The organism is Hymenobacter sp. BT559 (assembly GCF_016427535.1).
GTDB lineage: Bacteria > Bacteroidota > Bacteroidia > Cytophagales > Hymenobacteraceae > Hymenobacter.
Map to the genome: position 1 here is coordinate 1 of NZ_JAELXV010000003.1, position 57,671 is coordinate 57,671.

The 57,671-nt window shown below is 59.8% G+C and carries 38 protein-coding genes and 1 riboswitch (1 of these 39 running past the window's edge); of the genes, 23 read left to right on the plus strand and 15 right to left on the minus strand.

Features of this window, described 5'->3' with window-relative positions; all coding sequences use genetic code 11:
• Positions 1-687: 687 nt before the first annotated feature.
• Positions 688-2,355: an energy-dependent translational throttle protein EttA gene (gene ettA, locus JAO77_RS10885; protein WP_198990419.1), complete on the minus strand. Its 1,668-nt coding sequence runs from the start codon at positions 2,353-2,355 to the stop codon at positions 688-690.
• Between the two features lie 243 nt (positions 2,356-2,598).
• Here ettA and JAO77_RS10890 point away from each other — a divergent pair, with 243 nt between their 5' ends.
• On the plus strand, positions 2,599-3,930 hold the full coding sequence (locus JAO77_RS10890) for a DUF349 domain-containing protein (RefSeq protein ID WP_198990420.1): 1,332 nt from the start codon (positions 2,599-2,601) through the stop codon (positions 3,928-3,930).
• 79 nt (positions 3,931-4,009) lie between these two features.
• Positions 4,010-4,231 (plus strand): DUF2795 domain-containing protein, encoded by a 222-nt coding sequence (locus tag JAO77_RS10895; protein WP_068339058.1) that lies wholly within the window; start codon positions 4,010-4,012, stop codon positions 4,229-4,231.
• Positions 4,232-4,337: 106 nt separating this feature from the next.
• Here the strand turns inward: JAO77_RS10895 and JAO77_RS10900 are convergent, their stop codons facing one another.
• Positions 4,338-5,540 carry a lycopene cyclase family protein gene (locus JAO77_RS10900; RefSeq protein WP_198990421.1) on the minus strand — a complete coding sequence of 401 codons (1,203 nt, stop codon included), beginning with the start codon at positions 5,538-5,540 and terminating at the stop codon, positions 4,338-4,340.
• A 148-nt stretch (positions 5,541-5,688) separates the two neighbouring features.
• Between JAO77_RS10900 and JAO77_RS10905 the strand changes: the two genes are divergently transcribed.
• The 3 genes from JAO77_RS10905 (at position 5,689) to JAO77_RS10915 (ending at position 10,362) form a co-directional block, all read left to right on the plus strand.
• A complete protein-coding gene (locus tag JAO77_RS10905) occupies positions 5,689-7,782 on the plus strand; it encodes an OmpA family protein (RefSeq protein ID WP_198990422.1) in 2,094 nt (697 codons plus the stop codon).
• A gap of 218 nt (positions 7,783-8,000) precedes the next feature.
• Positions 8,001-9,020 (plus strand): PorP/SprF family type IX secretion system membrane protein, encoded by a 1,020-nt coding sequence (locus JAO77_RS10910; RefSeq protein WP_198990423.1) that lies wholly within the window; start codon positions 8,001-8,003, stop codon positions 9,018-9,020.
• 70 nt (positions 9,021-9,090) lie between these two features.
• Positions 9,091-10,362 (plus strand): SUMF1/EgtB/PvdO family nonheme iron enzyme, encoded by a 1,272-nt coding sequence (locus JAO77_RS10915; protein ID WP_198990424.1) that lies wholly within the window; start codon positions 9,091-9,093, stop codon positions 10,360-10,362.
• Between the two features lie 144 nt (positions 10,363-10,506).
• On the opposite strand, the gene JAO77_RS10920 is transcribed toward JAO77_RS10915, so the two are convergent.
• A complete protein-coding gene (locus JAO77_RS10920; RefSeq protein ID WP_370550104.1) occupies positions 10,507-11,259 on the minus strand; it encodes a ComF family protein in 753 nt (250 codons plus the stop codon).
• Positions 11,260-11,310: 51 nt separating this feature from the next.
• Here JAO77_RS10920 and JAO77_RS10925 point away from each other — a divergent pair, with 51 nt between their 5' ends.
• The 3 genes from JAO77_RS10925 to JAO77_RS10935 are packed head-to-tail and all read left to right on the plus strand — an operon-like array spanning position 11,311 to position 12,901.
• A complete protein-coding gene (locus JAO77_RS10925; RefSeq protein ID WP_198990425.1) occupies positions 11,311-11,703 on the plus strand; it encodes a carboxymuconolactone decarboxylase family protein in 393 nt (130 codons plus the stop codon).
• Positions 11,693-12,076: a hypothetical protein gene (locus tag JAO77_RS10930; RefSeq protein ID WP_198990426.1), complete on the plus strand. Its 384-nt coding sequence runs from the start codon at positions 11,693-11,695 to the stop codon at positions 12,074-12,076. Before JAO77_RS10925 ends, JAO77_RS10930 begins: the two co-directional genes overlap by 11 nt.
• 51 nt (positions 12,077-12,127) lie before the next feature.
• Positions 12,128-12,901: an exodeoxyribonuclease III gene (locus tag JAO77_RS10935; protein ID WP_198990427.1), complete on the plus strand. Its 774-nt coding sequence runs from the start codon at positions 12,128-12,130 to the stop codon at positions 12,899-12,901.
• Between the two features lie 99 nt (positions 12,902-13,000).
• Here the strand turns inward: JAO77_RS10935 and JAO77_RS10940 are convergent, their stop codons facing one another.
• On the minus strand, positions 13,001-15,100 hold the full coding sequence (locus tag JAO77_RS10940) for a T9SS type A sorting domain-containing protein (protein WP_198990428.1): 2,100 nt from the start codon (positions 15,098-15,100) through the stop codon (positions 13,001-13,003).
• Between the two features lie 359 nt (positions 15,101-15,459).
• Here JAO77_RS10940 and JAO77_RS10945 point away from each other — a divergent pair, with 359 nt between their 5' ends.
• Positions 15,460-16,845: a sigma-54-dependent transcriptional regulator gene (locus JAO77_RS10945; protein WP_198990429.1), complete on the plus strand. Its 1,386-nt coding sequence runs from the start codon at positions 15,460-15,462 to the stop codon at positions 16,843-16,845.
• Between the two features lie 393 nt (positions 16,846-17,238).
• On the opposite strand, the gene JAO77_RS10950 is transcribed toward JAO77_RS10945, so the two are convergent.
• Positions 17,239-17,598: a T9SS type A sorting domain-containing protein gene (locus tag JAO77_RS10950; protein WP_198990430.1), complete on the minus strand. Its 360-nt coding sequence runs from the start codon at positions 17,596-17,598 to the stop codon at positions 17,239-17,241.
• A 176-nt stretch (positions 17,599-17,774) separates the two neighbouring features.
• Between JAO77_RS10950 and JAO77_RS10955 the strand changes: the two genes are divergently transcribed.
• Both JAO77_RS10955 and JAO77_RS10960 read left to right on the plus strand, forming a co-directional pair.
• Positions 17,775-18,929, plus strand: coding sequence for an NAD(P)/FAD-dependent oxidoreductase (locus JAO77_RS10955; RefSeq protein WP_370550108.1), 1,155 nt, complete (start codon positions 17,775-17,777; stop codon positions 18,927-18,929).
• A gap of 148 nt (positions 18,930-19,077) precedes the next feature.
• A complete protein-coding gene (locus JAO77_RS10960) occupies positions 19,078-20,190 on the plus strand; it encodes a type III polyketide synthase (RefSeq protein WP_198990431.1) in 1,113 nt (370 codons plus the stop codon).
• A gap of 57 nt (positions 20,191-20,247) precedes the next feature.
• Here the strand turns inward: JAO77_RS10960 and JAO77_RS10965 are convergent, their stop codons facing one another.
• The 4 genes from JAO77_RS10965 to JAO77_RS10980 all read right to left on the minus strand — a co-directional run bounded on the left by JAO77_RS10965 (position 20,248) and on the right by JAO77_RS10980 (position 27,274).
• Entirely contained in the window at positions 20,248-21,153 is a 906-nt protein-coding gene (locus JAO77_RS10965) for a glycerophosphodiester phosphodiesterase family protein (RefSeq protein ID WP_198990432.1), read from the minus strand.
• Positions 21,154-21,300: 147 nt separating this feature from the next.
• Positions 21,301-22,848 (minus strand): RagB/SusD family nutrient uptake outer membrane protein, encoded by a 1,548-nt coding sequence (locus tag JAO77_RS10970; protein WP_198990433.1) that lies wholly within the window; start codon positions 22,846-22,848, stop codon positions 21,301-21,303.
• A gap of 154 nt (positions 22,849-23,002) precedes the next feature.
• Complete coding sequence (locus JAO77_RS10975; RefSeq protein WP_198990434.1) at positions 23,003-26,347, minus strand: SusC/RagA family TonB-linked outer membrane protein; 3,345 nt, start codon at positions 26,345-26,347, stop codon at positions 23,003-23,005.
• A gap of 60 nt (positions 26,348-26,407) precedes the next feature.
• Positions 26,408-27,274: a hypothetical protein gene (locus JAO77_RS10980; protein ID WP_198990435.1), complete on the minus strand. Its 867-nt coding sequence runs from the start codon at positions 27,272-27,274 to the stop codon at positions 26,408-26,410.
• 265 nt (positions 27,275-27,539) lie between these two features.
• On the opposite strand from JAO77_RS10980, the gene JAO77_RS10985 reads away from it, so the two are divergent.
• From JAO77_RS10985 to JAO77_RS11010, 6 genes are all read left to right on the plus strand, one after another.
• A complete protein-coding gene (locus JAO77_RS10985) occupies positions 27,540-28,778 on the plus strand; it encodes a YdcF family protein (protein ID WP_198990436.1) in 1,239 nt (412 codons plus the stop codon).
• Positions 28,779-28,952: 174 nt separating this feature from the next.
• Complete coding sequence (locus tag JAO77_RS10990; protein ID WP_198990437.1) at positions 28,953-31,055, plus strand: glycoside hydrolase domain-containing protein; 2,103 nt, start codon at positions 28,953-28,955, stop codon at positions 31,053-31,055.
• A 266-nt stretch (positions 31,056-31,321) separates the two neighbouring features.
• Positions 31,322-34,327, plus strand: a complete 3,006-nt coding sequence (locus tag JAO77_RS10995; RefSeq protein WP_198990438.1) for a SusC/RagA family TonB-linked outer membrane protein — start codon at positions 31,322-31,324, stop codon at positions 34,325-34,327.
• Between the two features lie 144 nt (positions 34,328-34,471).
• Positions 34,472-36,064 carry a RagB/SusD family nutrient uptake outer membrane protein gene (locus JAO77_RS11000; protein ID WP_198990439.1) on the plus strand — a complete coding sequence of 531 codons (1,593 nt, stop codon included), beginning with the start codon at positions 34,472-34,474 and terminating at the stop codon, positions 36,062-36,064.
• Between the two features lie 111 nt (positions 36,065-36,175).
• Positions 36,176-37,237: a phosphatidylinositol-specific phospholipase C1-like protein gene (locus JAO77_RS11005; RefSeq protein WP_198990440.1), complete on the plus strand. Its 1,062-nt coding sequence runs from the start codon at positions 36,176-36,178 to the stop codon at positions 37,235-37,237.
• Between the two features lie 242 nt (positions 37,238-37,479).
• A complete protein-coding gene (locus tag JAO77_RS11010; protein WP_198990441.1) occupies positions 37,480-37,776 on the plus strand; it encodes a helix-turn-helix domain-containing protein in 297 nt (98 codons plus the stop codon).
• A gap of 74 nt (positions 37,777-37,850) precedes the next feature.
• On the opposite strand, the gene JAO77_RS11015 is transcribed toward JAO77_RS11010, so the two are convergent.
• Positions 37,851-38,561 (minus strand): methyltransferase domain-containing protein, encoded by a 711-nt coding sequence (locus tag JAO77_RS11015; RefSeq protein WP_235998385.1) that lies wholly within the window; start codon positions 38,559-38,561, stop codon positions 37,851-37,853.
• 136 nt (positions 38,562-38,697) lie between these two features.
• On the opposite strand from JAO77_RS11015, the gene JAO77_RS11020 reads away from it, so the two are divergent.
• A complete protein-coding gene (locus JAO77_RS11020) occupies positions 38,698-39,609 on the plus strand; it encodes an NHL repeat-containing protein (RefSeq protein WP_198990442.1) in 912 nt (303 codons plus the stop codon).
• Positions 39,610-39,674: 65 nt separating this feature from the next.
• Here the strand turns inward: JAO77_RS11020 and JAO77_RS11025 are convergent, their stop codons facing one another.
• Complete coding sequence (locus JAO77_RS11025; protein ID WP_198990443.1) at positions 39,675-40,889, minus strand: NAD(P)-dependent oxidoreductase; 1,215 nt, start codon at positions 40,887-40,889, stop codon at positions 39,675-39,677.
• Between the two features lie 336 nt (positions 40,890-41,225).
• Here JAO77_RS11025 and JAO77_RS11030 point away from each other — a divergent pair, with 336 nt between their 5' ends.
• Both JAO77_RS11030 and JAO77_RS11035 read left to right on the plus strand, forming a co-directional pair.
• Positions 41,226-41,717: a DUF1345 domain-containing protein gene (locus JAO77_RS11030; RefSeq protein ID WP_370550215.1), complete on the plus strand. Its 492-nt coding sequence runs from the start codon at positions 41,226-41,228 to the stop codon at positions 41,715-41,717.
• Between the two features lie 88 nt (positions 41,718-41,805).
• Complete coding sequence (locus JAO77_RS11035) at positions 41,806-42,465, plus strand: class I SAM-dependent methyltransferase (protein WP_198990445.1); 660 nt, start codon at positions 41,806-41,808, stop codon at positions 42,463-42,465.
• A 62-nt stretch (positions 42,466-42,527) separates the two neighbouring features.
• On the opposite strand, the gene metF is transcribed toward JAO77_RS11035, so the two are convergent.
• The 4 genes from metF to JAO77_RS11055 form a co-directional block, all read right to left on the minus strand.
• Positions 42,528-43,505 (minus strand): methylenetetrahydrofolate reductase [NAD(P)H], encoded by a 978-nt coding sequence (gene metF, locus JAO77_RS11040; protein WP_144845753.1) that lies wholly within the window; start codon positions 43,503-43,505, stop codon positions 42,528-42,530.
• An 86-nt stretch (positions 43,506-43,591) separates the two neighbouring features.
• Positions 43,592-47,344, minus strand: a complete 3,753-nt coding sequence (metH, locus tag JAO77_RS11045) for a methionine synthase (RefSeq protein ID WP_198990446.1) — start codon at positions 47,342-47,344, stop codon at positions 43,592-43,594.
• A gap of 77 nt (positions 47,345-47,421) precedes the next feature.
• A riboswitch (SAM riboswitch) is annotated at positions 47,422-47,531 on the minus strand.
• Positions 47,532-47,666: 135 nt separating this feature from the next.
• Entirely contained in the window at positions 47,667-49,157 is a 1,491-nt protein-coding gene (locus tag JAO77_RS11050; protein ID WP_198990447.1) for an SGNH/GDSL hydrolase family protein, read from the minus strand.
• A 30-nt stretch (positions 49,158-49,187) separates the two neighbouring features.
• The gene (locus JAO77_RS11055) at positions 49,188-50,459 is read right to left on the minus strand and encodes an OmpP1/FadL family transporter (RefSeq protein ID WP_198990448.1); all 1,272 of its coding nucleotides are present in this window, start codon (positions 50,457-50,459) and stop codon (positions 49,188-49,190) included.
• A 261-nt stretch (positions 50,460-50,720) separates the two neighbouring features.
• Here JAO77_RS11055 and JAO77_RS11060 point away from each other — a divergent pair, with 261 nt between their 5' ends.
• From JAO77_RS11060 to JAO77_RS11070, 3 genes are all read left to right on the plus strand, one after another.
• Positions 50,721-55,424 (plus strand): DUF8693 domain-containing protein, encoded by a 4,704-nt coding sequence (locus JAO77_RS11060; RefSeq protein WP_198990449.1) that lies wholly within the window; start codon positions 50,721-50,723, stop codon positions 55,422-55,424.
• A 183-nt stretch (positions 55,425-55,607) separates the two neighbouring features.
• The gene (locus tag JAO77_RS11065; protein ID WP_198990450.1) at positions 55,608-56,351 is read left to right on the plus strand and encodes a DUF434 domain-containing protein; all 744 of its coding nucleotides are present in this window, start codon (positions 55,608-55,610) and stop codon (positions 56,349-56,351) included.
• Between the two features lie 119 nt (positions 56,352-56,470).
• A protein-coding gene (locus JAO77_RS11070; RefSeq protein ID WP_198990451.1) for a S41 family peptidase crosses the window boundary here: on the plus strand, positions 56,471-57,671 show its 5' end (the start). The gene runs 2,138 nt beyond the window's last position; 1,201 of the gene's 3,339 nt are visible here — the first part of the coding sequence; it begins with the start codon at positions 56,471-56,473; the stop codon falls past the right edge of the window.

The following is a 57,671-nucleotide window of genomic DNA, read 5'->3' on the forward strand; positions in this document are numbered from 1 at the left end:
CATCCTGAGCCAGGATCAAACTCTCCATTGTAAAATATTCCTACACCTAGGCGAACCTAGGCTGATGTCGAGTGCTATCCTTGCTCGTAGTTGACGTTTGTCTAATTCGATTTCGCTTGTTTCCCATCAGCCGAAGCTGACAAGACACTTACTATTTTGTCTATTTCCGTCATTCAAAGAACGTGTGCCACACTCAATTAGTGTAACCGTGTGAGCTAGCTGAGTAGCTCGTTTTCTTGCCGTTTGCAAGCCCTGTTTGTGATTGGGAGTGCAAAGGTAAGAAAAGTTTTTTTAATCTGCAAATTTTATTTTCGATTAAAATAAAATTCTTTGTCGAAGTTGAGGTCAGTTTGTGGTGAGCAAGTGGCCTCTTTCGGTTTGGGAGTGCAAAAGTACGAAGACTTTTTGACTTTCCAAATTTTTCTTTAAAAATTTTCGCTGGCGTTTTCGAGTGAGTCAGCCGCTAACCCAGTCTCTTTCGGATTGGGAGTGCAAAAGTACGATTTTATTCTTATAAAGCAAATCTAGCCCGCAAAAAATTACTTTCACTTATTACGGCGAAGCACTAATAAGCTGGCTTACTGGCGCTTTATTTTTAGCCATCGGTAGGATTCTTTTACTAAGATACCAAAAGCCCACCTAGCATTGATGCTAGGTGGGCTTTCTATACTGTATATACAGTCACGATTAGCTTAACTTCTTATATCGAACTCGCTTGGGCTCTACATCACCTAGGCGCTTTCGCTTGGCTTCTTCATAGTCAGAGAAGTTTCCTTCAAACCATACTACTTCGGAGTCGCCCTCGAAGGCGAGAATATGAGTGGCTAGGCGGTCGAGGAACCAGCGGTCGTGACTGATAATAACAGCGCAACCAGCAAAATTCTCTAGGGCATCTTCCAACGCTCGAATTGCATTTACGTCGAGGTCGTTGGTGGGCTCATCTAATAGGAGTAGGTTAGCACCTTGCTTTAGCGTCATAGCTAGGTGCACGCGGTTCTTTTCTCCACCTGATAAAGTGCCAACCTTTTTCTCTTGGTCACCGCCACCAAAGTTGAACTTGCTAACGTAGGCGCGCGAATTGACGGGGCGGCCAGCGAGCAGCATCGTTTCGGTGCCTCCCGTTATTGTATCGAATACTGACTTAGCAGGGTCGAGAGAGTCGTGCTGCTGGTCGATGTAGGCGGTTTGTACGGTGGGGCCTACTTGGAAGGTACCAGCATCGGGCTGCATCTGGTCGGTGATGAGGCGGAAGAGCGTGGTTTTGCCCGCGCCGTTGGGCCCGATGATGCCTACAATACCGCCCTGGGGCAGCGAGAAGTTGAGGTTTTCAAATAGCAGGCGGTCGCCAAAGGCTTTACGCAGGCCTTCGGCTTCAATAACCTGGGCACCTAGGCGGGGGCCATCGGGGATGAAGAGCTCAAGCTTCTGCTCCTTGTCTTTGGCTTCTTCGCTGACTAGCTTGTCGTAGTTAGCGAGGCGGGCCTTGCCTTTGCTCTGGCGAGCCTTTGGCGACATGCGTACCCAGTCGAGCTCGCGCTGCAGCGTTTTAGCACGTTTGCTCTCGGCGTTTTCTTCCTTAGCTAGGCGTTCGGTTTTTTGCTCGAGCCAGCTACTGTAGTTGCCCTTCCATGGAATGCCGGTACCGCGGTCGAGTTCCAGAATCCAACCAGCTACGTTGTCGAGGAAGTAGCGGTCGTGGGTTACGGCAATAACCGTTCCTTTATACTGTTGCAAGTGCTGCTCGAGCCAGAGCACGCTTTCGGCGTCTAGGTGGTTGGTTGGCTCGTCGAGCAGCAATACATCGGGCTCTTGCAACAGCAGGCGGCACAGGGCCACGCGGCGCTTCTCGCCCCCCGAGAGGTTGCCGATAACGGCTTCCTGCGGCGGCGTGCGCAAGGCATCCATCGCGCGCTCTAGTTTGCTGTCGAGGTTCCAGGCATCGAGCTGGTCGAGGCGCTCTTGCACGGTGCCCTGGCGCTCGAGTAGCTTATCGAAGTCGGCATCTTCGGCGCCAAAGGCTTCGTTGATTTCGTCGAACTCCTTAAGTAAGGCTACCGTTTCGGCTACTCCTTCTTCTACTACTTCACGCACCGTCTTGGTGGGGTCGAGCTGCGGCTCCTGCTCTAGGTAGCCTACCGAGTAGCCAGGCGAAAAAACTACTTCGCCCTGAAACTGCTTGTCGACTCCGGCAATAATCTTGAGCAAACTCGACTTACCCGAGCCGTTGAGACCGAGCACACCGATTTTAGCACCGTAAAAAAACGAGAGGTAGATATTTTTAAGAACTTGTTTTTGAGGCGGGTAAATCTTACTTACCCCAGCCATGCTGAAAATAATGGTGGGCTGGTCGGACATAGAAGTGCGTTAGGGAGTAAAAGCCAAAAGTAAAGTGCACCTAGGAGCCATTGCCACTACGCTGGCAGGCCCTGTGCGCACCTTACTGCAAAGAACGGCAACTGCCAGCCACAGCCCGGCTCTGGCCAGTACAAAATATTAGGCGAATACGCCTTTTCCCCGTAAACTTGTATTTCATTCTTTCCCTTTAGTTCGCTGCTAAACCATCAGTAGCGGGCTCCTTCCCGATTACACCGACTTTCAATGGAACACCCCGACCACCCGCTCACGGAAGCCCGCCGCTACGGCTACGTGGAAGATGGGGGCGTGTGGCTGCGCCCGACCTTGGGCCAGCCTGCCCGCCGTATTGGCCAGGTGAAGGATACCGACGATGATGCGCTGCGCTATTTTGCCCAGCGCTACGAGGCCTTCCGCGGCAAAGTCGATGAACTGCTCCAGCGCCTAGAAACCGCTGATAACCAAGGCTCTTACTTGATGAAGATTCTTCATCTGCAAGAGCAATGCAAGCAGCACGACGGCCTAGGTGACTACGAGACCCTACACCGCCGCCTGCGCGAGGCCGAAGACCAGCTAAAGGTTTCGGTGGCGCGCAACCGCGAGAAGAACCTAGCCACGAAAATTAGCCTCATCCAGCAGGCCGAAGAGCTGAGCGATAGCATCGAGTGGATTTCGGCCAGCGAGAAGGTAAAAGAGCTGCGCCAGGCCTGGCTGAAAACCGGCCCAGTTGATAAGGAGCTGACCGATGAGCTAGAAAACCGCTTTCACGGCGCCGTGCAGCTGTTTTTTGACCGGCGCAAGGCTTTCCAGACTGACCGCAAAGCGCTGGCTCGCCGCACTGTGGACCGCTACCGCGAGCTAGTGAACCAAGCCGAGGTGTTGAAGAACTCGGACCAGTTTGAAGCCACTTCGCGCCAACTCAAGCAATTGCAAACGGCTTGGCGCGATGTTAATGGCAACTTGCCCAAGAAGCAGGCCGCTGAGCTATGGACCAAGTTCAGAGCGGCTAACAACCACTTCTTCGAGCGGCTTAAGCAGCACATCGAAAGCCAGCGCGTAGCGGCAGCCAACGAAGGCCGCTCTAGCGTGCCGTCTTCGGCAGAGGAAAGCTTGGTGCGTAAGCGCGAGCTAGCCAATCGGGCCGAAGCCCTACTCAGCGTGCCTTCTAACCAGGCAGTGAACCAAGCCAAGGCTTTACAGGCCGAGTGGAAGCAAAGCGGCGCCGTGCGCGGCCCCGAGTCGGACCGCCTATGGCAGCGCTTTATGCTGGCTTGCGACAAGGTATTTGAAATGAGTGCCTTGGACTACTACCTGCGCAAGCGTCAAGCCGAAGGCACCACTGCCACCCCTGTAGAGCGTGCCCAAGCTGCTACTACAGCCCTGCGCAAGTTTATCGAAAACGACCGCCAAGAGCTGGACCTGCTGCGCGATAACCTAGACAAGCTCAGCTCGGCCCCGGCCAATGACCAGTTTCGACAGCTGCTACAAGGAAAAATTCGCACCTTTGAGCGCAAGATTCAGACTAAGACTGAGCTAATTGCGATTTTCAGCGCCACTGTTCCTTCTTCCGGCCGCTAACCTCCGTTAGCTCGGTGCCGTTGTCACCTTAGCGGCTTACATTTACAAACCTTTTTTCACGCCACATCTTCTTCTTACTATGTACTGGACTCTCGAACTTGCTTCCTACTTGGAAGATGCGCCCTGGCCCGCCACCAAAGACGAACTCATCGACTTCTCTATCCGCTCGGGTGCCCCGATGGAAGTAGTAGAAAACCTTCAAGGCTTGGAGGACGATGGCCAGCCCTATGAGAACATTGAAGAAGTGTGGCCTGATTACCCAACCAAAGAAGACTTCATGTTCAACGAGGACGAGTACTAGGCCTCGACTTGTAGCATAGCTTATCGCTGCTAAAAGCAAAAAGGCGCGTACCCCCGGGTACGCGCCTTTTTGCTTTTAGAAACTTACCAATGGCCTGTTATGGGGGCTATTCTCGCTGGCTGGCGCGCCCCCGTACTAATTGCCCAATAGAGCGGAGAAAGGGCCACGCCGATACTGAATTCATTATTCGCAGGTTATCGGTCCACGAGGTCTTCTCATCCAGAAACTGAAAGATGCGCTCGACGGGGTTGCGCTGAAATAGCTGCGTGAAAATATCGCGGGTTTGTTCGCCGCGGCGCTGCATAATGTCGAGCAACAACGTATCGAAAAGGTGGAACTGCCACTTGTCGCCGGTAGGGTCGGCGGGCGGGTGGCCAGTAGTAGCTAAGGCCTGCGCTAAGCGCGCCGATTGGGCCTGAATGCGCTGAAAGGCGTAGCCCGTGCTGGGCTTGGCCCGCCCGGCCCGCGTACCTAGGTTGATGATATGCGCGCCGACGCGGGCCGGCAGCGGGTGGTCGGTCATGGGAATGGCGCCGACCTCTTCGGCTGTTACTTGGTATTCGCTCGCCGACAGCCCTAGGGTATGCTGTAGATACTCTACAATGGCTGCCTCGTAGGCCGCTTTGGCTAAGGGGGTAGCCGAGAATAGCGTGTATTCGACCAGCGCCCGGCGCGGACTATAAGGCAACACGTAGATAAACCGGGCTTCGTGGTGCTGCGCGCCACGGAAGTCCATAAACTCCATCGCCTGCGGGTCGAAGACATCGCGCGTGGTTTCGACTTCCCAGCCCACGAAGTGCTGAAGCAGGTACCGATACGTGGCTGGCTGCGTCGTGATAGCGGGTGGGCGGCTATCAAACGCGTAGCGAGCGGCAAAAACCTGCCCCGTAGTGGTGCGGGCTTCCACGCCTGTAGATGTGTTTACTAGGTCGGCTACTTCGGCGCGCACGAGCGTAAACTGCGCTGGCCGGACACCTAGGGCGCGGTGCACAAACTGGTAAAAATCCAGCCCGCGCAGGGTGCGATAGGTATACTTTTTCAGGTTAAAGGTTCGTTCAAAGCTTGGGCTACGGAAGGCGATAGCATGCCACTCGTGCGTGGCTATTGCATCGAACAGCCCCGGCTCGTCGGCCCAAAATGACCATGTGCGGTCGTTCTGGTCTTTGGCTTCGGGCTCTATGAGCAGCACCCGCTTGCCTGCTAAGCGTGGCTCCTGGGCTAGGTGGTAGGCTAAGCTGAGGCCTGCCGCGCCCCCCCCCACTAGCAGATAATCGTAAGCCGGAGCGGAAAGGGAGGCAGCTGTGTTCATGAGGCAAAGATGCAGTAGCCACGCTTGGTATTTGCACGCGCCGTAGTTTAGTAGTAGGTTCGTAATGACAATGCTGCGCAGGGTCTAATTATAGTATTATATTATCTTGCAGCATTGTTTTTACGTTATACGCCATTTATCTAGCATTATGAAATTGTATTCTGTTCCTTTTTCTAAATTAGCTTTAGCGGCGGGCCTAGGCTTGATGGGCTCAGCGGCGCAGGCCCAAACCGTGCTTTGGGCGGCCAAGGTGGTGGATGTTTCTTCGCAGAAAGGCACTGGTAAAGCGCCCTTCTCGGCCGATAAAGTGCTGGGGGCACCTAATGCTTTACCCCTGGGCGAAAGTAGTAATGAGGCATGGGCACCCGGTAAGGATGGTGCTAATGAATCTATAGAAGTACGCTTTGCGCGGTCGGTAAAGGCCCAGCAGGTAACGGTTATAGAAAACTTCAACCCTGGCGCTATCACCAAGATTGAGCTTCTGGACACCAAAGGGGGACGCCACGAGGTATACAAGAACACCACGCCTGGTCCGATTCCGGTGGCATTTCGCACGCTCCAGGTAAAGTTCAAACCAGAGAACTACCTCACCATTGGGGCGGTGGTGACGATGAACGCGGCCAAGGTGCCCGGCGACAACCAGATAGACGCCATAGGGGTGGCTAACGTGGACGTGCAGATTGTGAAGCAGGACTTCAAGAATGCCGCCTCGGAAGTAGAGACCGTGCAGATGGACTCGACCCTTAAGAGTCTAGGTACCAACGTTAACAGCAAGTACACGGATACACACCCAGTTATTTCACCCGACGGCCGCACGCTGTTTTTTGCTCGCCAAGGCCACCCCGGCAACCGCGGTGGAACTCGCGACCCGCAGGACGTATGGTACTCAAAGCTTGAAAGCGGGCAGCGCAAGACCTGGGGCCTAGCTAAGAACCTAGGCACGCCACCCAATAGCCCAGAGGACCCCAACGGCCTTGCGTCGGTATCGGCCAATGGCCAAGTAGCGCTGCTCATCGGCGTATACGTAGATGGCTTGATGGAGCCCAAGGGCTTCAGCACCAGCCGCCACACACCGGGCGGGTGGAGCAAGCCCCTCAAAGTAGAAATCGATAACTATTATAACAGAGACCCCGAGCATATCGACGCGTATCTGGCCACGTCGGGCAAGGCGCTGCTGATGGCTGTAGAGCGCACCGATGGCCAGGGTGGCCAAGACTTGTATGTGAGCTTCCCGAAGCCCGATGACATCGGGGTGCAGCCCGACCCCAACCGGCCCGTTACCTGGACCAAGCCGCTTAACCTAGGACGTAAAATCAATACGCCAGGGTCGGACTTTGCTCCTTTCTTGGCAGCCGATGACAAGACGCTGTACTTTGCTTCGGACGGGCACGGTGGCTACGGCAAGAGTGATATTTTCTACTCTAAGCGCCTCGACGACACCTGGACCAACTGGAGCCCGCCGCGCAACCTAGGGCCGGTCGTAAACTCGCCTGACTTCGATGCTTACTACACACTGTCGGCAGCTGGCGAAGATGCTTACCTGGTGTCCTCGCGCAATGGCATTGACGGGTCTAAAGACATTTTCCGCATTGCCTTGACGCCCGCTTTCAAGCCCGACGTAGTGACACTGGTGCAGGGCAAGGTGCTGGACGCCGTGACAAAGAAGCCCATTCGGGCTATCATTCACTACGAAAACTTGATCACAGGCGAGGAAATTGGCGTAGCAGAGAGCTCGCCCGTCGATGGCTCTTATACAATTGTGCTGCCAGCCGGCGTGCAATACGGCTACCGTGCCGAAGCCCCTGAGTATATTGCTGAAAACGCGAACCTCGACGTATCGGCCGTTGATAAATACTCTGAGAAGACTCAGGACTTGTTCTTGGTGCCCTTCAAGGTGGGCCAGAAGGTGCGGCTCAACAACATCTTCTTCCCGCAGAGTAAATTTTACTTGCAGCCCAGCTCCTTCCCCGAGCTGCTGCGCCTCGTGAAGATTTTGAAGCAGTACCCAACTGTAGAAATCCTCATTGGCGGGCACACCGACAACCAAGGCGACCCGGCCCTGAACATGAAGCTGAGCGAAGACCGGGTGAACGAGGTAAAGAAATACCTAGTAGCCAAGGGCATTTCAGCGGAACGCCTCAAGACCCAAGGCTTTGGTGGCACGCAGCCTATTTCGAGCAACGAGCAGGAAGAAACCCGCCGCTTTAACCGCCGGGTAGAGTTTACGATTACGAAGAAATAATTTTCAATCTAGTGCGTTTGCCGGGCGGGCTGCTTTCAAGAGCGGTCCGCCCGGTTATTTTTTGCCCCTACCCTAGTTGCTGAGTGCCCTGGTATCTTCACCGCTTCTTATCTCTGCAAGCAGGCCAAGCTAGCTAGGCAGAGCCAGAAGCTGTTACCTTCTAACCTTTTGCCTTAGTGCCAGATACGTCTATTTACTGTACTCGCCATCTGTCCCGTGTGCTACTAGCGCTGGCGCTGCTAGCGTGGGCGAAGCCGGTGGCGTGGGCGCAGGATGTGTACTTCTCGCAGCCCTTGGCCAATCGCCAAGCCCTAAACCCGGCCTTTGTGGGGTTGCTCGACGACTATAGCGGCACGCTAAGCTTTCGCAATCAGCATCCGACACTGGCGGGCACCTTCCAGACGACGCAGCTGGCTGGCGAGTGGCGCTTGCCGAGCGCAGGCTTGCACCATGCCCTAGGGCTACTCGTGAACCAAGACCGCACCGGCGAGGTTGGCTACACGCGCTTTGAAGTGGCTGGCCAATATGCCTACCACACCCGCCTCACGCGTGAGCTAGCCCTAAGCGGGGGCGCCAACGTGGGCTACGGGCGCCAGCGAGTGGGCTACGACAACTTCGTGTTTGGCGACCAGCTAGCGGCCGATGGCAGTATCAGTGGGCCTTCCGCCGAAATTTTGTCGGCTTACCCGCCGACTAACTACTTCACCCTAGGGGTGGGGGCCGTGCTATATGCCGAGCAAGCCTGGCTCAGTGTATCGGGGCAGCACCTCAACCGGCCGAGCCTCGGCTTTGCTACGCAGGCCGAACTCCCGCTGCGATTGAACGTAAGCGGGGGGTATAAATTCTTTGTGCAGCACCCCACGGTAGGCCGCGGTACCAACGATGTACGCGAAATCAGTTTTAGCCCCGTTGCTTCTTACACGCGCCAAGGTGGCTCGCAGCGCACAGAGGCCGGATTGTACTTTAACGCGCAGCCAGTAACGCTCGGCGCGACGTATCGGAACCTAATTTTTGCAAATAAAGAAGGTACACAACATGTGTTAGCCGCAATACTTGGCCTCGAATACGGGGACTTTCGCATAGGGTACAGCTATGATGTTGGGTTGAGTCAACTAGCTCAGGATTTGGGAGGTGCGCATGAAATAACTTTCACCATTCGTGCGTTTGACAAAGCCGAGAGCGCGTACCGACGGCTGCGGAGGCGAAATTATCCGCTTGCCGCTTGCCCATTTTTCTGATTTTTTGTAATATTGCAACCAAATAGCTAGTATTAAACTTTAGCGTCTAGACCAGAATCCTTTTTATCATATGAAATTTTCTCCAACTATTAGTCTACTGGCCATGGGGGCGCTGGCCCTCGCCAGCTGCAGCGGCAGCAAGAAAGGCACGGCCACGAACCCCGGCAAAAGCTCTTCGACTACTGGCATCGAGTACAATACCGATGAGGGCATGAAGGTGTCGAGCTTCAAGAAAATACCGACCGGCCCGGGCCTGGTATACATTGAAGGCGGCCGCACCGTGCTGGGCACAATGGAGGAAGACGTGACGAACACGCACGACAATATGGAGCGCACGGTGACTATCGCCTCGTTCTATATGGACGAAGCGGAGGTGGCCAACATTCACTGGCTCGAATACCTGCACTACCTGCGTAAGGACTCGACCGAGGAGCAATACAAAGCTGCTCTGCCCGACACTACCGTGTGGGCCCGCGACCTGTCGTTCAACGACCCCTATGTAACTTATTACCTCCGTTACCCCGGCTTCCGCTACTTCCCGGTAGTGGGTGTAAACTGGCTGCAAGCTGACCGCTACTGCACGTGGCGCACGGCCAAGGTTAACGAGAACCTAGGTAAGAGCGGCGGCTCGTCGAAAGGCGGTGGCCTGTTTGGCAAAAAGAAGAAAAAAGGCGACGATGCTGGCGCTGCTGCCGCTGGCTCGGCCGAAGGTGCTGGCGCCCTTGCTAATGGTAAAGGTGGCCCGTCTATCGAGCAGGGCACTTCGCTGCCCAACTACCGCCTCCCTACCGAAGCTGAGTGGGAATACGCCGCTCAGGCCCTCGTAGGCACTCAGGAAGTAGGCAACGAAAACCAAGAGGTGAAGCGCATCTATCCCTGGGATGGTCGCTCGACCCGCAATGCCTACGGCCGCAAGCAAGGCCAGTTCTTGGCTAACTTTAAGCGTGGCCGTGGTGACTACGCTGGTATTGCCGGCAGCCTGAATGACGGCGCCATGATTACGGACTACGTGTACGCTTATCCGCCCAACGACTACGGCCTGTATAACATGGCTGGCAACGTAAACGAATGGGTACAAGACGTATATCGCCCGCTCTCGTTCCAAGACGTAGAAGACCTGAACCCCTTCCGTCGCAACGGCGTGAGCGACCCCGAGGGCAAGTACGACAAGAAAGGCTACCAGTCGCTGATTGACGACCACGTGCGTGTATACAAAGGCGGTTCGTGGCGCGATGTGGCGTACTACCTCTCGCCCGGTACGCGCCGCTTCATGGCTGAAGACTCGGCCACGGCTACCATCGGCTTCCGTTGCGCGATGATTAACGCTGGCTCTAATAAGTAAGCCTATACCACGGCTTCGCCGGAATTTATAGTTGTAAGAAAGGCCGCCCAAATGGGCGGCCTTTCTTATTTATTCCTAGGTTAAAAAGAGTCAGCTACAAAATCCGACTCATCGACAAATCCGACGAATCCGCGGTCCCGACAGCTATTCGGCACAGGCGATGGTAGCGATGCTTACCTGGCAGGCGCCTGCAGCTAAGAGCGCCACGCCGCATGCCTCTAGGGTAGCGCCGGTGGTCAGCACATCATCAACCAACAAGATGTGGCGACCTGTTACTTCTTGGGGCTGCGCTACCTCAAAGACTGTCGCCACATTCTGCCAGCGCTCGGTGCGGCTTTTGCGGGTTTGGGAGGCGGTGTGCTCAGTACGGCGTAGAGCGGCCGCGCTCCACGAGCAAGGCAGAGTAGCCGCCAGGCCGGCCGCAAACGCGGCGGCTTGGTTGTAGCCGCGGCGAGCCAGCTTGCGGCGGTGCAACGGCACAGGCACAATGAGGTCAAACTCGGGGCCTAGGCCGGCCGCGGCTAGCTCAGCCCCGTAGAGCTGACCTAGGGCCTTGCCCACCTCTTGCTGGCCTTGGTACTTGAGCTGGTGTAGCAAATGCTGGACTCGCCCATGCTGCAAAAACCGTAGATAGCTGAGGGTGTGTGCCACCGGCAGCTTGCCCCAAAAGCGGCGGCTCAGAGGATTTTGGGCCGCGGGCAGCAGGTGGTAATCGGTATAAGGAAGCTCGGCGCGACACGTAGTGCACAGGTGCTGCTCGCCGACCACTAGCGCAGCTTGGCACGCCAAGCACGCCTGCGGAAAAAACAAGGCTATGAAATCGGTGAGGCAGGCGCGCAGCATGGGCAGGGTAGTGCCAAGTGGGGCGGTAACTTTGAAGCTGAAGCCGCTGCTCACAGGTAGCGGCCTACTACTAGCGCTACAATAGTAGCTTATTTTCTACTGATTATGTCTCTCACCACCGATTTTAACGACTACCGCCAGCGCATGAACGAGCGGGTGATGTCGTACGACAACAAGGTTATCAAGCGCTTTTTCAACCTTGACACCAACGCCTACGCCGAAGGTGCGCTGCCGGTGAAGGTAAAGGAAATGCTAGGCCTGGCTTGCTCGCTGGTGCTGCGCTGCGACGACTGCGTGAAATACCACCTAGGCAAGTGCCACGAGGAGGGCCTGAGCGATGACGAAGTATTTGAAATCTTCTCTATTGCCAACCTCATCGGCGGCAGCATCGTCATTCCGCACTTCCGCCGGGCCGTGGAGTATTGGGAAACGCTGCGCGCAGAAGCCGCCCTTGGTGCCGCGCACCACTCAGCCACCCACCCGCCGCATGAGCACTAATAACTTCCAGGACGCGGCCGGGCACGAAACCGAGGCCGCATTCAACGCCCGCTGGGAGGCACTGCTAGCCACCATGCAGGAGCGGTTTGGCCGCCGGCCCGACCTCAACGCGCTGCTGCTGCTAATAGGCGTACAGGAGCTAGGGCAAGGTGTAGCCGACTTTACGAAGGAGCAGAAGCAAGACCTTATGCACATTGCTACGTGCAAGCTCTTTAGCCTTAGTGGCTATTATGAGCTAGCGCGTGTCGATGACGAGGGCTGGCCGCACTATAACCTGTTGCAGCCAGTACCATTTGCCAACCTCAAGGAGCAGGAGCGCATGCTGAAATGGCACATCCTGGAATATTTTGATGCATTGGAAAACGAGGATTGAGTACACGCTGGTGCGGGCTCTTTCCTAGGTTCCTATTTTCTATCGCTTCGCTTGAAAATCGTTTCTTATAACGTCAATGGCCTGCGCTCGGCCCTGAGCAAGGGCCTGCTTGACTGGGTGGCCGACACCCGGCCCGATGTGCTGTGCCTGCAAGAGATAAAAGCCGGCACCGCAGCCCTCGACGTGAGCGGCCTCACCGACCTAGGGTACCATGCCTACCTGCACCCGGCCCAAAAGCCGGGCTACAGCGGCGTGGCTACCTTCAGCCGCGTGCAGCCCAAGGCGGTGGTGACGGGCTGCGGCGAGCCGCTGTATGACAACGAAGGCCGGGTACTGCGGCTCGATTTTGAAGGAGTATCGGTGCTGAACACCTATATGCCCTCGGGCACGAGCGGCCCGGAGCGCCAGGCGTTTAAGGTGGCCTGGCTGCACTACTTCCGGTCCTATGTGGCTCGGTTGCGGCAAGATGCCACAGCGGGTCCGTTGGTGATTGGGGGCGACTATAACTGCTGCCAAACGCCCATCGACCTGCACAATCCCAAGGCCAACCAGAACAGCCCCGGCTACACCCCCGAGGAGCGGCAGTGGTTTCGCGATTTACTAGCCGATGGCTTCATCGACTCGTTTCGGCACTTGCACCCCGATGCTACGGGCCACTACTCGTGGTGGAGCTATCGGGCGGGCTCGCGCAAGCGCAACGTGGGCTGGCGCCTCGACCACCTACTGCTCGACCAAGCCCTGCTGCCGCACCTGCGTGCATCGGGCCTCTGGCCCGACGCGGTGCACTCCGACCACTGCCCAGCTTGGGTAGAGCTTGCCGTTTAAGCCAAAAGAGCCGCCCTGGTGGGGCGGCTCTTTTGGCTTAGTGCGAATAAAAGGACAACAATCAAGGAATCAGAATGCAGGACAAGAATAAGTGGACGTTTAGCGATTGAGCACTAAGCGCTTGGCGGCCAACTGCTGGCCGACTGCATTGCGCAGTACTACCTGGTATATCCCCATGGGCAAGCCGGCAGTAAGCAGCGTGGCAGACTGCGCCTCGCTGCTGACGAACTGCTGGCGAAGTACTTGCCCTAGGGAAGAATAAATGATGACGGTGCCGCCCGCTGCCACCGAAGCCGGCAAGCGTACTGACACGGGGCTGTCGCCCGCCGGGTTAGGATACAGTGCAAAGCCTTCGGCAGAGCCACTGGCGGCCAGCGTAGCCACCGGGGAGAGCTGCTCGCTGCCCCCTAGGTCTACCTGACGCAGGCGATAGTAGAGCACCGTGCCCGCGGGGGCTGTGGCATCGAGCAGGCGGTACTGGCGCGTGGCCGCACTGGCGCCCGCGGCGGCCACCTGGCCCACCGCCTGGAAACCCGCCTGCGGATTAGTGGCGCGCTCTACTACAAAATAGGCGCTACGCTGCTCGCTAGCCGTAGCCCACACTATCTCTACCGCCGCAGTGCCCGCAGGGCGGCTTGCGCCAAAGCTGGTGAGCACTACCGGCAGAGGACCCGCCGGTGAAATAGCTTGTAGGGTCCCACGGTCATCTGCAAAGGCCGAGTATACCCGCGCATTGTTGAGGAGGCTGGCAGTTGCTTTTAGCGTGATGCTTACCTGAGCAAAATTGCGCGTGGTGCGAAAGCTCACCTCCTGCTTACCGCCAGGCAGCAAATTGGCGGTAAGCAGCGAGTTGCTGGTAGCCGTTTCAAGTACGTTGCCCGCCGCATCGTGTGTCGCCAGCACAATGTTGGCCAATACGCTTGCGTCGAGCACTGTATTCTGACCTAGGACGACACCCGCCCGGTTGCCCACTACACCAGTAGTAGTAAGTGGAAACAGCACCTGTGTTGAGGACAAAGCGCCAATGCCTTGGTTGAAGCTCAAATAGGGCGAGCCCGTGCTTGGCGCTGTGACGCCACTACTGCAAAGCGTACAGATACCATTGTTTTTTATCGTATAGTTGTTTTGGCTGAGCGGATACGAGGTAGCAACGGTGTTCGCCGTGAAGCCCACATTTTCGAGGCCAAAGCCATAGTAAATGTTCAAGTTGTTGAGCAAGTCGAGCACGGCCGTGCGCTCGATGCTCACCTCATCAAAGGAAGCCGTCGCCGGAAAGCTGATAAGTGCTTTATCATTAGCGAGCAGTGTTAGCTGAAGCGGGTTGGTTGCGGTCGCTGTTTCTTGCAGCACCCCATTGCGGTAGGTGCGCAGGCGTAGGGCGTTGAGCACGCCTAGGTCGAGCAGGCCCGCGTTGCCAATCACAAACCCGGCGCGATAGCCGGTGGCAGGCACAGTGCCCGGCAGCTGCACTCGTAGCGTGCCGCCGCAGCCCGTGCCAACTGAGGCGAGGCTACTAAACGACGCGTAGTTAGTAAGGTCGGCGTCGACGGCCCGCTCGGGGTTGTTGATGCCGCTGCCGACGCACAAGCCGCCCCCATCGGGGTTAGCCGTGCTGTAGCGGTCGGTTGAGGCTTGGGTGAACTGCGACAAAAAGCCCTTCACCTGCTTCGGGGTTTCGGGCCCGATGGCGTAGGCGTAGTGAATTTTGGTGGCCACGCCCAGCTGCACCGCTTGGCCAAACGTTATTTCTACCCGGTCGAAGGGGGCTTGGCTCACAAACTCCAACTGCGTGGGCTGCCCGGCAGGCGCTAGCAATGCTAGCTGCACCAGCGAGGCATCTACCACCTGCTCTTGCTGAAACGCTGCCCCTAGGTAGGTACGCAGCGTGATAGTGCCCAGGGCCTGCAGCTGGAGTGCTTGCGATAGCCCCAGCAGCGAAGGCGAATTGGTGGTGGAAACCAGCACGCCCGCCCGGAAGCCAGCTTGGCCGGTGCCAACCAGCGGCAGCCGCACTGTAACCGGGCTGGTGGTAGACACGGTGACGGTGGCCGTGAGCTGCTGCTGGGCAGCTTCACTGGCGAGGGCCAAGCTCACGTTAGGGCCACCTGCTGGCACCGTAATATTTTGCCCATCAGAATAATAGGCAGTGGCGGCTTGCCCCTGCCTAACTAGTGGCAGCAGCAATAGGAGCAACAGCAACAGCCTGAGTTGTCTATGGCGCTTACAAGCGATTGTCAAAAATGGTACTATTTTCATAGCAGATAGCATTCTGAAAGAAGAAGAGCGGGGATGCTATCATTTTCCCCAATGATATTGCCACTGTATTTAAATATTTAATAAACAATAGGTTAACAAAAATCAGAAATCTATATTTTCCCAAAATGGAAACCCATTCTAATAAATAGACAAATTCAGAATCTTTGTAAGCTAAAAATTCGTATTTTTGCTTAACTACCATTGAGTTACGTTACCCTGCCCAATTATAAACTTTCCAATAATTTATTTCCTCTCTTATTTATCGACAGCTAGCTGAATAAGCTGGTTGCCGCTTTTTACCCATGATAGCAGCAGCGACTTTTGACATATGGCTATTAGGAAACAACGAGGCATATAGCAACTTGCTCAGCCACTACCTAGGCCGCAACCCAGACTACCGCTTGCGTCGGTTTTCTACCGTTGCCCTGGCCCTGGCCAGCGCCCAGGAAGGCGAGCAGCCCGAGGCAATTATTTTTGATTGTGGGCCAGCCCCCGATGCCGCCGCGCGGCGGGCCGTGCAGCAGTTGCGCCAACTGTTGCCCCAGGCCGGCTTGTTTCTGATTTCAAGTCAGGCCGACATTAGCACGGCCGTGGAGTTGGTGCGGCAAGGCGCCTCCGACTACCTCGTGAAGGACACTACCACGCCCGACCGCCTGTGGCAGCTACTGGCCCAAGCCTGCCAACCCCGGGCCACGCCGCCCAGTCCCAAGGGCACCTGCCCCGAGGCCGCCAGCCTGCTCCTAGGTGAGCACAGCAGCATGCAGCGGGTACGCGAGCTTATTACCAAGGCTGCCCGCACCCTCATTACTGTGTCGATAACGGGCGAAACGGGCACGGGCAAGGAGCTAGTGGCCCAGGCCATCCATGCCCAGTCGGGCCGAGCCAGCCAGCCCTTTGTGGCCGTGAACATGGCCGCCATTCCGCGCGAGCTGCTCGAAAGCGAGCTATTTGGCCACGAGAAAGGTGCTTTTACGGGGGCTACGGCCCGCCGCGTGGGCCACTTTGAGGCGGCCAACGGGGGCACGTTGTTTTTAGACGAAATAGGCGACCTAGAGCTACCGCTGCAAGCCAAGCTGCTACGCGTGCTACAAGAGCGGGTCGTTACCCGCGTAGGTGGCTCCAAACCCGTGCCCTTCGATGTGCGGCTGGTAGTGGCTACGCATCGCGACCTGGCAGCCGAGGCGCGCGCCGGGCGCTTCCGCGAAGACCTTTACTACCGCCTACTGGGGCTGCCGATAGAGCTGCCGCCCCTGCGCGCCCGCGGCAACGACCGGCTCTTACTGGCCGACTACTTTGTGAGAAATTTCAGCCACGCCAACCGGCTGCCTATCCGCAGCTTCGAGGCAGAAGCCAAACGGCGCCTGCTAGCCTACCCTTTTCCGGGCAACGTGCGCGAGCTGAAGGCCGTGGTAGAGCTAGCCGCCGTGCTGGCCGATGGCGCGCACATTGGCGCCGCCGACCTGCCGCCCCTGCAGGTGCCGGCTGCGGGGCGCGATTCTAGCATAATTCCTACCGCCACTGCTAACGGCACTATGCCTTCGCTTCGCGAGCAAACGCTGGCTATTATGCAACATGCGCTGCTCCAAACGCAAGGCGACGTAGTAGCTGCCGCGGGCCGCCTACGCATCGGCCGCTCTACTATGTACCGGCTTCTACAAAGCGGCCATTTGCGGCTACCGCAAGACTAGGGCGGCAGACGCCTTAGGTAGAAATAAGTAGCTTAATGCTGGTACTGCACTTGCAAACCGGCTCTTTTGGGACAGCTTACTTCTTAAATGCCTTAATTTTACACGAACCCAGACTGCCTTTCCAGAGTTAAGTTTGTAGATGCTGCCTCGCCACGGTGGAGCGCATATTTCTCTTATCCTTTACTAGACTTTATTATGTGGTTTTTGCTTTTCGGCCTTATTGCGGCCACTGCCATTCTTGCACTTGAAACGGCCCGCCGGGTACGTAACCTCGTAACCCCAGCTCCGGTGGTAGCTCGCTAGCCTGCTTCTGCGGTCTTAAAACAAGAAAAGCAGCCTAGACTAGGCTGCTTTTCTTGTTTTAAAACTTTCGGACCGCTGAGCGGCAGTTACTTAGCGAATAATGAGCTTGCAGAGTTGGCTGGAGTTATCAGCCTCTAGCTTAACGTAATATAACCCGTTAGCAAACTTGCTCAGGTCTAGGGTCTTGGTAGAGTGCTCATTGAGCTCGCTTAGCGTTTCGCGGTACATTACGGTACCAATCACGTTGAGCACGCTAACTTCGGCACGCCGGCCTTCGAGGCCGCTAATGGTAAGGTGAATGATACCAGTGCTAGGGTTCGGATAAACTACTAGGGTGCGCTCCTCCGCTACGCGGCCCGTAACGGCTTGGTGATGCACAGCGGGCGCCGGGGCCGCCTCAGCGGGCAGCGCGAGGCTACCGCGCAGCAGCCCTAGGCTTGCCAACAGCATACCACAAAATAGTACTCGTGTTTTCATAGCGATATCAACCAGAATAGCTTAGCTGGGTGGGATTAAAGTTACGGCTAGCTAAAAAATTGGTTTTACAAAAGTACAGCAACTTGCCTATATAAACTACGCTAAAATGCAATATAACGCCAGTAAGCGAGTTTAGCCCTGATTATCCTGTGCCATCATCCCAAAATTTTATTTCTGACACGGCCGATGTGGTATTAATCGGGGGGGGGCTGGCCGGACTGGCCGCAGCCCTCGACCTAGCCGGGCGTGGGCACCGGGTGCTGGTGGTAGAGCGCAAGCAGTATCCCTTCCATCGGGTGTGCGGCGAGTACGTGAGCCACGAGGTGGGCCCTTACCTGCGCCGGCTCGGGGCCGACCCAACGCCGCTAGGGCCGGCCAGCCTCACCAAGTTTCGGCTATCGTCGCCAGCTGGCCGCGTGCTCGATAGCCCACTCGACCTAGGGGGCTTTGGGGTGAGCCGCTACCGGCTCGACGACTACCTGTACCGGCTGGCGCTGGCGCGCGGCGTGGAGTTTGTGCTACCCGCTACGGTGGCCGACGTCACGTTTGACGACCAAGCGGGCCGCCACACCCTGATACTGGCCGATGGCCGCCAGCTTACGGCCCGGCTGGTGCTGGGTGCCTACGGCAAGCGCAGTGCGCTCGACCGGCAGCTAGGCCGGCCGTTTTTTGCGCAGCGCTCGCCTTACCTTGGCGTCAAGCACCATTTGCGCCTGCCGGGCTTTGCACGTGATGTCATTGCGCTGCACAATTTTCGGGATGGCTACGCCGGCATTTCGGCCATTGAGGACGACAAGCTGTGCTTTTGCTACCTCACCACCCGCGATAACCTTAAGCGCAGTGGGGGCACCATTGCGGCCCTAGAGGCGGGCGTGCTGGCTCAAAACCCACACTTGGCCGACATCTTGCAGCATGCCGAGCGGCTGTATGCCCAGCCCGAGGTTATTAACGAAATCTCATTTGCCCCCAAGCAGCCCGTGGAGCAGCACCTGCTGCTGCTCGGCGATGCAGCCGGGCTCATTACGCCGCTGTGTGGCAATGGCATGGCTATGGCGCTGCACGGAGCCGCGCTGGCCGCACCGCTGGCCGACCAGTTTTTGCGGGGGCAGCTACCTAGGCCGGCCCTAGAGGCGGCGTATGCCCAGACCTGGCACCGCACCTTTGGGGCGCGGCTGCGGGTGGGGCGAGCCGTGCAGCGCCTGTTTGGCGGGCCCACGCTGAGCGAACTGGTGGTGGGCGGCCTACGCTACTGGCCGGCCGCCGTGCGCGCCCTCATGCGCCAGACCCACGGTAAACCTTTCTGAAGGTACATTATTTGGAGATTAGCTTTCCGAAATCACCTAGGTTGCGTAAGTAAAGCTTTTGCGAATGGTTACTTGTTAGCGGTTATTGGTTAATTCCTTATCCAGAGCCGATTACTCCCTAACCCCTACCGATTAACTGTTATTCTGAATGCCCAGCTACCTGGGTGCCATTGGCACCGCCCTCCCCACCCACCGCCTAGCCCAGCCCGTCATTGCCGATTTTATGGCGCGGGCGCTGGAGCTAGATGACTCAGGAGCGCGCAAGCTGCGGGCGCTGTACCGGGTGTCGGGCATCGAGCATCGGTACTCGGTGCTCCCCGACTACGGGCGCACCCTAGGCGACTACGAGTTTTTTCCAAATACGCCAGGGCTCGAACCCTTCCCGAGCGTGAGCCCGCGTATGGCGGCCTACCGGCGCGAGGCGCTGCCGCTGGCCCTGGCCGCGGCGCAAGACTCCTTGCGCCAGGCGCCGGGCGTGGCGGCCGATAGCCTCACGCACCTCATCACAGTGAGCTGCACGGGCATGTACGCGCCGGGGCTCGATATTGAGCTGGTGCAGGCCCTAGGGCTGCGCCCGAGCGTGCGCCGCACCTGCGTCAATTTTATGGGCTGCTACGCGGCCGTGAATGCCTTGCGCTTGGCCGACGGCATAGTGCGGGCCGCCCCTGCCGCTCGCGTGCTGGTGGTGAGTGTGGAGCTGTGCACGCTGCACTTCCAGAAAAGCCACGCCGAAGACCATATCGTGAGCAACGCGCTGTTTAGCGACGGGGCGGCGGCCGCCCTGGTGCTGGGGCAGCCGCTGCCCGGCCCGGCGCCCTATCTGGCTATGCAGGCCTTCCACTGCGGCCTCGAGCCCGAGGGCACCCGCGATATGGCCTGGCACATCGGCGACACGGGTTTTGAAATGACGCTATCGGGCTACGTGCCGGCGCTTATCGAGCGAGGTATCGGGCAGCTCATTGCGGGGCTGTTGCATGAGTTGCCAGTGCAGCTGGCCGACATCCGGCAGTTTGCCTTGCACCCTGGTGGTCGCAAGATACTGGAAGCTATTGAGCAGGCCCTAGGGCTCAGCAAGGCTGATAATCGCTTTGCCTACCAAGTGCTGCGCGACTACGGCAATATGTCGTCGGCCACGGTGCTGTTTGTGCTGCGCGAGCTACTGGCAGCCGCCACACCCGCCAATAGCGGGGCGCCCGTGCTCAGTTGCGCCTTCGGACCCGGGCTTACCCTAGAGGCCATGCTGCTGGAAGTGTGTGCGTAGTAGGTCGAAAGGCTTTCTATCCTTCTCCTAGGTCGCCCTCTTTACTCGGAGTAGCTGCTAGCGATGCCGCTTGTGCTGGCGCAAATAGGCCAGCAGCTCAGCGGGGCGGTCGGTTTGGATGAGCGTGGCGCCGTGGGCCAGCAGCCAGCCCCAGCCGTCGGCGGGCTGGCCTTCTTCGAGGCTGCGCTCGTCGTCGTGGCCGGCATCTAGGCTTGCCCACAGGCTGTTGAGCCAGATTTTAGAACCAGTGGCGGGGATGGTCTGGTAGGCGGAGCGCAGCAGCACGCTATCGGTGGGGAAATTCAGCTCGTAGGCCACCGGCTTGAGTTTGGTCTCGTACTCGCGCAGCACGGCGGCGGCTTCGGGCTGCTGCAAATTCACGATGGGCATGTACAGCAGCTGGCTGGTGAGTAGGGCGCCGTGCTCGGCCTTCACTTTTTCGTAGGGGTAGGCCGACTTGATAACCGCGTGGTCCACAGTGCCGGTTTTCACCAGCACGTCGTAAGCTTCTTGAAAGTAGTCGTAGCCCTTGTCGATGTTTACCATGACGCGGCCCTTGGCGGCTAGCATGCACTGCTCGAAGCTCGGGATGCGCTGCCGGGTGGGGCCGCCGTGCTGGTTTTTGAGGGTGAATTGCTGCAGCTCGGCCCAGGTGTAGTCGGCGGGGCGGCCTTTGCCCGTGGTAGTGCGGTCGAGCAAGTTATCGTGCATGAGGATGAGCACACCATCCTTGGATTTCTTGAGGTCGATTTCAACCATGTCCACGCCCATCTTGATGGCCGACTCGATGCCGCGAATGGAATTTTCGGGCTCATTCCGCCAGTCGGCGCGGTGCGCTACTACTAGCACTTGGTTGCTTTTCGTGTCTTTGAGGGTGCGAATGATGGCCTGCACGGGCTGCTGCGCTAGCGCCGAGCCGCCGAGCAACAAGCCAGCTAGGAGGGGTAGGAAAAACTGTTTCATAAGCTGAGTACTACTAAAATTGAATTTGTCATGCTGAGCCCGCGAAGCATTTTCTCACGTTAGAATTGGTAACTCTAACGTGAGAAGATGCTTCGCGGGGCTCAGCATGACAGACGTAGTGCGCGCATATCGCTCAAGTGCCGAGACTTAATAACCCGGATTCTGGTACATGCCCGTGGGGTTCAGCTTGGCTTCGTTGAAGGGAATGGGGTAGTAATAATCCTTCAGGCCGAAGTTAGTGAGCTGAGCGATGCCGAAGTTTGCTTGGCTTTTTGCCCGGAAGTAGTCCGTCAACTGCTGCGGCGTGAAGGCGCGCTGCAAGTCAAACCAGCGCTGGTTTTCGAAGGCTAGCTCGACGCGGCGCTCGTGTAAGATGGCAAGCTTGAGTGTGGGGTACTTGGCGCTGTAGCTGGCAGTGGCGCTGGCCACGGCATAGCGCGGCAGGCCGGCGCGCTCGCGTACCTGGTCGAGCTGGCTGATGGCATTGGCCTCGTCGCCTAGGTAGAGGTTGGTTTCGGCGAGCAGCAGCAGCACGTCGGCGTAGCGCAGGAGCAGCCAGTCGTTGCCACCGTATCCGGTGGTGCCGGCGGTGGCGCTGGCATCGCGGTACTTGGTGATGAAGTAGTCTTTCACCACGGCCGCATTGGCGTACTTGATGGAGAAATCCTTGCGCACGTCACCGGTTTCGTAGTCGAGCACGAGGTCGGGCGTCACGTTGCCGCCCACCCCGGTGTTAGGGCGCAGCGAGTTGATGGTCTCACCCTGGGCTTGGTAGTTAGCGGCGATGCGCGACGAATAGTTAATATCGCCCTGCCGGTACACGATGCGGAAGATGGCCTCGGGGTTGTTGGTCTTCTTGGTCACGTCGAACACGTCGGCGTAGGGGATTTCCTTCAGCAGCCCGAAGGTGCGCTTGCTGTAGGCCGCCGTGAGGTAGGTTTTAGCCTGGGTCAGGTTGGCGCTGCGGTTGGCTTGGTCGAGGGTGGTGGCCATGGTTAGATACACCTTCCCTAGGAGGGCATTGGCCGCGATTTTGGAGGCGCGCCCGGTATTGGCTGCCGACTGCGCATCGGGTAGCGGGCTGGCGATGACGTCCATCAGGTCGGCCACTATTTGGGCATACACCTTCTCCTTTTTCTCGCGGAAGGTATTAGCCGCCACGGCATCGGGGGTAGTGAGCGGCTGGGTCACGAGCGGCACATCGCCCCACTCGCGCACTAAGTTGAAGTACGTGAGCGCCCGCAAAAATTTGGCTTCTGCCTGGTACTGGGTTTTGGTGCTGGCTTGGGCGAAGTTCACCGTTTCGGAGCCCGCCAGCACGTAGTTGGCTCGCGTGATAATCTGGTACAGCGCCGTCCAGTGGTTTTGGAGGTAGGAGTTACTGGGTAGCAGCGAAAAGGCGTTGAACTGGAAGGGCTCGCCGGCGTTCGACTGGTTGTCGTTGGTACCAGTGTTGTCCGAGCGCTGCTCGCCGTAGAGGTCGCTGCCCTCGGCCAGGCCGCTGTTGTCGTGCAGGGCGGTGTACACGCCATTGAGGGCCAGCAGCACGTCATTCTCCGAGCGGTAGTAGTTGTCGGCGGCTACGGCATTGGGGTTATTTTCTACCAGAAAATCCTTCTTGCACGAAGCCAGCAGCAGCAGGCTGCTCAGCAGCCCTAGACCGAGGCGGGAGGTAGCAGTGGTTTGAAGACGCATTAGATATAGTTGTTACGAATTAGAAGTAGTTGGGCTGCGAGACCCCACCCCCGGCCCCTCCCCTCCGGGAGAGGGGAGCCTAATGATTACAAACGTCCGCTTTTGGTCGGCTCCCCTCTCCCGGAGGGGAGGGGCCGGGGGTGGGGTAAACGCATTAGAAGGATAGGCGCACGCCCACGTTGTAGCCCCGCGCCAGCGGGTACTTGCCGTAGTCCACGCCGGGCGATAGGTTGGCGCCGTTGTTGTAGTCTACTTCGGGGTTGTAGCCCTTGTACTTGGTGATGGTGAAGACGTTATTGGCGTTGACGTACACGCGCAGGCCGCTCACGTGCACCTTGCTGAGCAGGGTGGCGGGCAGGTTGTAGCCCAGCGTAAGGTTGGTGCAGCGCAGGAAGGAGCCGCTCTGCAGGTAGAAGGTCGAGAGGCGAGTACTGTTGCTTTGGGTGCCGCCGCGTGAGGCCCGGAACACAGCCCCGTCGCCGGGTTCAGCTTCGGAGCGGTAGCGGTTCACTACGTTGGCGTACTGGTTGCCCGAGCCCTCCATGTTATACACGTAGTAGTCCTGCCCGTCGAGCACCTGGTTGCCATACACGCCGTTGAAGCCGGCGTTGAAATCCAACGACTTGTAATTGGCCGTGAGCGAGAAGCCGTAGTTGAACTTGGGGTAGGGCGAGCCAATGACCTGCTTATCGGCATCGTTCACCACGCCATCGTTGTTTACGTCCTCAAAAATCAAGTCGCCGGGGCGCAGCGGGTTGGTTGAGGCCGTGGAGCGGGCCGGACCGCGACGCACGTAGCCCGCCGGAAACGACTGGGTAGCGGCGTTGTACACCGCGTTGTCGGCGGCGATATTGTCTACATCCGACTGGCGCACCATGCCCGCCACGCGGTAGCCGTAGAACATGCCCACCGGCTGGCCTTCCTGCGTGATATGGGTGATGTAGGAGCGCTCGGCACCCGCCGTCGTGATGGTATTGGCGCCGCCCATGTCCAGCACCCGATTGCGGTTGAAAGAGATGTTACCGCTCAGATTCAGGTTAAAGTCAGCCGTTTGAATGGCCTTGCCATCGAGCTGAAACTCCAACCCTTGGTTGCGAATGCGCGAGTCGCGCAGGTTGGTGAGGATGCTCGTGGTGCCCGAAATAGCCGAAATTGGCTGGTTGAACAGCAGGTTGTAAGAGTGGCTGAGGTAGACGTTGGAAATCAGCAATAGGCGGTTGTTGAACAAGCCTAGGTCGAGCCCTAGGTTGAACTGCGAGGTCGATTCCCAACCTAGGCGCTGGTCTTTGAGCGCGCCAGCGTAGAAGGCCGTTTGGATGGTGCCCGGCCCGAACACGGCGCCGGTGGGGCTGGCCATAGTCTGCTGGTAGCCATAGAGCGGGATGTTGTAGTTGCCGGTGAGGCCCCAGCTGCCGCGCAGGCGTAGCGTGGACGATTCACCCAGCATGTCGTGGTAGAACGACTCGTTCGAAATTGTCCAGCCGGCCGACAGCGAGGGGAAGCTGCCGTAGCGGTTTTCGGGCCCAAAGCGCGACGAGCCATCGGTGCGGAAGGCCGCCGTTAGGAAGTAGCGCTCGTCGTAGCTGTACTGCACGCGGGCTAGGTACGAGAGCAGGGTTTCGGCCTGCTTGCCGGTGCCCGTGAAGCCCACGCTGCTGGTCGTGGCGCTCTGGAAAAAGTTGGTCGGGTCAGCGCCCTTGGCCGTAATCTCTTGAATGGCATCGTTCTGGAAACCCTGGGCCGACACGCTGATTTGGTCGAGGGTCGTGCGCTGGGCGGTGTAGCCCGCCAGGGCGTTCAGGTTGTGCTTGCCAAGCTGCTTGGTGTAGGTCGCCGTGAATTCGCCTAAGATGTTCTGCGTGTTGACAGTTAAGGCCGTAGCTGTGGCGGCCGCAATGGCCTGCGGTGAGTAGGGCGGGTTGTTGCCACTGCTCAGGCTGGTGGGTAGGTAATACTCGTACTTCTCGTTGTAGGTCTGCAAGCCCACGTTGGCCTTGGCGATGAGGCCGGGTAGGATTTCGTAGCTGGCCGTGCCATTGTAGGTGCCGCGCAGACCCTTGCGCGTGATGTTGGTTTCCTGGGCCAGCGCCACCGGGTTCTCGATGGTCTGGTAGCCGTAGGCCGACTGCTGGGCCGACACCTCGTTTTTCACCAGGTTGCCGTTGTCGTCGTAGGCCCGGAACGTGGGCGGGTAAATCAGCGCCCCTAGGATGGGGCCTTGGTTGAAGCGGCCTTCCTGCACCTCGCGGTTGCTGTTCGAAGTCACGAACAAGCTGCCGCTGACGTGGAATTTCTTGCTCAGCTCGGCATCGAGGTTGGCCCGGAAGTTTATGCGCTCCTGCTTGGTCGCCACGATGATACCCTGCTGCTGCTGGTAGTCGCCGCTGATAAGGTAGCGCAGCCCGGCGTTGCCGCCCGAGAAGGTGAGGTTGTGGCGGTTGAAGGGCGCGTTGCGGTACAGCTCATTTTGCCAGTCAGTGTTGTACTTGGGCGTGATAAGCGACTGCGTGGCGAAGTCGTAGATGTCGGTTGGGATGCTGACCGAGCTGGCGTTGCCCACCCGCGCGATGCGCGTAGCATTGTCGTCCGAGAACATGGCGTCGGTCCAGGGCTTGCCGCTGTTCTGCACCAGGTCGCGGTAGGTGTTGTTGCGCCCGTCGATGAGCAGCTGCGCAAAGCCGTTGGCATCGAGCAGCTTTACTTTCTTAGCCAGCTGGTTGATGCCGAACTGGTACTCGTAATCGACGCGGCCTTTGCCTTCCTTACCGCGCTTGGTGGTGATAATGACCACCCCGCCCGACGCCCGCGAACCGTAGATGGCGGCCGAAGCAGCATCCTTCAGCACGTCGATGCTCTCGATATCATTGGGGTTGATAAATACGTCGTTGGCGGCCGGAAAGCCGTCGATAACGTAGAGCGGGTCCGAGCTGGCGTTGATAGAGCCCACGCCCCGCACCCGGATTTTAGTGCTCACGTAGGGCGCGCCGCTCACCTGCGTGGCTTGCACGCCAGCCAACTTGCCCACCAGGGCCTGCCCTAGGGTAGGCGCCGCTAGGTTTAGCTCCTTGGCCTTCACGTCGGCTACGGCGCCGGTCAGGTCACTTTTGCGGGCCGTTTGGTAGCCCACGGCCACCACTTCGTTGAGCTCATTAGCGCTGCCCTTCAACTGAATGTTGATAGTGGTTTGCGTGCTCACGACCACCTCCTGGCTCACGAAGCCGATGGCCGAAAACACCAGCGTAGCACCCGGGTTCACCTCGATGCTAAAGCGCCCGGTGCCATCGGCCGCGGTGCCGTTCGAAGTGCGCTTTTCAATCACGTTGGCGCCCGGCACCGGTTGGTTTTGCTCGTCGGTGATGGTGCCTGTGATGCGCACGGCCTGTGGGGCCACCCGCGTCGGCAGCGGGCGGCCGGCTTGGGCCACGTGCGCCGCCGGCAAGCTACCGGCTAGCAGCAAGCCCGCCAGCCACCGGCGCAGCGTTGTAGAGTATTGCGTCATAATAGTAAACCTCAGGTTGTTGGAGGTGAAAAAAGTAGTCGGTAAGTGCGCCCTAGGTGGCTACCACGCCAGGCGCACGGCGTGCACGTTGTCGCGCCGCGATGAGGTGACGGCCAGGCCCTTGCGCAGGTCGCCGAGCAGCGTAAATCCTTCCAACTCGTCGGCTTTGTCCACGTCGATGACTTGGCGCACTACCTCGTGGCCAGCGGCCAGCGACTGGTTTAAATCGAGCAGCGTGAAGCGCCAGCGGCGGCCTTGCTCCTGGTTTTGGATGAGCACCAGCGTGCTCTTACTGGGCACCCACAGCAGGTTTTGGACCCAGGGTGAACAGGTGAATTTTTTAACTAGCACCCCCGGCTCGCTGGTCTTGCGAGCCTTAGCTAGCCGGGCTGGGTCGTAGAGGCGCACCTCGTTGCCCTGGGGGCCGTAGTCGGCCGTGGCCACGTACGACTTGCCTTGGTACTGCACGTACTCGGGGCGGGTGCCCTGCACGCAGGCATCGTCCTCGATGGTATTGAGCAAGTGCCCATCGAGGGTGCCGCCGCGCAGCAAACCCGCCCAATCGACGGCGTAGATGACGGCCCGCCACTTGGTGCCCTCGGCGTTCAGCCGGATGCTGTTGCCGATGAAGGTGGGGCCGGTGCCGTTCCAGGCCACGCCGGTGGGATGGTTGATGACGTCCTGCCCTTTTTCGGTCAGCTTCACCTCCTGCCCTAGGTAGGTCAGCGAGTCAGGACCGGGCCGGTATTCCCGAATGACACCCACTTCGCGGTCGCCGTAGAGGAACAGCCGGCCTTGCTGGTAGCTGGTCCCCTGGCAGGCACCTAGGACGCTGGCTGTGGAGGAAGCTGTGATGGCTAGCTCTACCAAGTTCGGCTGGGCGAGGGCGCTGGCCAAGCCAATACCTAGTAGCAGTAATTTATTCATAATCAGTCCCTACACTTGGGTAGCCACTCGCACAAATTGCTTGTACTAGGTGCAGTGGCTACTCGCTACTTCGTCTGCCCGCTTGGGCTTTTTTGCGACTGCAAAGGACGTTTTTCGGAATTACTAGTACTTTACAGCAGTGTTGTCGGGATATTATGTTTGCGCTAGAAGGGGCAAAAAGCCAGGACCGGTGCAGCCTGGACCCGTAGAAAGCGGTTAAGCCATTGCGAGCCGGACAACTGGTTTGCTTCACCGCACTTTTTGCATGACCCAGCGCTTACTCCTGCTGCTGTGCTGCTCGCTGCTGAGCTTCGCCAGCATGGGGCAGCTCGTAGCCGCCCGGCCCATCGCCCGCACAGATTCTGCTATTCTGGCCAAGACCTTCCCGCTGCTAGCGCTTTTCGAGGCTAAGCCAGCCCTGCGGCAAGCACTACGGGCATCGCCCGAGCTACAACGCCTGGCGCAGCGGCAGTCCCGGCGCAGTGCGCCGCTCCTCGCCCAGGCCGCGGTACCGCTGCGGCGTTACGTTGATTCACTGGCGTGGCAGCCACGCGAAATCCGGCAGGTAGGTCAGCTTTTGCAGCAAGCCTATGTCAGCAATGCAGCCTTTCGAGCAGGGGTAGGGCCGCTGTTTGCGCGGCCCAGCCGCTACCCCCGCTACGCCGGCCAACCTGACACCACGGCCCTGCGCCTGGCTTGGCAAGATGCCACGGCAGGCATCAACCGCATCTTGCGGGTGTACCTGGCTAGTGCCAAGCCGCACTATCCAGCTATCGACTCCACGAGCTTTCGGCGCGGCGATGCCGGGCTGGCGCCGCAGCTGCGCCAGCAGCTGCCCGCCAAGGCTAGCAAGACTGCCGCTTTCTACAACCTGCCCCTGCAAGCAGCCCTAGGTGCCCTACGCCTCAATGGCCGCGACGAAGCCGCGCGCTACGAGCCGCTGACCGGCGGCCTTAATGCTGCGCCCACCGCCGCTTTGGCCCGCACCGACTGGGCGCGCTACCCCTATACTGTGCTACTAGTGCCGGGCAGCGGCCCCGAGCAGCCCGGCGTGGCGCTCGATTCGGCCGGGGCCCAGCGCTGCCGGCTGGCGGCAGCCCGCTACCGGGCGGGGCAAGCGCCCTTTATTGTGGTATCGGGTGGGCACGTGCATCCGTTTCGCACACCGGTTTGCGAAGCGGTCGAGATGAAAAAATATATGGTCGAGCACCTAGGCGTGCCCGCGGCAGCAGTGTTCATCGAACCCCACGCCCGCCACACCACTACCAACCTACGCAATACCGCCCGGCTGCTAGAAGCCGCTAAGTTTCCGGCGGGCCGGCCCATGCTCATCGTCACTGATGCAGCTCAGAGTCGCTACATTCTAGGCATGGCCGAGCGCTGCCGCCGCGAGCTAGGCTACGTGCCCTATCGCGACTTGGAGCGTATTTCGGACACAGAAAACCGCTGCTACCCCATACCCGAAGCTGGGCAGCCCGACCCGTTTGACCCGCTCGACCCCTAGGGACAGAGGTTTAACAGCCATTCATTAAGTAGCACCTGTCATGCTGAGCCTGCGAAGCATCTTTTCACGCTCGGAAGGCCTTTACTCACGTGATAAGATGCTTCGCAAGCTCAGCATGACAGATGCTATTTTAGAAGCTAAATCGTTTTTTCGAGCTCTTTTTTGAGTAGCCACGTGATTAGTAGCATAAAGAGATACCTAGGCTATTTCCTGTTAGCTGGGCTTACCCTCCCGGCGTTGGCCCAAAGCCCAGCCGAGCAAGTCAATGTGTTCCTAGGTTCTTCCGGCGACCACGGGCAGCTGTCGCCGGCCGCGTCTTATCCTTTTAGTATGCTGAGTTTGGGGCCGCAGACCTACCCCAATCTACACACTGGCTACGAGCACTTAGCACGCACGTTCCTAGGGTTCACGCACACGCGCTTTGAGGGGGTAGGCTGCCAGGGCGCGGGCGGTAACCTGTTGGTGAAACCCCTCCTAGGTGCTGACCCGGCGCAGACTATGCTGCTCAAAAAGACCGAGCGTGCCACGCCGGGCTACTACGGCGTCACGTTCGAGAATGGCATCGGGGCCGAGCTTACGGTGGCGCAGCGCTTTGGGCTGCACCGCTACCACTTTCCAGCCAGCGGGGCGCGAGGGCTGTTTGTGGATATCAGCTATTCTTTCGCCAACGGCTTTAAGCGTGAGGAGCATGCTACGACTGACAACACGCTAAGCGGCTGGCTGGAAGCGGGCACCACGTGCGGCGCGGGCACTTACCGGCTCTATTACTACCTCGAAACCAGCCAGCCGGTACAATGGGAACCCGCGGGCGCGCACAAGTTGGTGGCCCGCCTCCCCACCACCGGCGCGCCCGACGTGGAAGTGCGGGTGGCGTTTTCGTCAGTGAGCTTGGCCGATGCCCAGGCTACCTTGAAGCAGCAGGCTACCGCCGACTTTGCGGCGGTGCGGCAGGCGAGCGCGCAGGCTTGGAATGCGTTACTTGGTCGTGTGCAGGTGCAGGGCGAGCCCGACCGCCAGCGCCTGTTTTACTCGCTGCTGTACCGCACCTTGCAGTCGCCCTACGTGGTGTCGGAACCCGATGGGCGCTACCAGGCTACCAATGGCTCGTTGCAGCATTCCACGCGGCCCGTCTACAACGGCTGGGCAATATGGGACAACTACCACACGCAGCTCCCACTGCTGTCGCTGGCCTACCCCACCGAGTTCCAGGACATCGCCACGTCGCTTGCCAACCTGTATCGCTACGGCAAAAAAGACTATGCTACCCAGCACGAGCCTTCGCCCACGGTGCGCACCGAACACGCCAGCGTGGTGCTGCTCGACGCCGCCCGCAAGGGCTACACCGTAGACCTGCACGGCATCCGCGACTCGCTCGTGAGCCAGGCCAAGCGCCTCGACTACTCGCATCCTGACAAAGCCCTCGAATCGTCGTACGATGCGTGGGCGCTGGGCGAAATCCTAGGTAGGCTGAAGGAGCCTAAAGAAGCGGCCTTCTGGCACACCAAAGCGCTGGACTATAAACGCTACTGGCAGAAGGACTTCCAGGACATGACCAAGCCCGACGTGGACCGCCTCCCAGCCCGCGGCCTCTACCAGGGCACCATTTGGCAATACCGCTGGAATGTGCCCTATGACATCCGCGGCTTGCAGGACTTGATGGGTGGCGAGGCAGCCTTCCGGCAGCAGCTCGATACCTTCTTTGGCGGCGACTACTACAACCACGCTAACGAAACCGACTTGCAGGCGCCTACCCTCTACAACGCCACGCGGCAGCCCTGGCAGTCGCAGGCGCAGGTGCACCACCTAGCCGTCGATACGGTGGTGCAGCACTATTTCAACGACAACAGCCGCGGCATTGACCCTTACGTGGGCCGCATCTACCAAAACCAGCCCCAGGCGTACCTCCGCACCATGGACGACGACGCGGGCGCTATGTCGGCCTGGTTTGTGCTCGCGGGCTGTGGGCTGCTGCCCGCCTGCGTGGGCGAGCCAGTGTACTATCTCAATCTACCCCTCTTTCAGCAGCTTACGCTGCAAACTGGCGGGCGCAAGACGCTCACGATTAAGGTCGAGAACTACGCGCCAAACCGCGTCTACATTCAATCGGCGCGGCTGAATGGCAAGCCGCTGAATCGCAACTGGCTCACACACCAGGAGCTGGCCGCTGGCGGCACGCTGGAGTTTGTGGCCGCCGACATGCCCAACAAAACCTGGGGTATCCAGCAGCCCTGGGTGGCCGGCGAGCCAACTAGCAGCACTCCGGCTAAAGCAAAGTAGTACCCGTGCCCGCCAGAGGCCGGCACGGGTAGTCGGCACGGGGCGCAGCCCCACGTTATCGACACGAATTTAATTGCTTCTTAACAATCTAATACTCGCTAGGTCAGCCTAATACCTTGTCCATCTACCTAGGCGTGCCGCTGGTAGATGTTTTATTATTTAACGCAGAAATGCAAACTGTAATATTAAAATGACATTCTGATAATAGGCGCGGCGGTGCTTTGTGGTGCTCAAAAACAGCCCATTCCACATTGCCCTAGGCGCTTATGAAAAAGAAGTACTTTGCTCACCGTGTAGGACAGCCAGCCGGCGGGCTTCGCACCAGCAGCCTAGGGCTGGCGCTGCTCCTGTGCCCCATGCTAGCCGCTGCGCAGCAAACCATAAAGGGCACGGTGACGGATGAGAAAAACGCGCCCCTGCCCGGCGTGACAGTGCGCCTTAAGGATGGCAGCGCCGCGGTAGGCACCGCCCCCGATGGCTCGTACAGCATCAAAACCAATGGGCCAGCCGACATTCTGGTGTTTTCCTTTCTAGGTACGGAGCCCAAGGAAGTAATTGCGGGTACCCAAACCAGCCTCAATGTGACGCTGCTGCCCGATGCGCAAAAGCTGAAGGACGTGGTGGTTATCGGCTACGGCACGGCTACCCGCGAGGATATTATCGGGTCGGTGACTTCTGTAAAGGCCGGCGAATTCAACCAAGGCGTGCTGACCACGCCCGCCGAACTGCTGCAAGGCAAGGTGGCGGGCCTCAACATCACCAAGAGCGGCGACCCCAACCAGCGCCCCTCAGTGGTGCTACGTGGTCCCAGTACCATTCGCACTCTGAATGGCGGCGTAACGGAGCCATTTTACGTGATTGACGGCGTGCCCGGCGCAAGCATCGACCTGCTGGCACCCGATGACATTGCCACCATCGACGTACTCAAGGATGCCTCGTCCACAGCTATTTACGGCACGCGGGCAGCCAATGGCGTTATCATCATCACCACCAAGCGGGCCAAGTCGGGCCAGACGCGCCTGACCTACAGCGCCTACGGCGCAGTGGCCAACGTGTCGAAGAAAGTAGACATGCTGAGCGGCGACGAGCTGCGTCAATATCTGCGCGATAACAACACCCGCCCGCTGGCCCAGCCTACCGACGACGACGGCTCGAACACCGACTGGCAAAAGCTGGTGGAGCGCACCAGCTACTCCACCAACCACAACCTGTCTTTCAACGGCTCGGCCAATGCCACCGATTACGGCGCCAGCGTCAACTACCTGAAGAATAACGGTATTCTGAACCGCACTTCGCTGGAGCGCATCATCTACCGGGGGTTTATCAACCAGCGCTTTTTCAATAATCGCCTGAAGTTGGGGGTGAACATCATCAACAGCTCGACTACGCAGAACGACCTGCCGCAGACCCAGGTGCTGCAAAACATGCTCTTTTACCTGCCCACGGTGAGCCCCTACAACGCCGACGGCAGCTATAAGGAGAATTACACCCGCACCGGCAGCGGGCCGCTGAACCCACTCTCGCTGGTGAACAACAACAGCTACGTAACCAAGGACAGCAAAACGCTGGTCAATGGCCTGGTGCAGCTCGACATTATCACGGGCTTGAAGCTCACGCTCAGCGGCTCGAACCAGCGCACCCAAACCAACTTCAATAGCTACTTCAACAGCCAGTCGGGCCTGGCCGTGAACCTAGGTGGCGTGGCCCGCCTCAACGAGTACGAAACCACCAACGACGTGGTGGAGCTGTACGCCAACTACGACCGCACCTTTGGCCAGCACAACCTACAGCTCCTAGGTGGCTACTCGTACCAACAAGACCGCACCAACGACGGCTTCGGCATTACGACCCAAGGCTTTGCCAACGATGCACTGGCTTACAATAACTTGTACTTGTCCAACCCGTCGTCGCTGGCGCAGATTGCCTTCGACAACAACCCGATTTCGACGCTGCGCCTCATCTCGCAGTATGCCCGGGCGCAGTACCAATACGGCGACCGCTACCTGGCGCAAGTGTCGGTGCGGCGCGATGGCTCGTCGGCCTTCGGCGTCAACAACCGCTACGGCTACTTCCCGACGGCGGCCCTAGGGTGGCGCCTTATCAATGAGGAGTTTATGCGCGGGCTGCCCGCCTTTAGCGACCTCAAGCTGCGCGCCGGCTACGGCGTATCGGGCAACAGCCAGGGCTTCGACGCCTTCTCGTCCATCCTCATCTACGGCACGCCGCCCGGCAGCAGCAAGTACTTGAACAACGGCGTTATCTCGAACGTGGTGAACGCCGTGCGCAACGAAAACCCCGACCTGAAGTGGGAAAGCACCGCCACTACCAACCTAGGCGTGGACGTGGGCTTCTTCAAAAATCGCCTCACGGCCTCGGTCGATTTCTACATTAAAAAGACCCGCGACCTCATCGACGACGTGCTGCCAGTGTCGAGCACCGAGTTTCAGTACACCACCTACACCGCCAACGTGGGCAGCATGACTAACCGCGGCATCGAGGTGGTGCTGAGCGCGGTGCCCGTGCAAACGGCCGCTTTCACCTGGCGTTCGTCGCTCAACTTCTCGCACAACACCAACCGCATCGACAACCTGAGCACCGACCGGTTCACGATTCCTTACATCCAGACCGCGCAGCTCGGCGGCAAGGGCCAGAGCGGTAACTACAGCCAGATTATCCAGCCCGGCTCGGCGGTAGGCACCTTCACGCTGTGGCACTACCTCGGCAAAAACGAGCGGGGTGTGAGCACCTTCCAGAAGGCCGACGGCAGCACCACCGCCACCCAGCCCCTCACGACCGACCAGCAAGTGGTGGGCAATGCGCAGCCCAAGCTTATCTATGGCTGGGTCAACAATTTTACCTACAAGAGCTTCGACCTCAACTTCTTGGTGCGCGGCGTGTACGGCAATAAAATCCTGAACGCCACCCTAGCCGGCCTCAACAATCCGGCTGATGCGCGCCTGCAAAACATTCCGCGCTTCACCCTAGGCGAGTCGTTCAACGACATCAACGCCTACCTCATCTCCGACCGCTTCCTGGAGAGCGGCTCCTACCTGCGCCTCGACAACGCCACCCTAGGCTATACCCTACGCCCCAACACACAGTATGTGAAGGCCTTGCGCTTCTATGTAAACACCAACAACCTGTTCATCATCACCAAGTACCGCGGCATCGACCCCGAAATCAATATCGGCGGCCTCACGCCGGGCATCGACAATAACAACTACTACCCCAAAACCCGGACGTTCACGCTGGGGCTAACGGCTTCGTTTTAACGTGTGACCCCACCCCCGGCCCCTCCCCTCCGGGAGAGGGGAGCCACACGCTCGCTTACGTCAGCGCACAATTAGGCTCCCCTCTCCCGGAGGGGAGGGGCTGGGGGTGGGGTTCTACGCTAGAATAGGTCCAAACCATATTTTATGAAAAGCAAAGCTATTCTCCTTGCCCTGAGCGCCCTGGCTACTACCACGTACTCTTGCAAGAAGCTGGACGTGCCGGTCGAGTCGCAGTTTGTAGAGTCCAACTTTCCCAAGACCATCAGCGACTATAATGCCTCGGTGGGGGCCATGTATTCTAACCTGTCGTCACAGTTTGCGGTGCCCTACTGGCGCATGCAAACCATGAGCACCGACGAGGCCATCATTCCTGCCCGTGATGGCAACTTCGACGACGGCGGGCAATACCGCCAGCTGCACTACCATACCTGGACGCCCGACCACCCCAACGTGCTCACCATCTGGCAGTGGGCCTATAGTGGCATCCAAACCTGCAACCGCCTGCTCAACGTTACCGGCACCTTCAACTTCTCGGACCAGGAAAAGGCTAATCGGCTGGCTGAAATCCGGGCCATGCGGGCGCTGTACTACTACTTTTTGATGGACCTGTACGGCAACGTGCCCCTCATCACGGACTATCCGGCGCCCGCCTCGCCCGCCACCAAGCCGCGCGCCGAAGTGTATAAGTTTATCGAAAGCGAGCTGACCGGTATCAGCGGCAAGCTGCCGGCCAAGACTAGCAACGCCGCCACCAACACCCAGCAGTACGGCCGCCCCACCAAGGGGATGGTGTATGCGCTGCTGGCCAAGCTCTACCTCAACTCGGAAGTGTACGTGGGCGCCGCCCGCTACTCCGATGTTGTGCGCATGGCCGACAGCGTGCAGGCCAACACCAACTACGCCCTCGATACCCGCTACCGCGACATCTTTCTGCCCAACAACGGCCCCCAAATTCGGGAAACCATCTTCGCCGTGCCCTACGACCAGCAGATTCCGGGCAACCAGTTTACGCGCTTTGGCTTCTTCTACTACCTCACCCAGGCCTACGGCTTCAATGTGAACCTGAGCATCGCCATGAGCACCACGCCCGAGTTCTACGCGCGCTTCAACCTGCCCGGCGACTTCCGCACCACCACTTGGCTGGCCGGCCCGCAGTACGCGCCCGATGGCAATGGCGGCTTCACCACCACACCGGTCTACTACCCCAACTCGACCACCCAAATCAACATCAACCCGGTGCTGACGCTGGTGCCGCCCAAGCCCATGGACCTAGGCAACACCCAGGCCAGCCAAGCGTCGGGCGTGCGCTCCATCAAGTATTACCCCGACCCCACCATCATCCAGGGTACCCGCCTCAACGGCAACGACGTGCCCCTGCTGCGCCTCGCCGACGTGCTGCTGATGAAAGCCGAAGCTATCCTGCGCGGCGCCACCGCCACTAGTGTAAACGGCGAGCTACAAACCCCGCTGGTATTAGTCAATAAAGTCCGGGCTCGCGCCGGAGCCCAGCCCGCTACCAACATCGCCCTCAGTGGCATGCTCGACGAGCGCGCCCGCGAGCTGAGCTGGGAAGCCTGGCGCCGCAACGACCTCATCCGCTTCGGCCAGTTTGAGACCGAATACCCACTGCCCAACGATGTGCTGAAGATGGATAAGAGCGAGTTTCGCCGCCTGTACCCCGTGCCGACTATCGAGCTGCGGCTGAATAACAATCTGGTGCAGAACAAGGGGTATTAGGCTGACCTAACGTGGGACCCCACCCCCGGCCCCTCCCCTCCGGGAGAGGGGAGGGGCCGGGGGTGGGGTCCTATCGAACGGCGAGCTACCTACTGTACTTTATCAAGCACCATGAAACTCCTCCTTATCCCCGTTGCCCTCCTCACCCTAGGTTCGCTAGCCTTCACTAAGCCTGCCGAGCCGCTGATGAATCAAATTCAGGTTATTGGCTCGCACAACAGTTATAAGCAAGCCATTGACCCCAAGCTATTTGCTATACTGCACAAAGCCGATTCGGCTACCTTCAATAAGATAGACTATGAGCACGCCACCCTCACCGAGCAGCTCGACCTAGGGCTGCTGGCCTTGGAAATCGACGTGTATGCCGATACCCAGGGTGGCAAGTACGCCCACCCCAAGGGCCTCGACCTGGCGCCCGGCCAGCCGCCCTACGACCCAACTGGGCTGATGAAAGAGCCAGGGTTTAAGGTGTTTCACATCCAGGACCTCGACTACCGCAGCAACGCGCCCACCTTCAAGCTGGCCTTGCAGGAACTGAAAAAGTGGTCGCTGGCCCATCCCAAACACAATCCCGTGTTCATCACCATGAACGCCAAGAGCGAGGCGTTGCCCCGGCCGGGCCTCACGGTGCCCGAGCCCTTTACGCCAGCCGTGTTCGATGCACTGGACAAGGAAATCCGCGACTACCTAGGGGCCGACCAACTCATCACTCCCGACCAGGTGCGCGGCCAGTACGCCACCCTTGAAAGCGCCGTGCTGCATCGCAACTGGCCTACGCTGCGCGCCGCGCAGGGCAAGTTTGTGTTCGTGCTCGATGAGGTGGGCGAGAAGCGTGCCACCTACATTCAGGGCCATCCCTCGCTGAAAGGCCGGGTGCTGTTTGCCGATGCCGAGCCGGGCACGCCCGAGGCAGCTATCCACATTATGAACAACGCTAAAAAGGACCTAGGGGCTATCAAAACCCTGGTGCAGAAGGGCTACATCATCCGCACCCGCGCCGACAGCGACACCCAGGAGGCCCGCCGCAACGACAAAAGCAGCTTCGAAGCGGCCATGCAGTCGGGCGCCCAAATCATCAGTACCGACTACTACCGCCCGAGCACGCACTTCAAGTCAAGCTACGTCGTCAGCTTCCCCGGCGGCAAGTATTTCCGACCTGACCCAGTGCTGTAGGTAATGCACTAGAACCACTACTCTCCACCTGTCATGCTGAGCTTGCGCAGCATCTTGTCACGCTAGGATTAGTAATTCTAACGAGAGAAGATGCTGCGCAAGCTCAGCATGACAGATGTGGGCGGCGATTGCTGTTCTCAGGTATGGCCCACGTTGGCTAGGCTTGGGCGCTGACAGCGTACCCAAAGGCACCTAGGCGAGCGCGACTACGGCAACCTCGGGCGGGGCCGGCCTTATCACTCATGCGCAAACCAGAATATGGAGATGAAACAGTGCCTTCACACAAATATAATTTTTTGAAGCTTGGGGAGGCCTGCTGCCTATCGGAACTTTGCGGCATGAAAAACGAACAGGCGCAACGCAGAATCATTGCCGCAGCCCTCTTTCCTGCCAATAGCCACAGCACGGTGCCCAGCGCGTACGAGCAGTTTCTGACTGATAAGTATATTGACGGCAGCCTTACCATCTATCAGTCAATAGAATTACTAGAAGAATACCACCGCACCAACGCAGTTCCTATCCTACAACCGCAGCGCTAAGCAGCGCCATTGCGCGGGGCTAGCCTGCTGCTTGAGTCAGCCAAGTCGCTGAGGGTGGCACCCGCTACAGACCATTAGGCCCAGGCCAAAATCACCACCTGCCACCTAAAGGCCCAACACCAGCGCAGCGAATAGCGCGTGATGCCCGCCGCGGCCAGCAGCCGCTGCCAGTCGGCGCGCGAAAAGGCGCGGGCCACTGAGAGAGGTGCATCGTGCTGCACCAGGCGCGAGCCACCTAGGAGCTTGGTCAGGTACTTGATGCTGTAGTAGGCCAGTGGGTGGCGGTGCAAGTCGTTGATGATGACGGCGAGGCCCGCTTGTTGGTGCCAGCGGCGCAGCAAGTTCACCAGTTCGGCATCGGTGAAGTGGTGACAAAACAGGCTGGCCGTGAGCACATCATAGGGCTGGGCAGCAAACTCGGCCGCGAAAATATCGAGCTGCCGGTAGCTGATTTCAGGATAAGCCTGGCTTTTGGCGGCGGCATAGTCGAGCATAAATGCGTTGGCATCGACGCCGGTGAGGGCCACCGGCACCCGCTGCCGCCGGGCCCAGGTGGCCACGTGGCGCAGGGTATCGCCACCCCCGCTGCCTAGGTCGGCCAGGCGCAGGGGCCGGGCAGTCGGGAAGCGCGGCCGCAGCCGGGCCAGCGCCGCCAGCACCGGTCGGTAGCCCCCGAGCCAGGTATTGATGGTTTCGAGCTCGTCGAGGTTCTGGCGCAGCTCCTCGGTGGCGAGGCTCAGGTCGTCCATCAGCTCGGGCGTGGTGGCGCGGGTGGCGAAGTTCATAGGCACAAAGGTGCACTAGGGTACGGGGGCGGCCCTAGGGTGGCTGGGCGACGCTGCCACGCGGCAAGCGCTGCAACAAAGCAGGTTCTATTCTAGTATCTTCTAGACTTCCTTCCTCCCACCCTTGCTTCTTATAATGAGAGCAATTGTACTTGCACTTACGCTACCACTATTGCTGAGCCTAACGCCTTGGTTTGGCTCGACTGCTAGCTGGACTGGCCGACACCTGCGCAGTACGACAACCCGGCCAGCAACGGCGCCCATGCTGAGCTATCCCGACGGGGTAGCGGTGGGCCCGCACAGCACCGTGTATGTGGTTGATACCGATAATGCTACTGTGCTGCAAATAAACGCAGCGGGTACCCTTTCGAGCTTGGCCAGCACTGGCCTTACCTATCCCACGGGCATTGCGGTAGACAGTAGTGGCACCGTGTACGTGGCCGATGCTGGCGCACACAGCCTCAAGAAAATCAGTGCTCAGGGCGAAGTCTCCGTTTTGGTCGCCAATGCCTTTACGTACCCATCGGGTGTGGCCGTGGCCGCCGATGGCACCGTGTACGTGGCCGATGCCGGCAGTGGGATAGCGGCAGGCGTCATCAAAAAAATCAGTCCCACGGGCCGCGTATCAACCTTGGCGCGGGGTTTTAACAAGCCTAGTGGCGTAGCTGTAGCCGCCGATGGCACCGTGTATGTGGCCGATACTGATAATAATAGCATCAAAAAAATCAGTCCCGATGGCAGCGTGGCGCTGGTAGCCGCTGAGGGCCTAAACAAGCCCCACGGCGTAGCAGTGGATGCTGCTGGCACGCTTTACCTCACTGACACCTACAACAACAGCGTGCGCAAGATTCTGCCGGCTGGCACGGCAGCCCCTTTGGCCCAACACCTAACATATCCCTCAGGCATTGCAGTTGACGGGGCAGGGGCAGTGTACGTGACCGATACGGGCCACGCCGCTCTCAAGAAAATCAGCCCAGAAGGCGCCATTTCGACGCTGGCCGATAGCACTACCGCCACGGTAGCCAGCATGAACCTAGGCAAAAATTAGTCGCTCTGGTTGCAATTCACTTGTAATCGCTTACCTAGGCCAGCCTAAAACCCGCCCTAGGTAGCTCACGCCACATAGTCGGCTAAGTAGGTGTAGCGGGGCAGCAGCTGCCCGCCCTGGGCAATGGTAGCGCGGGCTACCACGCCGGCCGCATCGCCGCCCAGCAGGTGCGGAAACACCTGGTCGAGCAGCTGCCGGCTGAAGTCGCGGCTGGCGTTACGCGGCAGCTCACAAGGCAGGTTGTCTACGGCCATGAGGGTGATATTGGTAGGCCGGGTGTAGGGTGCTTCCAGCTCGCCAGTGGCGGGGTTGTAATCGAAGGCCGGGTCTGCGATAGTACTGCTGCGCTTGGTGAGCGGAATAGAGCCATCGACGTCACACGTCACGTCAGCGATGGTATTTATTTTGAAGTCAGGCTCCTGTGTATCAGCTTCCGTGAACAGGCGCGGCGCCGCCGGGTGCCAATAGGCGCAGGCAATGAGCAACTCGGTGAGCGGCAGGAAGCGGGCAAAGTTAGAGTCATACGCCTCAGGGTGCTCGTGGAAGTGGGCTGTATCCCAGGCTAGGCCGTCGCGGCGGCGGTGGTAGTCTCTGGAGCGCAGCTGCACATACACGGGCGTGCGGAAATCGCGGTGCAGGTAGTCGTGCACGCTCACCTGGCGTAGGCCCATCTTATCGAGTACTTCGAGCGCACCGCCGGCCACCCGGCCCGAGCCCGTCACGGCTATCTTAATGGCAGGCAGGCGCTTTATCTTGAAAAACTCTTCCTGCATATCGTCCATATCCAGGCACTGGTGGGCGGGCTTGAGGTCGTAGAGGCCGTGCTTGTGGCCGTAGGTGAGCAGGCCATTGTAGGCACCCACGATGCCCGCGTAGCGCCCAAAGGCCACGATGCGCTCGCCAGCGGCATTGGTCAGCAGCTCGTAGTCGATGAGCGTGATGCCTAGGCGCAGCACGGTGCGTAGTAGCTCGCGGTTACGGGGCTGCTGCTTCACGGTGTGCGAAAAAAACAGGTAGGTTTTGCCGGGCAGTAGTTGGTCTACGGGCACCTCTTTCACGCCTATCAGCAGGTCGCAGGTCTGCATATCCTCGGCCACCTCAATGCCTAGGTCGCGGTATTCCTGGTCGGTGTAGGCGCGGTGGGCGCTGGGCTGCACCCGCACCCGCACGCCGGGGTAGGTGGTTTGCAGCTCCACGCATTTTTTGGGGGTGAGGGCTACGCGGCGGTCAGGCGTTGGGCGGCCTTCGCGCAGCAGGCCAATGAGGTAGGGGGTGGGCATGGGCAGATACAAATAACCGGCAGGGGCACAACAAGCTGCTCGCTATACAGCGGCAAGCTACGCACCTAGCAGTTGGCGCGGGCCAAACCAGTGTTGCGGTTACTCACGTCTATAACACCATGCTGCCCCTACCTTGGCACCGTGAATGCTCCTGTTTTTTCGTGGCCACTGCTGCGCTCGGTGGCCCGTATGCCCTCGGCGCTGCGCCTGCTGGTTGGCTTGGCGGCTGGCGCGGCGGCGTGGTTGCTTTGCCCAGCCAGCCTTACTACCATCAGCCGCGCTGTGGCGGCCTGGGATGCTTTCGGCGTAATCACGCTGCTACTGCTGTGGGCGGCCATTGCCACAGCCGATGCCGAGCGCATTCGCGTGGTGGCCGCTAGCGAAGACCTTAGCCGAGCGGTCAGCTTTATTTTCGTGCTGGTAGCCGCCTCGGCGAGCCTGCTGGCAGTGGTAGCGCTGCTGCGCACCTTCCACGACTTAAACGCCCCCACCTTAGCTTGGCACATTGGGCTTAGCGCGGTAGCCGTGGGGGCAGCTTGGCTGCTGGTACACACGGTATTCACGCTGCGCTATGCGCACGCCTATTATGATGCCGACGACGAGGGTGCCGACAGGGGCGGGCTAGACTTCCCCGGCAATGACCCCGAGCCCGACTACCTCGACATTGCCTACTTCGCCTTCGTGGTGGGCATGACGGCCCAAACCGCTGACGTTAGTATTAGCAGCCGTACCCAGCGCCGGCTGGCACTGCTGCACGGTCTTATTTCTTTTGTATTCAATACAACGCTGGTCGCGTTGGTTATCAGCGGCATAGCTGGCGTGCTGTGAGCAGTCGCCTGAGGGCCCTGCCTAGCAAGCGGGCATTAGGCACCTAGGGCCGCCGCGTGGCTCTTTGCCAAATACGCTACGCGTACTTTTGGCCTCCTTACGTGGCCTGCCCCTTGGTTACACCACTTACATGCACAACCCCCTAGGTCCGTGGCTCGATACGGCGGCCATTCTACGCTACCACCGGCAGCGCATCCGCGAGTATGGGCCGGGCGGCGCTGAGGCATTGGGCTGGGCTCGCTCGGAAGGCCAGCAAGTGCGCTTTCAGACCTTGACCCAAATCGGAGACCTTGCCTACCGCTCGGTGCTCGACGCAGGCTGCGGCTATGCCGACCTCTACCCCTATTTGCGGGCACGCTTTGCGGGCGTGCAGTATCACGGCATCGAGCACATGCCCGAGCTACTGGCAGTAGCTCAGGCCCGCTACCATGGCGCCGCTGACATTACCCTGAGTGAGGGAGATTTTTTGCGCACCCCGCCGCCTCCTGCCGACTACGTGCTAGCAAGTGGCGCTCTCAATTACCGTCCGCGCAATCCGCAGTTTATCTACCGTTCTATTGAGAAGCTGTTTGGCAGCTGCCGCTTAGGGTTTGGGTTTAACCTGCTGAGTTGGGAACCGGCCGGTGGGGGCCCGCTAGCCGCCTACGAGCCGGCAGTGATACTGGCTTTTTGCGAGCAGCTAGCGCCGCGCGTCGAGTTACTGGAAGGCTACTGGGAGGGCGACTTCACGATATTCATGTACCGCTAGTAGCTGGCTCGCCCACCAGCAGGTAGCCCAAGCTACAACGCCCAGGCTACCCGCTATCACTTTTAAAACAAGCCGGCGGCCACGCGGCGAATGGCTTCCGATTTGCCCATGCTGTAGTAGTGCAGGCAGGGCACGCCGTGGGCCATTAGCTCGCGGCTTTGGTTGAGGCACCACTCGATGCCCACCTCACGAGCGGCGGCGTTGTCTTTCGCGCCGTGAATGGCTTCGGCCAAGGTCTCGGGAATGTTGAGAAAGAAGGCCCTAGGTAGGGCGGTGAGCTGACTCTTTGTAGTAAGCGGCTTGAGGCCGGGGATGATAGGCACCGTGATGCCCGCATCGCGGCAACGACGCTCAAACTTGAAAAACTCTTCGTTGTCGAAGAACATCTGGGTCACGATGTAATCGGCGCCGCGGTCTACTTTTTCCTTCAGAAAGCGGATGTCCGAGCCGAAGTTGGGCGCCTCAAAGTGCTTTTCGGGGTAGCCGGCCGTACCGATGCAGAAGTCAGTGCTGAGGATGGGCTCGGCGCCGGCGGGCTGGTACTGCTCGTCGTGGTCGTGGTAGCGGCCGTGGTTGAGCTCGCTAATCTGGCCAATGAGGTCGCAGGCGTAGCGGTGGCCATCGGGATGCGGCTGGAAGTGGCCCTCGCTCTTAATGGGGTCGCCGCGCAGCGCAAGCACGTTATCTATACCTAGGAAGTGCAAGTCAATCAGCGCGTTCTCGGTTTCTTCTTTGGCAAAGCCGCCGCAGATGAGGTGCGGCACGGTGTCCACGTCGAAGCGGTTTTTGATGGCCGCGCAGATGCCCACCGTGCCCGGCCGCTTGCGCACGGCCTTGCGCTGCAAGAGGCCGCCCGGCCGCTCGCGCAGCACAAACTCCTCGCGGTGGTAGGTCACGTCGATAAACGGCGGCTTGAACTCCATTAGCGGCTCGATATTCGAGAACAGCGTGTGGATGTTTTCGCCTTTGCGGGGCGGCAGCACTTCGAAGGAAAACAGCGTTTTGCCTTCGGCACGACGCAGGTGTTCAGTTACTTTCATGGATTGTACCGTGGACCCTGCGGGTCCGCGAGTTTTAGCAGCTTCTTAAACGATAACACGCGCGGACCCACAGGGTCCACGGTACACTATTGCGGGTCGTAATTCAGGTTGGGCATCAGCCAGCGCTCTAGCTCAGCCAGCGGCATCCCCTTGCGCTCGGCCAGGTCCACCACTTGGTCGCGCCCAATCTTACCTAGGCCAAAGTAATTAGAAGCCGGGTGGGCGTAGTACATGCCGCTCACGGCGGCGGTGGGGTACATGGCCAGGTTTTCGGTGAGAATGATACCCGTTTGCTTCTCCGCATCCAACAGCTTGAAAAGCGTGATTTTCTCGGTGTGGTCGGGGCAACCGGGGTAGCCTGGCGCGGGCCGGATGCCGCGGTACGTTTCCTTAATCAGTTCCTCGCCCGTCAGGTGTTCCTCGGGGTCGTAGCCCCAGAACTCTCGGCGCACGCGCTCGTGTAGGCGCTCGGCAAAAGCCTCGGCCAGGCGGTCGGCGATGGCCTTAATCATGATGCTCGAGTAGTCATCGTGGTCGGCTTCGTACTGCTCAATCAGCTTTTCGATACCGATGCCGGCCGTCACGGCGAAGCCTCCTAGGTAGTCCTGGCGGCCGGTTTCCTTAGGTGCGAGGTAATCGGAGAAGGCGATGTTGTGCACGCCGGGCGCCTTTTCGCTCTGCTGGCGCAGCGTGAAAAACTCGTCGCGCACCTGCTGGCGGGTGTCATCCTCGTAGATTTCGATGGTGTCGAAGTCCTTGGTATTGGCCGGCCAGAAGCCCACCACAGCGCGGGCCGTGAGGCTCTTGTTGGCGATTACCTCGGCCAGCATCTTCTGGGCATCTTCGAACAACTTGCGCGCCGCTTCGCCTAGGTTGGCATCTTCCAGGATGCGCGGGTAGCGGCCCTTCAGCTCCCAGGTGTGGAAGAAGGGCGTCCAGTCGATGTACTGGGCCAGTTCCTCTAGGGGGTAGTTGTCGAGCACCTTAGTACCCAGGAAGCTCGGCTTGGTGATGGGCGTGGTTTCCCAATCAGCCTTGAAGCCGTTGGCGCGGGCCGCCTCAATGGTGAGGTAGCTCTTGTCGCGCTGGCGGCCGGCGTGGTCTTCGCGTAGCGCGGCGTACTCGTCCTTAATAGTCTGCGTGTAGGCGTCTTTAGCCGAACCTAGGAGGCTCGCTGCCACGCCTACTGAGCGCGACGCGTCATTGACGTACACCGCCGAACCCGAGTAAGCAGGCGCGATTTTTACGGCCGTGTGCAGGCGTGAGGTGGTAGCCCCGCCAATGAGCAGTGGCACTTGCAGCTTGCGCTTTTCCATCTCGCGGGCTACGTACACCATCTCATCGAGCGAGGGCGTGATGAGGCCGCTGAGACCGATGATATCGGCGCCTTGCTTTTGGGCTTCGTCTAGGATACGCTCTAGTGGCACCATCACCCCTAGGTCCACTATTTCGAAGTTATTACAGGCTAGCACCACACCCACGATGTTCTTGCCGATGTCGTGCACGTCGCCTTTCACGGTGGCTAGCAATATCTTGCCGGCCGTTTGGCGGGCGTTGCCTTCTTTCTCAGCTTCGAGGTAAGGCTGCAAGTAGGCCACGGCCTTCTTCATCACGCGGGCCGATTTTACCACCTGTGGCAGGAACATCTTGCCGGCGCCGAAGAGGTCGCCCACCACGTTCATGCCCGACATTAGGGGGCCTTCAATTACGTCGAGCGGGCGGCCGACTTGCTGGCGTACCTCCTCGGTGTCCTGGTCGATAAACTCGGTGATGCCGCGCACCAGCGCGTGTTGCAAGCGCTCGGCCACGGGCAGGCTACGCCAGGCATCGGCCACTACTTCGACCTTGCCTTTTTGCTTCACCGTTTCGGCAAAGTCTACGAGGCGCTCGGTGGCGTCGGCGCGGCGATTGAGTAGTACGTCTTCGCAGAGCTCAAGCAGGTCTTTGGGCACGTCGTCGTACACGGCGAGCTGGCCGGCGTTCACGATGCCCATGTCGAGTCCGGCCCGGATGGCGTGGTAGAGGAAGGCCGCGTGCATGGCCTCGCGCACCACGTCGTTGCCGCGGTACGAGAAGCTGATGTTCGACACACCGCCGCTGGTGCGGCAGCCGGGCAGGTTTTCCTTTATCCACTTCACGGCCCGGATAAAGTCGAGCGCGTAGTTGCGGTGCTCCTCAATGCCGGTGCCGACGGTGAGGATGTTGGGGTCGAAGATGATGTCCTCGGCCGGGAAGCCAACTTCCTTGGTCAGAATATCATACGAGCGCTGGCAAATCTCAATGCGGCGCTCGTAGCTGTCGGCCTGGCCGTCTTCGTCAAAGGCCATGATGACCACCGCCGCGCCGTACTGGCGCACCAGCCGGGCGTAGTGCTTGAAGCGCTCCGGGCCTTCTTTCAGCGAAATCGAGTTGACAATGCTCTTGCCCTGCACGCACTTCAGGCCAGCCTCAATGACCGTCCACTTCGACGAGTCTATCATCAAAGGCAGGCGCGCGATGTCGGGCTCCGAGGCAATGAGGTTCAGGAAGGTGGTCATGGCCGCCTCCGAGTCGAGCATGCCCTCGTCCATGTTCACGTCGAGCACCTGGGCGCCGTTTTCGGCCTGGGCGCGGGCCACGGCCAACGCAGCCTCGTAGTCGCCCGAGCGAATGAGGCGCGCAAACGCCCGCGAACCCGTCACGTTGCAGCGCTCGCCAATATTAACGAACAAGCTGTCGGACTTGATATTGAAAGGCTCTAGGCCAGCCAGGGTCAAGGACGCATTAGCGGCCTTTTCCTCATCTTCTAGCGCCTCCTTCGAGTCTACTTCCTGTTCGATACCGCGCGTGGGGTACGCATCGGCCAGCCGGCGTAGCTCGGCAATGTGCTGGGGCGTTGTGCCGCAGCAGCCGCCCACCACGTTGAGCAAGCCTTCTTTGAGGTAGTCTTCGACCAGCGCGGCAAATTCCTGGGCGCTTTCGTCATAGCCGCCGAAGGCGTTGGGCAAGCCCGCGTTGGGGTAGGCCGATACTGACACATCGGCCAGGCGCGCTAGCTCGCGCACGTACACCTTGAGCTGGTCGGCACCTAGGGCGCAGTTGAGGCCCACGCTCAGCAGCGGCAGGTGCCGGATGCTATTCCAGAACGCTTCTACCGTCTGCCCGCTTAGGGTGCGGCCCGAAGCGTCGGTGATGGTGCCCGAAATCATGATGGGCACCTGCCGGCCGCCTTCGTCAAAGAACTGCTGCACCGCAAAGAGCGCGGCCTTGGCATTGAGGGTATCGAAGATAGTTTCGATAAGCAGCGTGTCTACGCCACCATCCACGAGGCCGCGCACTTGTTCTAGGTAGGCAGTGGCTAGCTCATCGAAGGTCACGGCCCGGTAGCCGGGGCGGTTGACATCGGGGGAAAGCGAGGCCGTGCGGTTGGTGGGCCCAATGGCGCCGGCCACAAAGCGCGGCTGCTCGGGCGTGCTGTACTCGTCGGCAACCTCGCGGGCTAGACGCGCCGACTCGTAGTTCAGCTCGTATACTACGTGCTCGAGGGCATAGTCGGCCTGCGCGATGGTGGTACCGCTGAAGGTATTGGTTTCGACCATGTCGGCCCCGGCCGCAAAATACTCGGCGTGAATAGCCCGGATTATGTCGGGCCGCGTGAGGCTCAGCAGGTCGTTGTTGCCACGCAGCGGGTGCGAGTGGTCTTTAAAGCGCTCGCCCCGAAAGTCCTCCTCCTCCAGCGGGTAACGCTGAATCATGGTGCCCATGGCGCCATCGAGCACCAGCAGGCGCTGGCGCAGCAGGCCGGGCAGCGGTGAAATACGAGCGGGGTCAGGAACGACGGGAGCAGCAACTGGGGACATAGTCTTTCGGGAAAGCAAAAGCGACGGCAAAAGCCGCTATCCAGAAAGAAAGCCGCGCCAAGCGGTGCGGGTTCCGGCTGATATCTTCTTTGGTCGTAAGCACTTGACCAAACAGGAGTTGGCACCAGCCTTAGGGCGGTTGCCAAGACGTCATCGGGCCTGGTCCCTCAGTCTTTCTGGATAGCAGCATCACGAAGATACAACTGCCAGCCGCACTTTAACTAAAACCTGAACCAGTTGACCTTAGGCTGCTTGCTAGATGCAAAAAGCGCCTTCCCGAGGAGGAAAGGCGCTTTTTAGAAAAATCAGAGGCCGCAGTGACCTAGGGGAAGAGCACGCCGCGGTAGCTGGTGGGGTTCACCTGTGGCACCGACGAGCCGTATTTAGCATTAATAGCCTTAATCATCTCATTAGCTACCAAGGCATAACCGCGAGGCGTGGGGTGCACACCGTCAAGGCTAAACAGGTTGCCGGTGATGAAGCCGGCCGAGTTGTTCACCCCATTGACTACCGTGGGGCTGGCCGCGACCGAGCGGAAGTAAGTATAGGCATCGAAGAACGCTAAACCTTTGGCCGAAGCGGCGGCTTGCAGCGAGCTATTGAAGGCCGTAGTGGCTGCCGCCACGTTGGCTTGCTCGGTAGCATCGAGCACCAGCGTGCTGGGGAAGGGGTTGCCGTTGCTAGCGCCGAAAGCCTGGGTGGTATCAACCTGCAGGGTAGCCAGGAAGACCGACAAGTTGGGAATAACGGCGGGTAGGCCGGGCCGGGCCTGGGCGTAGAAATCGCGCCAGTATTTACCGGTACGCTGGCCGTAGAGGCTCACATAGGGCGCGGCCGTGAGTGTAAGCAGCAACGGCTCGCTGCCCCCGGCACTGCGCACGCTGGCCAGCGTCGTAGTCATGCGGGTATTGGGTTGCAAGGGAGCCAGGATGCCGGTGGTATACACAAAGGGCGCCGCCGTCGGGACGTTAGCTGCCGCCAACAAAGCGCGGGCCGAGGGACCTACCGTGTTGAAAAACGGAATGCCTGCTACATCCGGGATATTGCTCACGATACCCTTGGCGCCATTGGCTGTGAGGGCATTGATAATGCGTACCGCCTTGAGATTAAAGGTATCGGTGCGGGTAATAGCTCGGGTAGCCACCGCGCCACCACCTGTGGCGTAGGCTAGCACGTCGTTGTTGCCCAGCCAGCACGAGAAGAAAGTAGCGGCCGGCGTATTGGCGGTGCCAGCTACCTCCGCTTTCACACGCTGAAAATAGGTCTGGCTGCTGCCGTCGGGCGTAATGCGCTCGAAATAAGCATTGAAGTTGGCGTCACTGTAGGCCCTGGTCGGGCTCAGATTACCAAAGTTAGCCGTTTGAATATCAGCCAATTTAATACCATCCATCCCTAGGTTATCAACCCGATCAAGGTACTTGGTATAAACTACCGTGGGCGTAACGGCCCGAACAGCCAAATTGGTAGTGACTGAAGACGTAATGGGGGTGCCCGTAGCCGTGAAACCGGCCAAACGCAAGTAGCCCGAGCCGTTAGACTGCGCTTCTGTAAAGAGCGGCTGGTTAAATGCTCCTCCACCAGCCAGCGCAAACTGTTGCGCCAGCATGCTGGGGTAGGAGTTGAGTTGACCTTCGCGGTAAACGCCACCGTCTTCCGTACCGCCGGTGAGCGAGTTACCAATGGCGATGTAGCGGCTAAAATTGGCCGAGCCCGCCGAGGTGCTGGGCGCGTCGATGTCGGCTTGGCAGCCGGCCAGGCTCAGCAGCGCCAGCGCGGGTAAGGCCTTCACTGCAAAAGAAGAAATAGTAGTCATGAGAGTATGCAGGTGGGAAAAAGGTCGGCCTTAAAATTTGACGTATACCCCGATGCCGGGCACGCTGATGGTCGTCTTGTAGGTACCGGCCACGCGGTCGGTGGTGCCATTGGCCACTAGGTCGGCCTGGCTCTGGCTGCGCTGGCGGAAGTCTTCGAACAGGAACGAGCCGTCGATGCCGAAGCGCTGGCTAAACTCGTAGGTGAAGCCCGCCGTGAGGCCCACGCGGTCGGCGTCCGGGGTTTCGGGCGTTATATAGCCATCGCGCACGCAGGCAAAGTCATAGAAGGTACCAGCCCGCACGCTTAGGCCGCTGGTGAGCTTGTACTGGCCACCTAGGCGCAGGGCCACGGCGTCTTTGTAGTTGCGCGCTGAACTGGAGGAGGTAACGCCCGCTCCACCCAGCACCCCGCCGGTGTAGGTGAAGTTGAGCGCCTGGTATTTGCTCCAGCGCACGAGGTTGGCGTCGAAGGCTAGGGTCAGCTTGTCGTTGGGGCGCACGCCCACCCCGAAGTTGTACACGTCGGGCAGCGGCAGTGTGGCGCTGAAGTTGGTAGCCGTGAAGCTGCTGGCCGCGGCGGCCGGAATGCCCGACACCCGCACATCGCCACCCGACACGTGCGCGTCGATGCGCGAGCGGTAGCTGGCCCCGAAGCTCAGCTTATCGCTGGGTTTATACATAATACCCACGTTGTAGCCGAATTTGTGGTCGGCCTTGCCCGCGAGCGTAGCGTGGGCCGTGGTGCCATTCTGCGATTGCAGCGGAATGTCACGCTGCAGGTCGACGTCGCCGTAGGCCAGCATTACGAGGCCGGCGCCAATGCCCAGTTGCGGCGTGATGGCGTAGGCGGCCGTGGCTTGCACGTACACCGAAGTCAGCTTGATGTCGGTGAGGGTATAGCGGCCCGACCAGCCCTGGCCGTAGTGCAGCTCGCTGCCGAAGGGCACGTAGGCCCCTAGGCCCACCTGAAACTTGTCGTTGACCTTAAAGCCCGCGTAACCATTGAAGGGGAAGACGTTCTTGTTCTGCAGGGTCTCCTGGCCAGTGCCGCCGCCCTCGGGGCGGAAGGTGATGCGCGGAACGGCCATATTGAGGCCGGCCTGAAAGCTGCTGTAACCCACAAAAGCAAACGCGCCGGGATTGTAGAACTGGGCAGCCTGGTCAAGATATAGGCCGGTGCCCGTGCCACCCATGCCAATGTTCTTTTGGCCCGAAAGACCTATTTGAAAGCCGCTTGCCAGCGCGCCCGAGGCGGACGCCAGCAGCGCTCCTCCCGCGAGGAGTAAAGATTTCGCTTGCATACGTAGAGTAAGGGTGGGTGAGAAAGATGGGAATAAAGGTATTGTGCTTTTTGTAAAAAACAGTAGGCACGCCTACTATATCCCACCCATTATTTTCTGCAAAGCTATTGCCTTCTCACGGTGAATGAATTTGGGCCTAGGAACGCAGTGGTGCGGAGTTGCCCCACCCACGCGCTACTGCATTTCAAAACATTAACTTAACAACACTAGCTTTACCTATATGGTAGTTTTGTACTACTATTTCCCCATAGCTTCCACTATATGACAAAACCATTCCTCAAACTGGGTTGGACTAGCTTGCTGGCGCTAGCCACGCTGGGCGCGCATGCCCAAGCGACGGCGCCGCTTACTGGCACTTCCTACGCGCAAGATTTTAGCGAATTAGCCGCTACTGGCACGGCTAATACCAAGGCCACGCTGCCCCTAGGGTGGGATTTTGTAGAATCCGGCACCAATGCCGACCAAACCTACGCTACCAGCACTGGCTCCAGCACGGCTGGCAATACCTACAGCTTCGGCGCCAGTGGCAGCACCAACCGCGCCTTTGGCTCGCTGCAGAGCGGCTCAGTTGTGCCCACTATCGGGGGCGGCTTTGTCAACAACACCGGGGCTACGCTCACCAGCATTACCGTTACTTACACGGGCCAGACCTGGCGTATTGGCACCATCAACCGCACCGACCGGCTCGACTTTCAGTACAGCACCGATGCCACGTCTATCGGCACCGGCACCTGGACGGGCGTAGCTGCGCTCAGCTACACTAACACGGCTGCCGCCGCTACGGGCGTGGCTAACCCTACCCAGACGGCCTCCATCACGAGCACCATCACGGGGCTTAATCTAGCAGCCGGCGATACATTTTGGGTGCGTTGGAACGACTTCAATGCTAGTGGGGCCGACGATGGCATGGCTATCGACGACTTCTCGCTGAGCTGGAGCGCGCCCACGGCTGCCCAGCTTACGGCTGCTCCTAGCCCGCTCGCCTTCGGCAGCACGGCCGTGGGCAGCACCTCGGCCGCCAAAACCTACACCCTGACGAGTGCCAACCTCAGCGACCCGACCACGCTTACGGCCACGGGCCCGTTCGTACTCTCTAAGGATGGCAGCAGCGGCTCGTATGGTACCACGCTTACCTACTCGGTAGCCGAGCTGGCTACCCCTGCCACAGTGTATGTGCAGTTTGTGCCCACCTCGGGTGGCGCGGTTACGGGCCGCATCAGCCACAGCAGCGGCACGGCATCGGCCACGGTGGTGCTGAGCGGCGCTGGCTACGACCCTAACCAGACCAGCTTTAGCTTCGATGCCTGCACCGGCACTGCCGACCTCTCCGATGGCTGGCTGCAATACAGCGTGGCCGGTGCCCAAACCTGGACTTGCACCACCTTTGGTCGCAACAAAGCCACGAACTCGCCCACGGCTTCCGCGCCTTACGGGGTGCAAATCAACGGTTTTGCTAACGGCAGCAACGTCGAAAACCAAGACTGGCTCATCTCGCCCAGCCTGAACCTGAGTGCTACCAACTTTCCGTCTCTCACGTTCTGGGCGCGCTCGGCGTTTACGGGCCCGAGCCTGGCCGTGCGCGTTTCGACCAACTACACGGGCAGCGGCGACCCTAGCCTCGCTACCTGGACGACGATTAGCGCGATTCTGCCCACGGCTGGCTCCGATGTTTGGACGCAGGTAGGTGGCCTCGACCTGAGCGCCTTCAAAGCACCCAAAGTATACGTGGCTTTGGTATACACCTCGGGTCCCAGCACTGGCGCCTCGCGCTGGACGGTCGATGATATTGCCGTTACCAACGGCAATGCTGCTCCGGCCCCAGCTCTGGCCGCTAACCCGACTACTCTGTTCCTAGGTAACCAATCGGTCAGCAACAGCAACATTCAAACCTTCAACCTCAGCGTGGCCAACCTGACGGGCAACGTGACGCTGACGACGTCGGCCGCCGACTACCAAGTGGCAAAAGCTGGTGGCGCGTTTGCCCGCACCATCAGCCTCACCCCGGCCGAACTAGCTGGCCCCACTATCATTCAGGTAAAGTTTGCGCCCCTCACGGCTGGCTTGTCCTACGCTGGCAACGTCAGCATCGCTACGGCCGGCGCCTCTACGGCCACGGTACAGCTGGTTGGCAACTCCTACGACCTGAACAGCTCGCTGGAAGTAGTGGACTGGAACATGGAGTGGTTTGGGGCGGCCCCCTCGGCCAACGTAGGCCCAACCAACAAAGACCTGCAGCAAGCCAATGCCTTGAAGGTGATGGCCAGCCTGCAGGCCGACGTCTTCATCCTGCAAGAAGTGGTGAGTGTTGACCGCCTCAAGCAGGTAGTGGCCGACCTGTCGGCCGCCACAGGCATTACCTACGGCTACCAGGCCTCGGATTTTGGCTCTTATGCCGACGACCCCACCACCGACGCCGCTGACTACGCCAGCGCCCAGAAGTTGGCCTTCGTCTACAACACGGCCGTGGTGACCAATCCCACGTTCCAGGGCCTACTGCGATGCAACGAAACCGACAACTGCCCCGCTTACAACGCCTGGGCTGGTGGCCGCTTCCCATACATGATGACCGCCACGGTGACCCTAAACGGGGTAGCCAAGCAGGTGCGGTTCATCGACATTCACGCCAAGGCTAACAGCACTGCCACGTCGGCCAACGACTACCAGCGCCGCAAAGTAGGTGCCGACCTGCTGAAAGCCTACCTAGACGCCAATTACCCGAACGACAACATCCTCATCGCGGGCGACTACAACGACGTGCTCAATGGCACCATCGCCACGGGCGTATCGCCGGCCGTGAGCTCGTACAGCTCCTTCCTGAACGATGCCGCTGGCTACGTGCCCCTGACGCTGGCCCTGGCCAACGCGGGCGCCCAATCGACGGCTGGCTACCCAACGGTCATCGACAATAGCATCGCTTCTAACGAGCTAGCCGCCTATTACCTACCGGGCTCGGCCGCCGTGCGCACCGATATCGCCAGCCAGATTGAGAGCTACGCCACCACTACCACCGACCACTACCCGGTGTTCACGCGCTACTCGTTTTCAACGCCTGACCTGGTTATCAGCACCCCCAACCAGCTGGTGCTTAATGGCATTTATAACAGCATCACCGTTACGGGTACTGGCTCGGCCCGGGTACAGGCTCCGGTAGCAGTTAATACGTCGCTGACCGTGCAAGGCGGTGGCCGCCTCGATACCGATTGCCAGCCCCTGACCGGCCCCGGCACCTTCACGGTGGCCGATGGCGGTACACTGGGCATCTGCGACGCCGCGGGTATTACCACCACGGGCAGCACTGGTGCCATTCAGGTTACGGGCACGCGCTCATTCTCAACGGCTGCCAACTACGTCTACAATGGCACAGCGGCCCAGGTAACAGGCCTAGGCCTACCTAGCCAAGTGCGCGAGCTGACGACCACCAACGCCAGCAACCTCACCCTGAGCCAGCCCCTAACCGTGGCGCAAACCCTGACCGTGGCTAGCAGTGGCAACGTGCTGCTGAACAACCAGGCCCTGACGCTACGCTCGGACGCCGCGGGCACGGCCCTCGTCGTGAACAGTGGTACTGGCACCGTGCAAGGTGCTACTGCCGCCGTGCAACGCTACCTCGATGGCAGCCTCAATGGCGGCCTAGGCTACCGCCAGTTGTCGGCGCCGGTGAGCGGCTCGACTGTAGCCGACCTTGCTACCGCCAGCTTCACGCCTGTTGTGAACTCAGCGTATAACGGTAGCGCCATGCCCGGCTCGGTGCAGCCCTACCCCACCGTATACGGCTACGACGAAAGCCGCCTCACAACCGCGACTAATAACTCCCCGGCTTTTGACAAAGGTTGGTACTCGCCCACTAGCCTCAGCGACGCGCTGGTAGTGGGCAAAGGTTACACCGTGAACCTAGGTGCCCGGCAGGTAGTGGACTTCGTGGGTGCCCTCAACAATGGCGACTACACCCAGACCCTGACGCGCCAAGACCAAACCGCCGACGGCGGCTGGCAGCTGCTGGGCAACCCCTATCCCGCTTCCCTCGATTGGAGCCAGGTAATGCCTACCGACCGCCCCGGCCTCGAAGCGGCCGTGTACGTGAGCCAGAGCACCGGCCAGTACGCCAATACCTACCGTAGCTACGTCAATAAAATCGGTACTCCCGTGCTGCCGGTTGGCCAAGGCTTCTTCGTGCGGGTAGCCGAAAACCAGACCAGTGCCACCCTCGCGTTACACAACAGCCAGCGCGTGACCAGCTACGCTACCCAAGTGAGCGTGCAGCGCACTACCGGCGAAACCCGCCCCCTGCTGAACCTAACCCTAGGTACCGCCAGCGGCAGCGCCGACCCATTGTATGTATATGCTGAAAGCGGCGCCACTGCTGGCTTCGACGTGCAGCAAGACGCCGCCAAGCTTCCCAATGCCACTGGCCTGAACCTCGCCGCACTCACCAGCACCGGCCAGCCGTTGAGCATCCAGGGCCTGGCTACGCTGACTGGCCGCGTGGCCCTGCGCGTGCAGGTCCCGGCTGCTGGCACCTACTCGCTCACCGCTGCCGAACTGCTGAACCTGCCCGCTGGCACCCAACCCGTGCTGGAAGACACCAAAACCGGCCAGCGCACCCCGCTGACCGCCGTGGGCAGCACCTACAGCTTCACGGTAGCCGCTGGCGAGCAAACCGATGGCCGCTTCTGGCTGCGTCTCAATGGCGTAGACAGCCCGCTGGCCACTGCCAACCCGCTGCAAACCGAGCTAGCGCTGTACCCCAACCCCACCCAGAATGGCCAGACTACGCTGCTCGTGCCCACCGGCACGGGTGCTGGCCAAGTGCGTGTGCTCGACGCCCTAGGCCGCCTAGTGCGCGAGCAAGCGCTCGTGGTGGGTGGTGCTACTACGCTAAAGCTCGATGGCCTACCAGCCGGCGTGTACCTGGTGCGCGTGCAAGCTGGTAGCGAGCAGGCTACCCGTCGCCTCACCATCAACTAACGTAGCGCGCCGATTAGCCTTCTGGCTGGCGCGCAGCGGCACCTAGAAACTAGCCCGTTGCTGGTTTCTTCTCTTAAAACGCTCGTTGGCTCGGCCAGCGGGCGTTTTTTAGTTTAGAACGCTACCTAGGAAATCTTGCACATTGCTACGCAACTTGCCGCGGCTTACGTTCTCCCCTTGCTTATGCGCCCCGCTGATACGCGCCACCGTGGCCCGCACCCCGCCGATGACCAGCTGTTTGCGCCCAAGTGGGTGCCGGTGCTGCGCCGCGCTACCGCCGAGCTGTCGTGGCTGCTCACGCGCGGGTACCCGCCCAGCGCCACCCTGAAGCTAGTGGGCGACCGCTACGCCCTCACCGAGCGCCAGCGCTGGGCCGTGGGCCGCGCCGCCTGCCCCGACGAGCTACGCACCGGCCGGGCAGCCAAGCAACTGCCACCCACCGACCTAGGTGGCCGGCCCGTATCTATCGATGGCTTCAACCTACTCATCACTCTCGAAACTGCTTTGAGTGGCGGCGTCGTGCTGCGGGGCCGAGATGGGGCCCCGCGCGACTTGTCGAGCATTCATGGCACCTATCGGGCGGTGCAGGAAACTGACCGGGCCATTCAGTTGGCCGCTAGCGCGCTGCTTGCGCTTAGCCCCGGCCCGGTGCGGTGGCTGCTCGACCAGCCCGTTTCGAACAGTGGCCGACTGGCGGCGCGCCTGCGCGAGTTGGGGCCGGCCCTAGGTCTGCCCTGGACGGCCGAAGTAGTGATGAACCCCGACCGGGAGCTATCCGAAACTACCGACGTGGTCGTCACCTCCGATTCGGTTGTGCTCGACCGCGCCGGTGCTTGGCTCAATCTTACGGCGCTAGCACTGGCAGCTACCCCGCCGCGTTGGCTGCTCGATTTAAGCAAAGAGGACGAAGAGACCGACGCCGGCTAGTGAGGGATGGGTTTGGGAGCCTAAGTTAGCTTCACGGATTCCAATCTAGTTTCCTAGGTTCCTGATGCAGCGCGGCGACTTAGTTACCGACCTTTCTCCCTAGTCTTTTATGAAAATTTATGCGTCTTAAACCTTTACTAAAGCCCGTCCTAGCTTTGCCGCTGCTGGCGGCCGTGCCCGTGGTGGCTGCGCCACCCGTGGCTACGCCCTATTTCTCGGAGCCCGCCGTATCGCCCGACCGCCAGGAAATCGCCTTCGTATCGGGCGGCGATGTGTGGACGGTGCCGGTGGCGGGCGGCGAGGCCCGGCTGCTGGTGGCCCACCCCGCCACCGAAAGCCGCCCGCTGTACTCGCCCGATGGCAAAACGCTGGCTTTCACCTCCACGCGCAGCGGCAACGGCGATATCTACCTGCTCAATTTTGAGAGCGGCGAGCTCAAGCGCCTCACCTTCGACGACGGCCTCGACCAGCTCGACGCGTGGTCGGCCGATGGCAAGTACCTCTACTTTTCCTCGACCAGCCGCGACATCGCGGGCATGAACGACATCTACCGCGTGCCGGTGGGCGGCGGCACGCCCACCGCCGTATCGGCCGACCGCTACGCCAACGAGTTTTTTGCCGCGCCCAGTCCCGATGGCAAAACGCTGGCCCTGGCCGCCCGCGGCATCGCCTCCAACCAGTGGTGGCGCCACGGCCACAGCCACCTCGACGAGTCCGAAATCTTGCTGCGGCAGGACGACAAAAGCGGCCCTAGGTACACCAGCCTCACCAGCGGTGGGGCCAAGGCGCTGTGGCCCATGTGGGGGCCGGGCGGCCAAAAGCTATTTTACACCAGCGACCAGGGCGGCCCCGAAAACATCTGGACCACCGGCCTCACCAAAGGCACGCCCCAGCAAGTCACCAACTTTAAGGATGGCCGGGTGCTGTGGCCCAGCGCTTCCTACGATGGCAAGCTCATTGTCTTCGAACGCGACTTCAGCATCTGGACCTTGGACACCCAGAGTGGCCAAGCAAAGCAGGTAGCCATTCGGCGGCGCGGGGCGCCGGCCAGCCCTACCGTGGAGCGCCAGCGCTTCACCGACCGCTTGCAAGAGATGGCGCTCTCGCCCGATGGCAAGAAGGTAGCCTTCATCGTGCACGGTGAGGTGTTTGCCGCCTCGGCCGCCGATGGTGGCGACGCCACCCGTCTCTCGGTGACCACCGCCGCCGAAAGCGACCTAGCCTGGGCGCCCGACAGCCGCCGGCTGGTGTACGTGTCGGCCCGCGACGGTGCCAAGCACTTGTACAGCTACACTTTCGCCACCGGCAAAGAAACGCGGC

Bases quoted from the DNA above. Each gene is read 5' to 3' on its own strand.
- JAO77_RS10960 (WP_198990431.1), top strand. From the start codon at position 19,078: ATGCCCAGCTACCTGGGTGCCATTGGCACCGCCCTCCCCACCCACCGC.
- metF (WP_144845753.1), bottom strand. From the start codon at position 43,505: ATGAAAGTAACTGAACACCTGCGTCGTGCCGAAGGCAAAACGCTGTTT.
- JAO77_RS10985 (WP_198990436.1), top strand. From the start codon at position 27,540: ATGACCCAGCGCTTACTCCTGCTGCTGTGCTGCTCGCTGCTGAGCTTC.
- JAO77_RS10905 (WP_198990422.1), top strand. From the start codon at position 5,689: ATGAAATTGTATTCTGTTCCTTTTTCTAAATTAGCTTTAGCGGCGGGC.
- JAO77_RS10895 (WP_068339058.1), top strand. From the start codon at position 4,010: ATGTACTGGACTCTCGAACTTGCTTCCTACTTGGAAGATGCGCCCTGG.
- JAO77_RS11025 (WP_198990443.1), bottom strand. From the start codon at position 40,889: ATGCCCACCCCCTACCTCATTGGCCTGCTGCGCGAAGGCCGCCCAACG.
- JAO77_RS10890 (WP_198990420.1), top strand. From the start codon at position 2,599: ATGGAACACCCCGACCACCCGCTCACGGAAGCCCGCCGCTACGGCTAC.
- JAO77_RS10930 (WP_198990426.1), top strand. From the start codon at position 11,693: ATGAGCACTAATAACTTCCAGGACGCGGCCGGGCACGAAACCGAGGCC.
- JAO77_RS10925 (WP_198990425.1), top strand. From the start codon at position 11,311: ATGTCTCTCACCACCGATTTTAACGACTACCGCCAGCGCATGAACGAG.
- JAO77_RS10950 (WP_198990430.1), bottom strand. From the start codon at position 17,598: ATGCTGTTGGCAAGCCTAGGGCTGCTGCGCGGTAGCCTCGCGCTGCCC.
- metH (WP_198990446.1), bottom strand. From the start codon at position 47,344: ATGTCCCCAGTTGCTGCTCCCGTCGTTCCTGACCCCGCTCGTATTTCA.
- JAO77_RS11020 (WP_198990442.1), top strand. From the start codon at position 38,698: ATGAGAGCAATTGTACTTGCACTTACGCTACCACTATTGCTGAGCCTA.
- JAO77_RS11055 (WP_198990448.1), bottom strand. From the start codon at position 50,459: ATGCAAGCGAAATCTTTACTCCTCGCGGGAGGAGCGCTGCTGGCGTCC.
- JAO77_RS10970 (WP_198990433.1), bottom strand. From the start codon at position 22,848: ATGCGTCTTCAAACCACTGCTACCTCCCGCCTCGGTCTAGGGCTGCTG.
- JAO77_RS11015 (WP_235998385.1), bottom strand. From the start codon at position 38,561: ATGAACTTCGCCACCCGCGCCACCACGCCCGAGCTGATGGACGACCTG.
- JAO77_RS11010 (WP_198990441.1), top strand. From the start codon at position 37,480: ATGCGCAAACCAGAATATGGAGATGAAACAGTGCCTTCACACAAATAT.
- JAO77_RS10965 (WP_198990432.1), bottom strand. From the start codon at position 21,153: ATGAAACAGTTTTTCCTACCCCTCCTAGCTGGCTTGTTGCTCGGCGGC.
- JAO77_RS10995 (WP_198990438.1), top strand. From the start codon at position 31,322: ATGAAAAAGAAGTACTTTGCTCACCGTGTAGGACAGCCAGCCGGCGGG.
- JAO77_RS11005 (WP_198990440.1), top strand. From the start codon at position 36,176: ATGAAACTCCTCCTTATCCCCGTTGCCCTCCTCACCCTAGGTTCGCTA.
- JAO77_RS10980 (WP_198990435.1), bottom strand. From the start codon at position 27,274: ATGAATAAATTACTGCTACTAGGTATTGGCTTGGCCAGCGCCCTCGCC.
- JAO77_RS11060 (WP_198990449.1), top strand. From the start codon at position 50,721: ATGACAAAACCATTCCTCAAACTGGGTTGGACTAGCTTGCTGGCGCTA.
- JAO77_RS10975 (WP_198990434.1), bottom strand. From the start codon at position 26,347: ATGACGCAATACTCTACAACGCTGCGCCGGTGGCTGGCGGGCTTGCTG.
- JAO77_RS10915 (WP_198990424.1), top strand. From the start codon at position 9,091: ATGAAATTTTCTCCAACTATTAGTCTACTGGCCATGGGGGCGCTGGCC.
- JAO77_RS11065 (WP_198990450.1), top strand. From the start codon at position 55,608: ATGCGCCCCGCTGATACGCGCCACCGTGGCCCGCACCCCGCCGATGAC.
- JAO77_RS10945 (WP_198990429.1), top strand. From the start codon at position 15,460: ATGATAGCAGCAGCGACTTTTGACATATGGCTATTAGGAAACAACGAG.
- JAO77_RS10900 (WP_198990421.1), bottom strand. From the start codon at position 5,540: ATGAACACAGCTGCCTCCCTTTCCGCTCCGGCTTACGATTATCTGCTA.
- JAO77_RS11000 (WP_198990439.1), top strand. From the start codon at position 34,472: ATGAAAAGCAAAGCTATTCTCCTTGCCCTGAGCGCCCTGGCTACTACC.
- JAO77_RS11050 (WP_198990447.1), bottom strand. From the start codon at position 49,157: ATGACTACTATTTCTTCTTTTGCAGTGAAGGCCTTACCCGCGCTGGCG.
- ettA (WP_198990419.1), bottom strand. From the start codon at position 2,355: ATGTCCGACCAGCCCACCATTATTTTCAGCATGGCTGGGGTAAGTAAG.